This window comes from Promicromonospora noduliphila, from assembly GCF_056951025.1.
Window position 1 is genome coordinate 4,399,955 of record NZ_CM167806.1, and the last position, 56,445, is coordinate 4,456,399.

The 56,445-nt window shown below is 73.3% G+C and carries 50 protein-coding genes (2 of these 50 only partly in view); 12 read left to right on the plus strand and 38 right to left on the minus strand.

Going from position 1 to position 56,445, the window contains the following annotated elements; genetic code table 11:
* The 4 genes from AC0QU1_RS19295 to AC0QU1_RS19310 all read right to left on the minus strand — a co-directional run.
* Window positions 1–530 carry the beginning of a PGAP1-like alpha/beta domain-containing protein gene (locus AC0QU1_RS19295; protein ID WP_483571624.1) on the minus strand. Its footprint begins 1,054 nt before the window's first position, so the window shows 530 of its 1,584 coding nt (coding positions 1–530); it begins with the start codon at window positions 528–530; its stop codon lies off the left edge, out of view.
* Window positions 527–1,198 carry a hypothetical protein gene (locus tag AC0QU1_RS19300; protein WP_483571625.1) on the minus strand — a complete coding sequence of 224 codons (672 nt, stop codon included), beginning with the start codon at window positions 1,196–1,198 and terminating at the stop codon, window positions 527–529. The genes AC0QU1_RS19295 and AC0QU1_RS19300 overlap by 4 nt, the downstream gene beginning before the upstream one ends.
* 165 nt (window positions 1,199–1,363) lie before the next feature.
* Entirely contained in the window at window positions 1,364–2,626 is a 1,263-nt protein-coding gene (locus tag AC0QU1_RS19305; RefSeq protein ID WP_483571627.1) for an arginine deiminase, read from the minus strand.
* Between the two features lie 10 nt (window positions 2,627–2,636).
* A complete protein-coding gene (locus AC0QU1_RS19310) occupies window positions 2,637–3,851 on the minus strand; it encodes an amino acid permease (RefSeq protein ID WP_483571628.1) in 1,215 nt (404 codons plus the stop codon).
* A gap of 141 nt (window positions 3,852–3,992) precedes the next feature.
* Here AC0QU1_RS19310 and AC0QU1_RS19315 point away from each other — a divergent pair, with 141 nt between their 5' ends.
* The 3 genes from AC0QU1_RS19315 to AC0QU1_RS19325 all read left to right on the plus strand — a co-directional run bounded on the left by AC0QU1_RS19315 (window position 3,993) and on the right by AC0QU1_RS19325 (window position 8,255).
* A complete protein-coding gene (locus AC0QU1_RS19315; protein ID WP_483571629.1) occupies window positions 3,993–5,456 on the plus strand; it encodes an alanine/glycine:cation symporter family protein in 1,464 nt (487 codons plus the stop codon).
* A 56-nt stretch (window positions 5,457–5,512) separates the two neighbouring features.
* Window positions 5,513–6,736: a tRNA dihydrouridine synthase DusB gene (gene dusB / locus AC0QU1_RS19320; protein WP_483571631.1), complete on the plus strand. Its 1,224-nt coding sequence runs from the start codon at window positions 5,513–5,515 to the stop codon at window positions 6,734–6,736.
* Window positions 6,737–6,995: 259 nt separating this feature from the next.
* Window positions 6,996–8,255, plus strand: coding sequence for a hypothetical protein (locus AC0QU1_RS19325; RefSeq protein WP_483616277.1), 1,260 nt, complete (start codon window positions 6,996–6,998; stop codon window positions 8,253–8,255).
* 57 nt (window positions 8,256–8,312) lie between these two features.
* Here AC0QU1_RS19325 and amaB read toward each other — a convergent pair whose 3' ends face one another.
* The 7 genes from amaB to AC0QU1_RS19360 all read right to left on the minus strand — a co-directional run bounded on the left by amaB (window position 8,313) and on the right by AC0QU1_RS19360 (window position 15,824).
* Window positions 8,313–9,866: an L-piperidine-6-carboxylate dehydrogenase gene (gene amaB / locus AC0QU1_RS19330; RefSeq protein WP_483571634.1), complete on the minus strand. Its 1,554-nt coding sequence runs from the start codon at window positions 9,864–9,866 to the stop codon at window positions 8,313–8,315.
* Entirely contained in the window at window positions 9,863–11,284 is a 1,422-nt protein-coding gene (hglS, locus tag AC0QU1_RS19335) for a 2-oxoadipate dioxygenase/decarboxylase (protein ID WP_483571635.1), read from the minus strand. The genes amaB and hglS overlap by 4 nt, the downstream gene beginning before the upstream one ends.
* Before the next feature lie 16 nt (window positions 11,285–11,300).
* On the minus strand, window positions 11,301–12,524 hold the full coding sequence (locus AC0QU1_RS19340) for an NAD(P)/FAD-dependent oxidoreductase (RefSeq protein ID WP_483571636.1): 1,224 nt from the start codon (window positions 12,522–12,524) through the stop codon (window positions 11,301–11,303).
* A gap of 168 nt (window positions 12,525–12,692) precedes the next feature.
* Complete coding sequence (locus AC0QU1_RS19345; RefSeq protein WP_483571637.1) at window positions 12,693–13,091, minus strand: Fur family transcriptional regulator; 399 nt, start codon at window positions 13,089–13,091, stop codon at window positions 12,693–12,695.
* Window positions 13,091–14,026 carry a metal ABC transporter permease gene (locus AC0QU1_RS19350; RefSeq protein WP_483571638.1) on the minus strand — a complete coding sequence of 312 codons (936 nt, stop codon included), beginning with the start codon at window positions 14,024–14,026 and terminating at the stop codon, window positions 13,091–13,093. Before AC0QU1_RS19350 ends, AC0QU1_RS19345 begins: the two co-directional genes overlap by 1 nt.
* A complete protein-coding gene (locus AC0QU1_RS19355) occupies window positions 14,023–14,835 on the minus strand; it encodes a metal ABC transporter ATP-binding protein (protein WP_483571639.1) in 813 nt (270 codons plus the stop codon). Before AC0QU1_RS19355 ends, AC0QU1_RS19350 begins: the two co-directional genes overlap by 4 nt.
* Window positions 14,832–15,824 (minus strand): metal ABC transporter substrate-binding protein, encoded by a 993-nt coding sequence (locus tag AC0QU1_RS19360; protein WP_483571640.1) that lies wholly within the window; start codon window positions 15,822–15,824, stop codon window positions 14,832–14,834. The genes AC0QU1_RS19355 and AC0QU1_RS19360 overlap by 4 nt, the downstream gene beginning before the upstream one ends.
* Window positions 15,825–15,981: 157 nt before the next feature.
* Here AC0QU1_RS19360 and AC0QU1_RS19365 point away from each other — a divergent pair, with 157 nt between their 5' ends.
* A complete protein-coding gene (locus AC0QU1_RS19365) occupies window positions 15,982–17,388 on the plus strand; it encodes a glycine--tRNA ligase (protein WP_483571642.1) in 1,407 nt (468 codons plus the stop codon).
* Window positions 17,389–17,427: 39 nt separating this feature from the next.
* Here AC0QU1_RS19365 and AC0QU1_RS19370 read toward each other — a convergent pair whose 3' ends face one another.
* Window positions 17,428–18,171 (minus strand): helix-turn-helix transcriptional regulator, encoded by a 744-nt coding sequence (locus tag AC0QU1_RS19370; protein WP_483571644.1) that lies wholly within the window; start codon window positions 18,169–18,171, stop codon window positions 17,428–17,430.
* A gap of 538 nt (window positions 18,172–18,709) precedes the next feature.
* On the opposite strand from AC0QU1_RS19370, the gene AC0QU1_RS19375 reads away from it, so the two are divergent.
* From AC0QU1_RS19375 to AC0QU1_RS19395, 5 genes are all read left to right on the plus strand, one after another.
* Window positions 18,710–19,228: a hypothetical protein gene (locus AC0QU1_RS19375; RefSeq protein ID WP_483571645.1), complete on the plus strand. Its 519-nt coding sequence runs from the start codon at window positions 18,710–18,712 to the stop codon at window positions 19,226–19,228.
* Between the two features lie 111 nt (window positions 19,229–19,339).
* Window positions 19,340–20,386 carry a FecCD family ABC transporter permease gene (locus AC0QU1_RS19380; RefSeq protein ID WP_483571646.1) on the plus strand — a complete coding sequence of 349 codons (1,047 nt, stop codon included), beginning with the start codon at window positions 19,340–19,342 and terminating at the stop codon, window positions 20,384–20,386.
* Entirely contained in the window at window positions 20,386–21,435 is a 1,050-nt protein-coding gene (locus AC0QU1_RS19385; RefSeq protein WP_483571648.1) for a FecCD family ABC transporter permease, read from the plus strand. Before AC0QU1_RS19380 ends, AC0QU1_RS19385 begins: the two co-directional genes overlap by 1 nt.
* Window positions 21,432–22,226, plus strand: coding sequence for an ABC transporter ATP-binding protein (locus AC0QU1_RS19390; RefSeq protein WP_483571650.1), 795 nt, complete (start codon window positions 21,432–21,434; stop codon window positions 22,224–22,226). Before AC0QU1_RS19385 ends, AC0QU1_RS19390 begins: the two co-directional genes overlap by 4 nt.
* A 136-nt stretch (window positions 22,227–22,362) precedes the next feature.
* Window positions 22,363–23,412 carry an iron-siderophore ABC transporter substrate-binding protein gene (locus AC0QU1_RS19395; RefSeq protein WP_483571651.1) on the plus strand — a complete coding sequence of 350 codons (1,050 nt, stop codon included), beginning with the start codon at window positions 22,363–22,365 and terminating at the stop codon, window positions 23,410–23,412.
* Window positions 23,413–23,533: 121 nt separating this feature from the next.
* Here AC0QU1_RS19395 and AC0QU1_RS19400 read toward each other — a convergent pair whose 3' ends face one another.
* The 7 genes from AC0QU1_RS19400 to AC0QU1_RS19430 all read right to left on the minus strand — a co-directional run bounded on the left by AC0QU1_RS19400 (window position 23,534) and on the right by AC0QU1_RS19430 (window position 29,360).
* Complete coding sequence (locus AC0QU1_RS19400; protein ID WP_483571653.1) at window positions 23,534–24,334, minus strand: isoprenyl transferase; 801 nt, start codon at window positions 24,332–24,334, stop codon at window positions 23,534–23,536.
* Window positions 24,334–25,080, minus strand: a complete 747-nt coding sequence (gene recO / locus AC0QU1_RS19405) for a DNA repair protein RecO (protein ID WP_483571655.1) — start codon at window positions 25,078–25,080, stop codon at window positions 24,334–24,336. The genes AC0QU1_RS19400 and recO overlap by 1 nt, the downstream gene beginning before the upstream one ends.
* A 34-nt stretch (window positions 25,081–25,114) precedes the next feature.
* Window positions 25,115–25,744: a hypothetical protein gene (locus AC0QU1_RS19410; RefSeq protein ID WP_483571656.1), complete on the minus strand. Its 630-nt coding sequence runs from the start codon at window positions 25,742–25,744 to the stop codon at window positions 25,115–25,117.
* A gap of 85 nt (window positions 25,745–25,829) precedes the next feature.
* Entirely contained in the window at window positions 25,830–26,585 is a 756-nt protein-coding gene (locus AC0QU1_RS19415; protein ID WP_483571658.1) for a cytochrome d ubiquinol oxidase subunit II, read from the minus strand.
* Entirely contained in the window at window positions 26,582–27,979 is a 1,398-nt protein-coding gene (locus AC0QU1_RS19420; protein WP_483571660.1) for a cytochrome ubiquinol oxidase subunit I, read from the minus strand. Before AC0QU1_RS19420 ends, AC0QU1_RS19415 begins: the two co-directional genes overlap by 4 nt.
* Before the next feature lie 122 nt (window positions 27,980–28,101).
* A complete protein-coding gene (locus tag AC0QU1_RS19425) occupies window positions 28,102–28,677 on the minus strand; it encodes a nucleotidyltransferase family protein (protein WP_483571661.1) in 576 nt (191 codons plus the stop codon).
* 164 nt (window positions 28,678–28,841) lie between these two features.
* Entirely contained in the window at window positions 28,842–29,360 is a 519-nt protein-coding gene (locus AC0QU1_RS19430; RefSeq protein ID WP_483571662.1) for a nucleoside deaminase, read from the minus strand.
* Between the two features lie 551 nt (window positions 29,361–29,911).
* On the opposite strand from AC0QU1_RS19430, the gene AC0QU1_RS19435 reads away from it, so the two are divergent.
* Window positions 29,912–30,883: a DUF2332 domain-containing protein gene (locus tag AC0QU1_RS19435; RefSeq protein ID WP_483571663.1), complete on the plus strand. Its 972-nt coding sequence runs from the start codon at window positions 29,912–29,914 to the stop codon at window positions 30,881–30,883.
* On the opposite strand, the gene AC0QU1_RS19440 is transcribed toward AC0QU1_RS19435, so the two are convergent.
* The 15 genes from AC0QU1_RS19440 to AC0QU1_RS19510 form a co-directional block, all read right to left on the minus strand.
* Window positions 30,846–33,722, minus strand: a complete 2,877-nt coding sequence (locus AC0QU1_RS19440; protein WP_483571665.1) for a molybdopterin-dependent oxidoreductase — start codon at window positions 33,720–33,722, stop codon at window positions 30,846–30,848. The genes AC0QU1_RS19435 and AC0QU1_RS19440 overlap by 38 nt on opposite strands.
* Before the next feature lie 226 nt (window positions 33,723–33,948).
* Window positions 33,949–34,827, minus strand: a complete 879-nt coding sequence (locus AC0QU1_RS19445; RefSeq protein ID WP_483571666.1) for an FAD binding domain-containing protein — start codon at window positions 34,825–34,827, stop codon at window positions 33,949–33,951.
* Window positions 34,828–34,834: 7 nt separating this feature from the next.
* On the minus strand, window positions 34,835–35,671 hold the full coding sequence (locus tag AC0QU1_RS19450) for a MurR/RpiR family transcriptional regulator (RefSeq protein WP_483571667.1): 837 nt from the start codon (window positions 35,669–35,671) through the stop codon (window positions 34,835–34,837).
* A complete protein-coding gene (locus AC0QU1_RS19455) occupies window positions 35,668–36,981 on the minus strand; it encodes an allantoate amidohydrolase (RefSeq protein WP_483571668.1) in 1,314 nt (437 codons plus the stop codon). Before AC0QU1_RS19455 ends, AC0QU1_RS19450 begins: the two co-directional genes overlap by 4 nt.
* The gene (locus AC0QU1_RS19460; protein ID WP_483571669.1) at window positions 36,978–38,297 is read right to left on the minus strand and encodes a pyridoxal-phosphate-dependent aminotransferase family protein; all 1,320 of its coding nucleotides are present in this window, start codon (window positions 38,295–38,297) and stop codon (window positions 36,978–36,980) included. Before AC0QU1_RS19460 ends, AC0QU1_RS19455 begins: the two co-directional genes overlap by 4 nt.
* Window positions 38,294–39,733, minus strand: a complete 1,440-nt coding sequence (allB, locus tag AC0QU1_RS19465; protein WP_483571670.1) for an allantoinase AllB — start codon at window positions 39,731–39,733, stop codon at window positions 38,294–38,296. Before allB ends, AC0QU1_RS19460 begins: the two co-directional genes overlap by 4 nt.
* Window positions 39,730–40,806, minus strand: a complete 1,077-nt coding sequence (pucL, locus tag AC0QU1_RS19470) for a factor-independent urate hydroxylase (protein WP_483571672.1) — start codon at window positions 40,804–40,806, stop codon at window positions 39,730–39,732. Before pucL ends, allB begins: the two co-directional genes overlap by 4 nt.
* Window positions 40,807–41,289: a hydroxyisourate hydrolase gene (locus AC0QU1_RS19475; RefSeq protein WP_483571673.1), complete on the minus strand. Its 483-nt coding sequence runs from the start codon at window positions 41,287–41,289 to the stop codon at window positions 40,807–40,809.
* Window positions 41,286–41,996, minus strand: a complete 711-nt coding sequence (gene uraD / locus AC0QU1_RS19480) for a 2-oxo-4-hydroxy-4-carboxy-5-ureidoimidazoline decarboxylase (protein WP_483571674.1) — start codon at window positions 41,994–41,996, stop codon at window positions 41,286–41,288. Before uraD ends, AC0QU1_RS19475 begins: the two co-directional genes overlap by 4 nt.
* A gap of 72 nt (window positions 41,997–42,068) precedes the next feature.
* Window positions 42,069–42,539 carry a DUF4383 domain-containing protein gene (locus tag AC0QU1_RS19485; protein ID WP_483571675.1) on the minus strand — a complete coding sequence of 157 codons (471 nt, stop codon included), beginning with the start codon at window positions 42,537–42,539 and terminating at the stop codon, window positions 42,069–42,071.
* A gap of 19 nt (window positions 42,540–42,558) precedes the next feature.
* On the minus strand, window positions 42,559–43,743 hold the full coding sequence (locus AC0QU1_RS19490) for an amidase family protein (RefSeq protein WP_483571677.1): 1,185 nt from the start codon (window positions 43,741–43,743) through the stop codon (window positions 42,559–42,561).
* Between the two features lie 413 nt (window positions 43,744–44,156).
* Window positions 44,157–45,296 (minus strand): acetamidase/formamidase family protein, encoded by a 1,140-nt coding sequence (locus tag AC0QU1_RS19495; RefSeq protein ID WP_483571678.1) that lies wholly within the window; start codon window positions 45,294–45,296, stop codon window positions 44,157–44,159.
* A 38-nt stretch (window positions 45,297–45,334) separates the two neighbouring features.
* Window positions 45,335–45,955 (minus strand): TetR/AcrR family transcriptional regulator, encoded by a 621-nt coding sequence (locus tag AC0QU1_RS19500; RefSeq protein WP_483571679.1) that lies wholly within the window; start codon window positions 45,953–45,955, stop codon window positions 45,335–45,337.
* On the minus strand, window positions 45,952–47,658 hold the full coding sequence (locus AC0QU1_RS19505; RefSeq protein WP_483571681.1) for an FAD-dependent oxidoreductase: 1,707 nt from the start codon (window positions 47,656–47,658) through the stop codon (window positions 45,952–45,954). The genes AC0QU1_RS19500 and AC0QU1_RS19505 overlap by 4 nt, the downstream gene beginning before the upstream one ends.
* A gap of 83 nt (window positions 47,659–47,741) precedes the next feature.
* Window positions 47,742–48,320 (minus strand): TetR/AcrR family transcriptional regulator, encoded by a 579-nt coding sequence (locus AC0QU1_RS19510; protein ID WP_483571682.1) that lies wholly within the window; start codon window positions 48,318–48,320, stop codon window positions 47,742–47,744.
* Between the two features lie 88 nt (window positions 48,321–48,408).
* Here AC0QU1_RS19510 and AC0QU1_RS19515 point away from each other — a divergent pair, with 88 nt between their 5' ends.
* Entirely contained in the window at window positions 48,409–49,389 is a 981-nt protein-coding gene (locus AC0QU1_RS19515) for a DMT family transporter (protein WP_483571684.1), read from the plus strand.
* 1 nt (window position 49,390) lies between these two features.
* On the opposite strand, the gene AC0QU1_RS19520 is transcribed toward AC0QU1_RS19515, so the two are convergent.
* Both AC0QU1_RS19520 and AC0QU1_RS19525 read right to left on the minus strand, forming a co-directional pair.
* Window positions 49,391–50,179, minus strand: coding sequence for a DUF3626 domain-containing protein (locus tag AC0QU1_RS19520; RefSeq protein WP_483571685.1), 789 nt, complete (start codon window positions 50,177–50,179; stop codon window positions 49,391–49,393).
* Window positions 50,180–50,273: 94 nt separating this feature from the next.
* Window positions 50,274–51,191, minus strand: coding sequence for a hypothetical protein (locus tag AC0QU1_RS19525; protein ID WP_483571686.1), 918 nt, complete (start codon window positions 51,189–51,191; stop codon window positions 50,274–50,276).
* A 94-nt stretch (window positions 51,192–51,285) separates the two neighbouring features.
* On the opposite strand from AC0QU1_RS19525, the gene AC0QU1_RS19530 reads away from it, so the two are divergent.
* Window positions 51,286–52,872: a serine/threonine-protein kinase gene (locus tag AC0QU1_RS19530; RefSeq protein WP_483571688.1), complete on the plus strand. Its 1,587-nt coding sequence runs from the start codon at window positions 51,286–51,288 to the stop codon at window positions 52,870–52,872.
* A gap of 148 nt (window positions 52,873–53,020) precedes the next feature.
* Here the strand turns inward: AC0QU1_RS19530 and leuA are convergent, their stop codons facing one another.
* Both leuA and AC0QU1_RS19540 read right to left on the minus strand, forming a co-directional pair.
* Window positions 53,021–54,841 (minus strand): 2-isopropylmalate synthase, encoded by a 1,821-nt coding sequence (gene leuA / locus AC0QU1_RS19535; RefSeq protein WP_483571689.1) that lies wholly within the window; start codon window positions 54,839–54,841, stop codon window positions 53,021–53,023.
* Between the two features lie 219 nt (window positions 54,842–55,060).
* A protein-coding gene (locus AC0QU1_RS19540) for a DUF7937 domain-containing protein (RefSeq protein WP_483571690.1) crosses the window boundary here: on the minus strand, window positions 55,061–56,445 show its 3' portion. 682 nt of this gene lie beyond the right edge of the window; only the last 1,385 of its 2,067 coding nucleotides appear in the window; the start codon falls outside the window, past its right edge — the gene reads right to left on this strand; its stop codon occupies window positions 55,061–55,063.

Here is a 56,445-nt window from a genome sequence, read left to right on the forward strand (position 1 = left end):
GAGCCCCTGTCCCCCAGCCAGCTCAGCGCGTCGCCGCCGGCGTTCCACAGGTCCGTCGCGCGGTCGCCCACCCAGTCGGCCGCGTCCCCGGCCGTGTCGCCCACCCAGTCGACGGCGTCGCCGCCCGCGTCCCAGAGGTCGCCCGCCCGGTCGCCCAGCCAGTCCAGCACACCGCCGTCGTCCTCGTCGCCGCCGTCGGCGTTCGCCGAGCCCTGCGTCGAGACGCCCGCGAACGGGCTGCCACCACCGGCGCCGCCGTAGGAGTCGGAGGTGCTCTCCTGCGCGTCGGCGTTCCGGGCCGCCGTCTCGCCCGCGGACCGCAGGGCGTCGGCCACCTGGCTGAGCGCGGGCGCGAGATGGTCGGACCACTCCTCGCGCATGTGGTCCACGTTCGGGCCGTACCCGTCGAACCCGAGCACGGCCCAGGTCGCCTGCTGCCGCGCCGCCTCCAGCTCGTCGGCCGACCGCTCGAAGAGCTCCGCCAGCGCCCGGACCTGCTCGATGTCCTGGCCGTACATCTCCTGCGTCATGCGTCAGCGCCCCGGCCGCCGTCGCCGCCCCCCTGGGTGGTCGCGTCCACAGCGCCCACCAGGGCCCACTGCAGCTCGGCGGCGACCGAACCGGCCGGCCGCTCGACGGGCGCGAGCGCGCCGTCGTCGGTCCGCACGTCCAGCAGCTTCCCGTCCACCACCGACCACAGCCGCGGCCACACCACCGACGGCGCCTCGGTGCCGGTCCATGCCTCGACCGAGACCTGGAGGTTCGCCTGCTCGCCGTCGAGCAGGCGGATCAGCTCGGCGCGGTCGGCGGCCGGGCCGGACGACGGAGTGGTCCCCTCACCCCCGCCCGGCACCGCCGAGGCCGGGGCCCGCAGCGCCTCGAACGGCGGCAGCGCGGCCGTCAGCGCGGGCCACAGCTCGTCGGCCTTCGCAAAGCGCAGCTCCGCCCCCGGCGCGAGGTACGTCTCGCCGTCGCGCTCGGCGATCACCTGGATCACCAGCAGCACGCGGTCCCCGATCATGGTCAGCCGGGTCACGGTGCCGTTCGAGCCGGACGTCGCGACGAAGGTGGCGCGGACGGGCGCGCCCAGGTGCTCGGCGAGCGCCGTGCCGACGGCGGTCGACCCGCCGCCGTCCCGCGCCTCTGCCGTCACGGCGGCCCACTGCTTGGCGTCCAGCTCCAGAATCCGGCCGGCCATGCGCACTCCCTCTCCGAAACCCATCACAAACATCCCACGGCATACCGCAGGCGAACCGTAAGCCTTCGGGCTCCGGTCCGTCCAGGATTGGACTACCCATGGCCAAAGGCCAGGTCAGGCCGTATCTTGCCGGGCCGACGGCGCACAGGCGAGCCGGGCTCGCCGTCAGGCTGCGGGCTCGCGGACGATCGGACACGTCATGCAGTGCCCGCCGCCCCGGCCGCGGCCCAGCTCCGCACCGACGATCTCGATCACCTCGATGCCCGCCTTGCGCAGCAGGTCGTTGGTCGTGGTGTTCCGGTCGTAGGTGAACACCACACCCGGCTCGACGGCGACGGCGTTGTTGCCACTGTCCCACTGCTGCCGCTCCGACTCGTAGACGTCGCCGCCGGTCTCGATGACCTGCAGCGTGCCGAGCCCGGTCTCGCGCGCGACGACGTCGAGGAACGACGTGCCGCCCTCGTCCGTGACGGACAGGCCGCCGCCGTCGCCCGGCCGCAGCACGAACGGGCGGATCGACCCCACGATGCGCGGGTAGACGGTCACGACGTCGACGTCGGCGAAGGTCAGCACGGTGTCGAGGTGCATGGCCGAGCGCAGCTTGGGCATGCCCGCCACGACCACCTGCTCGGCCGCGCCGTGGTCGAACAGCGCGGCGGCGACCTGCGTGATCGCCTGCCGCGAGGTGCGCTCGCTCATGCCCATCAGCACCGTGCCGTTCCCGACTGGCATGATGTCGCCGCCCTCGAACGTCGCCAGGCCGTGGTCGGTCTCCGGGTCGCCCCACCAGACGGTGGACCCCACGAAGTCCGGGTGGAACTCGTAGACCGCCTTCATGAGCAGCGTCTCGTCGTGCCGCGCGGGCCAGTACAGCGGGTTGAGCGTCACCCCGCCGTAGAGCCAGCAGGTCGTGTCGCGGGTGAACAGGGTGTTCGGCACCGGGGCCATCAGGTACTCGCGGGCGTCCAGCGTGTACTCGGCCAGCGACCGGTACGCGGCGGGCAGGTCGGGCACGTCGGCGGTGGCCAGGCCGCCGATCAGGTACTCGGCGAGCTGCTCGGGAACCAGGCCCTCCAGGAACTCGCGGGTCGCGTCGATCAGGCCCGTCCCGACGGTCCCTGGGACGATCTTGCGGTCCAGCAGCCAGTCTCGCGCCCCCGGGACGCGCAGGGTCTCGGCGAGCACGTCGTGCAGCTCGACCACCTCGACGCCGCGCGAGCGCAGGTCCGCGACGAACCCCGCGTGGTGCTCGATCGCGCGGTCCACCCACAGCACGTCGTCGAAGAGCAGGTCGTCCGCGTTCGTGGGCGTGAGCCTGCGGTGGGCGAGCCCGGGCCGGCAGACGAGCACCTTGCGCAGGCGCCCGACCTCCGAGTGCACCCCGTACGCCGCCGACGGCGGTGGCACCTCGCCGCTCTGCATCGTCATGGTTTCCCTTTCAGATCGAGATGACGCCGGTGGCGAGCGCGACGACGCCGGCCACCGCACCCACCACCGACACGACGAAGACCACCAGCTCGCCGCTGCTGAACACCCGCCTGCCCTGCTCGCGGCGGGTCATCGCGAAGAGGATGGTCGCCGGGGCGTAGATCACCAGCGACAGCAGCACGAACGTCAGCCCGGCCGCGAAGAGCAGGAACGCGGTGTAGAGCACGGCGAGCACCGCGACGACGAGTTCTCCCGTCGTCGGGCGGCCCTCGGCGGGGCCACCGCGACCCGCCGCCAGCTTGAGCGCGTAGCCCGCCGCGAGCAGGAACGGGATGAGGGTCAGCGCGCTGGTCAGGTCGAGCGCGAACGTGAACGCGTCGTCGGACAGGAGGGTGACGAAGAGCATCACCTGGATGAGGAGCGTCGAGAGCAGGAGCGCGGAGCGCGGCACGTCCCGCGCGTCGGACCGCGCGAGGAACCGCGGCATGTCGCCGTCCTTGGCAGCCACGTACAGCACCTCCGAGGCCATGAGGGTCCAGGCCAGGTAGGCCCCCAGCACGGAGACGATCAGGCCGACGCTGACGAACACGGCGCCCCAGCCGCCCACCGCCGCCTCCAGCACGCCGGCCATCGACGGCTGGCGCAGCTCGGCGAGCTCCGCCATCGGCAGGATGCCGTAGGAGACGATCGTGACCGACGCGAAGATGGCGAGCACCGTGAGGAAGCCGAGCACGGTCGCCCGGCCGACGTCCTCCCGGCGGCGCGCGTGCCGCGAGTAGACGCTCGCGCCCTCGACGCCGAGGAAGACGAAGACCGTGGCGAGCATGGTGCCCCGCACCTGCTCGAACAGCGGGCCGGTGATGCCGTAGCCCTCGAAGTTGTCCACCAGCACCTGCGGGTCCAGCAGGAAGACCGCGATCAGCACGAACGCGATGATCGGCAGCACCTTGGCGACGGTGACGATGCGGTTGATCGTCGTCGCCTCCTTCACGCCGCGGCGCACCAGGAGGTAGAACAGCCACACGCACGCCGTCGAGGCCCCGAACGCGACCACGGTGCCGGCCACGAGCCAGGAGATCAGCGCGCCCAGCACGCCCGTCTCGCCGGCGAACCGGCTCGGCAGCGAGAACACCCCTGCCCCGACGATCGAGCCGACCACCATCGCCGTGAGCGTGGCGAGGCTGATTGTGGCCGTGGTGTGCCGCGTGGTGCTGTCGGCTTGCATCGCGAGGACCCCCGTCTGACGTGTCCGGTGGCCTCGCGCCCCCTCGATGCTCCCGGCAATCAATTACAACCATGCGGAGAACGAGGCGGCAAAAGATGCGGCCGGGCGGCGCGCCGCGGCGTCCGGCCGCATGCTGGCCTGATGGAGACGCTCGACGCCTGGATCCTCGATGCCGGCGACCTGCTCTGGACCAGAGCCGTGCTTCCCGTCGTGGCGGTGCTGGGCCTGTGGTTCACGATCCGCAGCGGGGTGGTCCAGCTCCGGCTGGTCCCGGAGATGTTCCGGACCCTGACCGACAAGACCCCGAAGGACGCCGACGGCGAGCCGCAGTCGATCTCGGCGTTCCAGGCGTTCACCGTCTCCGCGGCGTCCCGCGTGGGCGTCGGCAACATCGCGGGCGTGGGTACGGCCATCGCCCTCGGCGGGCCAGGGGCGGTGTTCTGGATGTGGCTCATGGGATTCGTCGGCGGCGCGTCGTCGTTCGTCGAGTCCACGCTGGGCCAGCTCTTCAAGGTGCGCGACGCCGACGGCTTCCGCGGCGGCCCCGCCTACTACATGCAGTACGGGCTCAAGGCCCGGTGGATGGGCATCGTGTTCGCCGTCATCCTCATCGCCTGCTTCCCGTTCGCGTTCTCGTCGCTGCAGGCCAACACGATCGCCGCCACGCTGGACGCCGCCGTCGCCGGCTCCGGTGCGGGCCCGAGCGCCGTGGTCTGGATCGTCGCCGTGGTGCTGGCGACGCTGACCGGGCTGGTCGTGTTCGGCGGCGTGCGCCGGATCGCCCATGTGACGCAGTCGGTGGTCCCCGCGATGGCCGTGCTGTACCTCGTCGTCGGGCTGGTGACCGTGGGCCTCAACATCGAGCGGGTGCCCGACGTGCTCGCCACGATCTTCACCGAGGCGTTCGGCGCCCGGGAGGTCTTCGGCGGCGCCATCGGCACGGTCATCCTGCAGGGCGTCAAGCGCGGGATGTTCTCCAACGAGGCCGGGCTCGGCTCCGCGCCCAACGCCGGCGCCAGCGCGGCGGTGACGCACCCCGTGAAGCAGGGTCTTGTGCAGACCCTCGGCGTCTACTTCGACACCTTCCTGGTGTGCTCGATCACCGCGTTCATCATCCTGGTCTCCACCCCGGACCTCGCCGGCGCGTCCGCAGGGATCGGCCTCACCCAGACGGCGCTGGCGGTGAGCCTCGGGTCGTGGTCGAGCTGGCTGCTCGCGGTGATCATCTTCCTGCTCGCCTTCAGCTCGATCCTCGGCAACTACTACTACGGCGAGTCCAACATCGAGTTCATCAGCACCTCGCCGACCGTGCTGACCGGGTACCGCGTGCTCGTCGTCGCCGCCATCTTCGGGGGGTCGGTGCTGGACTCCGCCCTGATCTGGGACACCGCCGACGGGATCATGGGGCTGATGGCCCTGGTGAACCTCGTGGCGATCGCGCTGCTGTCCGGCATCGCGTTCCGGCTGCTGCGGGACTACACGCGACAGCGGCGCGCCGGGAAGGACCCGGTGTTCACGCGGGACCTGCTGCCCGGCGTCGACGGCATCCGGTGCTGGCAGGACGCGCAGTCGGTCACCGGGGAGTTCCCGGCGGTCCGCGGCTGAGACCTGGGCACGGCTGTGGCCCGCGTCGCTGCGGGCTCCCGACGGCGTGCGACACAATGGGAGCCGTGACCTCCGTGCTCGACTCCGCCCCGCCGTCCGACGCCGCCGCCCGCCCCGTGCTCGCGCCGCTGCGGATCGGGCCGATCACCGTGCGCACGCCCGTCGTGCTCGCGCCCATGGCGGGAGTGACCAACCGCGCCTTCCGCACGCTGTGCCGCGAGGCGGGGCGGTCCACCGGCTTCGACCCGGGCCTGTACGTCGCCGAGATGGTGACCAGCCGCGCGCTCGTGGAGCGCAACGTCGAGGCGCTGCGCATCGTCACGTTCGGCGACGACGAGACCCCGCGCTCCGCCCAGGTGTACGGCGTGGACCCGGCCACCGTGGGCGCCGCCGTGCGGATCATCGCGGGCGAGGACCGCGCCGACCACGTCGACCTCAACTTCGGCTGCCCCGTGCCCAAGGTGACGCGCAAGGGCGGCGGCGCCGCGCTGCCGTGGAAGCGGCAGCTCTTCACCGACATCGTCAAGGCGGCCGTCGAGGCGGCCGAGCCGCACGGCGTGCCCGTCACGGTCAAGATGCGCAAGGGCATCGACGACGACCACCTGACCTACCTCGAGGCGGGCCGGATCGCCGAGTCGCTCGGCGCCGCCGCCGTCGCGCTGCACGCCCGCACCGCCGCGCAGCACTACTCCGGGCAGGCCGAGTGGGAGGCCATCGCGCGGCTCAAGGAGGCCGTGCGGACGGTCCCGGTGCTGGGCAACGGCGACATCTGGGCCGCGGAGGACGCCCTGCGCATGGTCGAGCAGACCGGGGCCGACGGCGTCGTCGTCGGGCGCGGCTGCCAGGGCCGGCCCTGGCTGTTCGCCGACCTCGCCGCCGCGTTCAACGGCTCGGACCTGCGCGTCCGGCCCGGCCTGCGCGAGGTCGCCGACACGATCTACCGGCACGGCCAGCTCATGATCGAGTACTTCGACGGCGACGAGGGCAAGGGCATGCGCGACCTGCGCAAGCACATGGCCTGGTACCTCAAGGGCTACGCCGTCGGCGGCGAGGCACGGCACTCGCTCGCGCTCGTCAGCACGCTGGCCGAGCTGCGCGAGCGGCTCGACGCCCTGGACCTGGACGCCCCGTACCCCGGCGAGGACGCCGAGGGCCCGCGCGGCCGCGCCGGTACGCCCAAGACGCCGCACCTGCCGTACGGCTGGCTCGACTCGCGCGACCTGTCGGAGGAGTTCGAGGCGAGGCTGCGCGAGGCCGAGCTGAGCGTCAGCGGCGGCTGACGGCGGCGGCCCGGACGAGGACGTCGGGCGCGGTCACACTGCCGGACGAGCGGGTCCCGGCCGGGTGAATACCGCCAGCGTGGTAGGCGGTCGGGGACGAACTTCGATAAAAGATTGAAGTCGATCTTCGGTGCGAAGAGCGCATAGAGCACAAAGTAGACGAAGATCAGCCTTGGACGACGAGGACGGCCCGGACTCCACTCGCGAGCCCAGCCGTCCAGCCCACCCAGCTGTTCTGACGGAAAGGGACATACCCACCATGGCATCGGAGAAACGCACCAGACGCGTTCCTGCGGTCATCGCTGACACCCGCAGGAACCCGGGGTTCGCCCTGGGTGCCTTCGGGCTCTCGGCCTGGGCCTACATCGGCATGTCACACACCATCGCGGAGTACGAGGGGCCGGAGCTCGGCTACGCGCTCGGCGTCGCCTACGAGGCACTGGTGATCGGCCTGGCCTGGGAGGGACGACGCCGCGCCGACCGGGCACTCGAGACCGGCCGGCCGATCTCCGGGCACGGTCGCTGGCTCGGCGGTGCGATCATCGTCGGCATCCTCTCCGGCGCGCTCGCGGCATGGCACGGCTGGCTGCTCGGAGAGGGCATCTTCGCCATCTCGCGCGCCGTCGCGCCCGTGCTGGCGGCGATCGCGGTGCACCTCTTCTTCCAGTCGGCGTCGAGCGCGCGCTATCTCGACCGGCAGGCCCAGATCGAGAACGACCGGCAGACGGCCGTGCTGGACATGCTAGACGCGGTCCGCCTGGCGCAGATCGCTCCCCCGGAGGAGCGTGCGGCCCGCATCGCCGACGTGAACGCCGCGGTGACGCGGGTCCACCGCCACGTGCCGGCTGCCGTCACCGCGGAGGTGACGCGCCCACACCTCGAGTCCGAACGCACGATCCGCGATGTGGTCCAGGAGGCCGCGTCGCTAGCGGGCGAGTGGATGCCGACGACGGTCGCGCGGGAGCCGCTCCCGCTGCTGCCGGAGACGGCTGTGCTGCCGGACTCTGCGCGAGCTGAAGCACTGCTGCCCGACCCGCCGAGGCAGATCACGTCCGACGTCTCTCCGGCTCCTGTGGCCGAGGCCGACGTCGCCCCTGCGGCCCCGGTCGCGCCGGCCGTCCCCGAACCGGCCCCGGCCACCCCGGCCCCGGCCCGTATCGCCGAGACCGTAGCCGCCGAGACCGTAGCCCCCGAGCCCATCGTCGCCGAGCGGGTGCGCCTGGAGGCCAAGTACGCGCCCGTGCAGCCCGCCGTCCGGCCGGTGGAGCCTGCCGCCACCACGGACTGGGACACTCCCGCTACCGAGGAAGCCACGCCCCCGGCCGCGGACCCGGGTGCGCCGCTCACCACGGCGCAGATCAGCGAGATCCGTGTGCTGCGCTGGGCGCAGAACCTCAGCGTGGAAGAGGTGGCGGCCCGCCTCGGCGTCTCCATCGCCTCGGTGACCAGGTACGCCCCGAGCACCGACCCGACCACCGAGACCGGCTCCCTCATGGCGGTCCCGGCCGCCGTCTCCTGACGACGGCGCGGCCCGGCCCCACGCGGGGGGCCGGGCCGCTCCCGGCCGGCGGGCCGGTCAGCCGAAGTTGACGCCCTGGGCCAGCGGCAGCTCGGTCGAGTAGTTCACCGTGTTCGTCGCGCGGCGCATGTACTGCTTCCACGCGTCCGAGCCGGACTCGCGGCCGCCGCCGGTCGACTTCTCGCCGCCGAACGCGCCGCCGATCTCCGCCCCGGAGGTGCCGATGTTCACGTTCACGATGCCGCAGTCCGAGCCGACCTCCGACAGGAACGTCTCGGCCTCGCGCACGTCGAGCGTGAAGATCGACGACGAGAGCCCCTGCGGCACGTCGTTGTGCACGGCGATCGCCTCGGACAGCTCCGCGTAGGTCAGCACGTACAGGATCGGCGCGAACGTCTCCCGCTTGACGACGTCGGCCTGGGCCGGCATGCGGACGATCGCCGGGTGCACGTACGCGGCGTCCTCGGCGCCGGGCACCGTGACCGCCGTCCCGCCCACCACGAGCTCGCCGCCCGCCGCGACGGCCTCGTCGATGGCGGCCAGCATGCGGTCGCGCGCGCCGGCGTCGACCAGGGGGCCGACCAGCGTGCCCTCCGTGCGCGGGTCGCCCACCGGCAGCCCGGCGTAGACCTTCGTGAGCCGCGCCACGACGTCGTCCACGATCGACTCGTGCACGATCAGGCGGCGCAGCGACGTGCAGCGCTGGCCGGCCGTGCCGGCCGCGGCGAAGACCGCGCCGCGCACGGCGAGGTCGAGGTCGGCCGACGGCGCCACGATCGCCCCGTTGTTGCCGCCCAGCTCCAGCAGGTACTTTCCGCCGCGGGCCGCGACGACGGGCGCGACCTGCTGGCCCATCCGCTCCGAGCCGGTCGCCGAGACGAGCGCGACGCGCCGGTCGGCCACCAGGGCCTCGCCGGCCTCGCGGTCGCCCAGCAGGAGCCGCGAGACGCCGGCCGGGAACCCGGCCTCGGCCAGCGCCCGGTCCAGCAGTGCGGCGGCGCCGACGGCGGACAGGAGGGTCGTCTCGCTCGGCTTCCACACCACGGTGTCGCCGCAGACCAGCGCGACGGCGGTGTTCCAGGACCAGACGGCTACCGGGAAGTTGAAGGCGCTGATCACGCCGACCACGCCCATCGGGTGCCACGTCTCCATGAGGCGGTGCCCCGGGCGCTCCGACGGCATGGTGCGCCCGCCCACCTGCCGCGACAGCCCGACGGCGTAGTCGCAGATGTCGATCATCTCCTGGACCTCGCCCAGGGCCTCGCTGGTGATCTTGCCCGCCTCGATGGTGACGAGCTCGGCCAGGTCGGCCTTGTGCTCGGTGAGCAGCTCACCCAGGCGCTTGATCACCTGGCCGCGCACCGGGGCCGGCACGGAACGCCAGGTCGTGAAGGCCTCGGCCGCCTGCCCGACGATCCCGGCCGCCTCGGCGGCGCCGTCCTTCCGGAGCTCCAGCAGCGCCTGCCCGGACAGGGGCGACACCACGGGCAGGCCCGTCCCGGCCGCCGCCGGCTCGACCACCGGAGGTGTGGCACCCAGCCGCTCCAGTGCGGCGAGGGCGGCGTCCCGCAGCTCGGTCGTCAGCGGGCTGTGGGTGGTGGTGCTGGTCATCGTGGTGCTCCCGTTGTGCGGTTGGGCGTGGTGAGGGTTGCCGGGTCGACGCCGAGGGTCTCGGCGGCTGCGGCGAGCGACCTGGCCACCTGGTCGGCGTACAGGTCGAAGGGGTCGTTCAGGTCGCGGCCGAGCGCGCCGGCCATCCAGTCGGCGTCCCGGTCCGTGCCCTCCTGGCTGACATCCTTCGCGCCGTCGGAGGTGAGGTTGGACTGGAAGATCCCGGCGGCGGACCGCGGGAGGAAGTCCTCGTACACGATGGGCTCGCGGACCACGACGGGTGCGCCGCCGTCGCCCGGATCCCGCAGCTCGTAGGTGAACCAGCCCAGCTCCCGGTCGGCGAGCGCCGCCTCGGTCGTAGGGAAGGTCCGCTGCCAGACGGCGCGCGCGAGCTGCTGGCGCTGCGCCTCGGTGAAGCCGGGGGCGTCGGCGCGGGCTGCGGCGGCGGCCTCGTCGATCTCGACGACTGCCGCGTCGTAGGCGGAGCGGCCGGCGCGGGTGAGCGCGATGCCACGGGCCTCGACCTCGCCGAAGCGCACGCGCAGGGAGTCGCGCACGATCTCGCCGCCGGCGGTGCGGAAGGTGCGCGGCTCGGCGAGGGCACGGAACGACGTCTGGCGCAGCAGCACGTCGGGGCCCTCCCAGCGGGGCGGGCCCTGGATCGCGTCGATCATCGTGATCCCGCGGGCCTCCATGCGGGCGTACAGGTCGTCGATGTCCAGGACGCGGGGCGTGAGGTGGTTGATGTGCGTCGAGGCGATGCCGCCGATGTCGGCGGCGACGGCGCTGACCGCCTCCAGCTCGCGGTACCAGGCCTGGTCCACCGGCTCGCTCGACAGCTCGAACGCCTCCGTGGCCAGGCGCAGGAAGTCGGCGGCCTGGTCCTCGGGGAGCCCGCCCTCGGCCTCCGCCCGGTCGGCGAGCGCCAGCAGCTCTGGGCCGAACAGCGTGCGGGCGCCGAGGAAGTTCTCCAGGCGCCGTTCCAGGTCGGCGCTGAAGAACCGGCGGTCGGCGGTGACGAGCATGGAGGTGAAGACCCGGAACGGGTTGCGGGCCAGCTCTTCGCGCTCGATCGGGCGGAAGGCGGTGGAGATCACCGGGACCGAGCTGGACGAGGCGTCGCGCAGGTCGTAGAAGCCGACCGGACGCATGCCCATCGCGCCGAAGATGCGGGCCACCTGCGCCATCTCGGTGGGCGTGCCGACGCGGATCGCGCCGTGCCGCTCCGCCGTGACGCGCGCGATGGAGCCGAGCCGTTCGGCGTCCGCGCCGTGCCGGGCCACGAAGTCGGCGTTGACCTCATGGGACACGTCGAGCAGCGTGGTGTAGGCGGGCACTTCCTTGCCGTACATGTCCGAGAGGCTGCGCGCGAACGCGGCTCTCAGCTGCCACGGCTCCAGGAATGTCGGTGCCGACATCGGTCTCTCCTGTCCGTCAGATGATGTTCGCCTCGGGGCCTCGTCGCCCCGGGCTCGTCGGGCTGGTGGGCGGGGTGGGGCCGGCCGTGACGAACCGGTCCGCCGCGAACCCCGACACATCGATCCGCGGCGGGCGGCCGGCGTACAGGTCGCGCACGACCTCGCCGACGGCCGGAGCCTGCAGGAACCCGTGCCCGGAGAAGCCGGCGGCGTACAGCACACGGCCGGGTACGCCCGTGGCCTCGCCGATGAGGGCGTTGTGGTCGGGCGTCATCTCGTAGAGGCCGGCCCAGCCGCGCGCGACGGGCACGTCGACCAGCTCGGGCGCGCAGGCTCCGATCGCCTCGCGCAGCAGGGGAAGCCAGGCGGGGTCGTAGGTGCGCTCGAACGCGATGGGGGTCGCGGGGTCGGCGATGCCGAGCAGCAGGCAGCCGGGCTCGGCGTTGTGGAAGTAGAACGTGCTCCCGTAGTCGATGGTGAACGGGATGCGGCGCGGCGCGGGATCCAGCCGCGGAGTGAACCCGATCTGCCGCCGGTACGGGTCAACAGGCAGGTCGAGCCCGGCCTTGGTCGCCAGGTCCCTGGTCCACGCCCCGGTGCACAGCACGACGGCGCCCGTGCGCACCCGGCCCTGGTTCGTCCAGACGGCGGCAACCTGGTCGCCCCGCGCCTCGACGTCGGTCACCGTGACGTGCGTGCGGACCGTGCCGCCGTGCCGTTCGACGCCGTCCGCGTACCCCTCGACGACGGCCAGCGGATAGGCGAACCCGTCGCGCGCGGCGTAGGCGGCCCCGGCGTACCGGTCGACGTCGACGTACGGGTTGAGCCGGCGCACGGCGTCGTGGGTGAGCATGCGGCTCGCGACGCCGCGCTCGTTCTGCATGGCGACCGACTCCTCGAACAGCGCGACGTCGTCGGCGTCCGGCAGGAGGAACAGGTAGCCCGGCTGCTGCAGGCCGATGTCCGCGCCCGGACGGTTGGCGAAGTCCTCGTACAGCTCGAGGCTGCGGTTGCCGAGGTCGACGTTCGCGGGGTCGGAGAACTGGGCGCGCACGCCCCCGATGGGCTTGCCCGAGCTGCCCGATGCGAGCTCGTCGGCCTCCAGGAGCAGCACGTCGACGCCGTCCTCCGCGAGGTGGAAGGCCACCGAAGCGCCGATCGCGCCGCCGCCGACCACCACCACCTCGGCGCGCGCGGGCAGCAGTCCCCGACGGTCTGCTGAGCGCCGCGCTGAGGTCATGGAGGCATCCTGCCACGCGCTCCGGCCGAGTAGAGCCGACACCGGAATTGTTCCTGCGGTGACTCCCTACCCTTGGGGAAACGACTTGCTCCCGGGGGTGTGTTGCGGAGAGTGCACAGTGTCTACTCCGTGCAACGCACCTCCGGGAGCAAGTTGTTTCCCCCCAAGTCACCGTGCCGACGACGCGCGGCAGTCCGCGCAGGTGCCCCACAGCTCGATCGTGTGCTCGATGTCGGCGAAGCCCTGGGCCGCCGCGACCTTCGATGCCCAGGCCTCCACCGTGGGTCCGTCGATCTCGACGGTCCGGCCGCACACCCGGCACACCAGGTGGTGGTGGTGCTCGCGGCGCGCGCACCGGCGGTACAGGCTCTCGCCGTCCTCGGCGCGCAGGACGTCGACCTCGCTCGCCTCCGCGAGGGCCTGCAGCGCCCGGTACACGGTGGCCAGGCCGACGGACTCGCCGCGGGCGCGCAGGGTCTCGTGCAGCTGCTGGGCCGAGCGGAAGTCCGCGAGCTCGTCGAGCGCCTCGACGACGGCGGTCCGCTGGCGGGTCATGCGTGCGGTCATCAGCGGCACTCCTTTGCGGCGGCCACCGCCCGTTCGGTGGCGGCAGCGGGCAGGTCGACGTCGTCGGGCAGGTCGGGATGTGGGTCGTGCGTGGGACGCCGTCGGGCAAACAGAGGCGCCAGCAGGGAGACCACCGCGTACACGGCGATGGCGAGGACCACGATAGTCGCGCCGGGCGAGACGTTGTACCAGTAGGTGATGGTAAGGCCGGTCACGCAGACCACGACGCCGACGACGCACGCGGTCAGCATGGTGCGCCCGAAGGCGTGCGTGACCTGCTGCGCCACGGCCACCGGCACGATCATGAGCGCGCTGACCAGCAGCAGGCCGACGACGCGCATCGCGACCGTGACGGTGAGCGCCGAGACGACGGCGACGACGATGTTCAGCGCCCAGACGGGCAGCCCCGACGCGATGGCGAACTCCTCGTCGTGGCTCACGGAGAACAGCGCGTGCCGCAGGCCGACGCCGACGGTCAGCACCACGAGGGAGAGCACGACGGTGAGCCAGAGGTCGGCGTCCGACACGGTGGAGATCGAGCCGAACAGGTACTGCATGAGGTTTCCGGAGGAGCCGCCGGCGATCCCGATGAGCAGGACGCCGCCGGCGATCCCGCCGTAGAACATGATGGCGAGCGCGAGGTCTCCGGAGGTGCGGCCGCGGCGTCGGACCACCTCGATGAGCACGGAGCCGATCACGGCGGCGATCACTGCGCCCGGGATCGCCAACGCGTCGTTCGGTGTGAGCCCCATACCGGCGCCGACGAGCCAGCCGAGGGCGACGCCGGTCAGGGCGACGTGGCCGATGCCGTCGCCGAGCAGAGAGAGCCTGCGCTGCACCAGGTAGGTGCCGACGACAGGCGCCGTCACGCCGACGAGGAGGGCGGCCAGCAGGGCACGCTGCATGAACGGGTCGGTCAGCATGAGCATGATCATGGGCGCACCTCCAGGTCGAGGGCCCTGGACTCTGCGGTGTCGAGGGCGTTGTCGTCGGCGTGCGGGTGCTGGTGGCCCGCGCGGTCGTGGTCGTGCCGGGACGGCGGCGGGGCGCCGTCGTGCACCACCTTGCCGTGCCGCAGCACGACGGCGCGCGAGACGAGCGGGGCGAGCTCGCCCAGCTCGTGCAGCACGACGAGCACGGTCAGGCCGCCGTCGACCAGGCGCCGCATGGTGCTCGCGAAGGCCTCCTGGCTGGCGACGTCCACGCCGGCCACCGGCTCGTCGAGGATGAGGACGTCCGGCTCGCGGACCAGGGCGCGAGCGATGAGCACGCGCTGCTGCTGCCCGCCGGACAGGAGGTGCACCGGGTCGTGCCCGCGGTCGGCGAGGCCGACCTGCGCGAGGGCCGCGTCGACCTGGCTCCGCCAGCCGCGCGGGAGCCGCAGGCGGCGTCCGTGCAGCAGACCGGAGGCGACGACCTCCCGCGCGGTCGACGGGATACCGCCGCCCGCGCTCGCGCGCTGGGGGACGTAGCCGATACGGCTCCAGTCGACCGCCGCGCCGCGCCGGCCGGCCCGGAGCGGCGCGCCGAGCAGGCGGACCGTACCGTCGGACGGTTCGTTGATGCTGACCAGCGCCCGCACGAGCGTTGACTTGCCCGAGCCGTTCGGGCCCAGCAGCGCGACGACCTCACCGCGCCCGACCGTCAGGTCGATACCGCGCAGGATGTGGCTCGCTCCCGCACGGAAGTGCAGGCCGCTGGCCTCGATGACGGGGCGGCCGGTCTCGCTCGTCGTGTCGGTCATTCGCAGACCAGCCCCTCCTCCAGTGCCGCCAGGTTGTCCTGCATCACCGAGATGTAGTCGGCACCGGAGGCCTCCGCCTCCTCCGACAGGCCCTCCAGCGGGTCGAGCACCGCGGTGTCGACGCCGAGGTCGGTGGCGAGGGTCTCGGTGACCTTCGGGCTCACCAAGGTCTCCGAGTACAGGGTCGTGACGCCACGCGCCTCGACCACCTCGCCGATCTCGCGCAGGCGGGCCGGGGAGGGCTCGGCCTCTGGGTCGAGCTCGGAGATGCCCACCTGCTCCAGGGCGTACCGGTCGGCGAGGTAGCCGAAGGCGGTGTGGCTCGTCACGAGGGTCGCACCCTGACAGGCGGCGAGCCCGTCGGCGAACTCCTGGTCCAGCTCGTCCAGGCGCTGGCCCAGGCGCAGGGCGCCGTCGGCGTACTCGTCGGCGTGCTCCGGGTCCACCGCGGCCAGCTCGTCCGCCACGGCCTGCCCGACCGCGGCCAGGCGGCTCGGGTCCAGCCAGAAGTGCGGGTCCGTGGCGCCGTGGTCGTGCTCGTCGCCTTCCTCGGCGTGCTCCGCGTGCTCCTCCTCGGTCTCGCCCGCGTGCTCGTCGGCGTGCTCGTCCGTGTGCTCGACGAGCTCCGCCGCGTCCGCGGCGTCGACCACGTGCTCGGGCGCGCGGGCCTCGACACCCTCGTCGACGGCGGCCTGGAAGCCCGACAGGTAGACCACCAGGTCGGCCGTGCCGATCTCGCGAACCTGCGCAGGGGAGAGCTCGAGGTCGTGCGGCTCGGCGGCGGGCGGCGTGAGGTTCCGCACCGTGACCAGGTCGCCGCCGATCTGCTGCGCCACGTACTGGAGGGGGTAGAACGACGCGAGCACGGTGACGCCGTCGGACCCGTCGGCCGAGGCGCCGGGGCCCTGGCTCGAGCAGCCCGCGAGGGTCGCCGTCGTGGCGAGGACGAGGCTGGTCAGGGTGGCGCCCGTGGCGCGAGTCGAAATCATGAGAACGATTCTCACGCTTGTTGAGAACCGTTGTCAAAGATCGGCCGGGAGAGGTCGGTCACGCGCTCGTCGACCGCCTATTTCGCGCGGGCCTCGACCTGCCCGGACGGTACGCTGGGCGGACATTGTTCCGCCTGTTCCCCTGGAGAGAACCCCCGTGTCCGACAAGTCAGTGCGCTCTGCGCAGACCGCCAAGCTCGACGCCGTCGTCTCGCTCGCGAAGCGACGAGGTTTCGTCTTCCCGTCGGGTGAGATCTACGGCGGAACGCGCTCGGCGTGGGACTACGGCCCGCTGGGTGTGGAGCTCAAGGAGAACATCAAGCGGCAGTGGTGGCGTGCGATTGTCACGAGCCGGGACGACATCGTCGGTCTGGACTCGTCGGTCATCCTGCCGCGTCAGGTGTGGGTGGCCTCCGGCCACGTCGGCGTGTTCACCGACCCGCTCACCGAGTGCCTCTCGTGCCACAAGCGGTTCCGCGAGGACCAGATGATCGAGGAGTTCGAGGAGAAGAAGGGCCGCGCCCCCGAGGGTGGCCTCGCCGAGATCGTCTGCTCGAACTGCGGTACACGCGGCCAGTGGACCGAGCCCCGCGACTTCAACATGATGCTGAAGACGTACCTCGGCCCGGTCGAGGACGAGTCCGGCCTGCACTACCTGCGCCCCGAGACGGCGCAGGGCATCTTCGTGAACTTCGCCAACGTGGCGGCCGCCGCACGCAAGAAGCCGCCGTTCGGCATCGGCCAGATCGGCAAGTCGTTCCGCAACGAGATCACGCCGGGCAACTTCATCTTCCGCACGCGCGAGTTCGAGCAGATGGAGATGGAGTTCTTCGTCAAGCCGGGCGAGGACGAGGAGTGGCACCAGTACTGGATCGACTACCGCACGAACTGGTACACGGACCTGGGGATCTCGGCCGAGAACCTGCGCCACTACGAGCACCCCAAGGAGAAGCTGTCGCACTACTCGACCCGCACCGTGGACATCGAGTACCGCTTCGGCTTCCAGGGCAGCGAGTGGGGTGAGCTCGAGGGCATCGCAAACCGCACGGACTTCGACCTGAAGACCCACACGGAGCACTCCGGCAAGGACCTGATGTACCGCGACCCGGTGACGAACGAGAAGTACTACCCGTACGTCATCGAGCCGGCCGCCGGCCTGACCCGGTCCCTCATGGCCTTCCTCGTGGAGGCCTACGCCGAGGATGAAGCGCCGAACACCAAGGGCGGCGTCGACAAGCGCACGGTGCTGCGCCTCGACCAGCGCCTGGCCCCGGTCAAGGCCGCAGTGCTCCCGCTGTCCAAGACGGCGGACCTGCTGCCGGCGTCGGAGACGCTGGCCGCCGAGCTGCGCAAGCACTGGAACATCGACTACGACGTGACTCAGGCCATCGGCAAGCGCTACCGCCGGCAGGACGAGATCGGCACGCCGTTCTGCATCACGGTCGACTTCGAGACGCTGGAGGACCAGGCGGTCACCATCCGGCACCGCGACACGATGCAGCAGGAGCGCGTGGCACTCGACAAGGTCGTCGGCTACCTGGCCGGCCACCTCGTCGGGGTCTGAGGTCTTCGGGGTCCGAGGTCGTTGTAGGGAGATCCGGGCTCAGCCGCGCGCGCCCCGCGCCTGCTCGCGCAGGAGCCGCAGGACGCGCGCGGCGTGCTTGTCGGTCGTCTCGATCTCGTGCAGCGGCTGGACCCGAAGCGGCGCGTGCTCACCGATCACCACGACGGCACGCTCGGTGGTCTCCGACGGCGCGAACCTGACATTGAAGGTCCGTAGCCAGATCTCAAGCGTGAACCGTCCCTCCTCGCTGGCCTCGACCAGCCGAGCGACGCCCTCGGGCGTGGTGACGCCATCCATCGGGTACGACCACCCGAGGGGCGTCACGACTGTCATCCCCGTACGGACCAGCCCGGCAAGCCAGGACGCCGCCTCGGGGCTGTCCGGCAGCGCGAGATCGATCGGCTCCTCCACGGGGATCGGCGCTCCGAGCACCGCAGCGGCGGCGATGCCCTCGAAGCGGTACTCCAGATCTGTCAGCCCTTCCATGAGCGACACGGTCATGCTCAGGCCGTCCGCCGCACTCGTGTCACCGAGGTGGGCAGTGACGGCGCGGCGGAGGTCGTCGTCGAGCGGCTCGAGCTCGATCTTCATCTGCTTGCCCGCAGCCGCGAGAAGCGTCGAGAGCATCGCCCACGACGGAGAGCGTGCCCCTGTCTCGATCGCCGCGACGGTCCCTCGTGATACGCCGGCCCGCTCGGCCAGGTCGGCTTGCGTCTGATTGGCGGCGTGCCGTGCGCCTTTCACGAGACGCGCCACGTCCACGTGCGTTCCTTCGAGTTCCACGACCTCATCGTGCACGGTCCGGCACGCCTACGCCGGGCGTGATAGACGAGGCTGTGGATAACTCCTCCCGGGGGAACTTGCCTCGCGCAGGTGTGTTGCCGTCAGTAGACAATGGCTACACAGCGCAACGCACCTGCGCGAGGCAAGTTCTCCCCGGCGGTCTCTCACGATGGCCGGGCCACTCCCGACCAGTGGTATGCCAAACCTGTCAGCGCGTCGGCGGCGCGTTGACTCCAGGAAAACAACTTCCTCCCGGGGATGTGTTGCACGGAGTCGACATCGTCTACGCACAGCAACGCACCTGCGCGAGGCGAGTTCCCCGGCGGTCTCTCACGATCGCCGGGCCGCTCCCAACCACTGGGACCGGCCTCACCCCAGCGCGTCGTCGGCCTCGGGATCACCCGGGTGAGGTCAGGGCGGAGCGGATCAGATTGTGCGGCCAGCGGGCTCTGGAACTCGTAGCGTGCCCCAGCCGGGGGCACCCAGAGCCCTGGAAGGGGTTACCTCCCCTATGATCCGCCGAAGCATCGTCGCTCTCGTGAGTGTTCTCGCGCTCGCCGTCACGGCGTCCGCGCCCGCGTACGCCGCGCCCGCGTACGACACGAGGGTCACCGTCAACGCGAAGCCCGAGCCGGTCGCCAAGAACCACTCGGTCACCGTCGCGGGCACCCTCAAGTACAAGAAGGACGGCCGCTGGCGCGCCACGCCGACGACCAAGGTGCTCACCGTGGTCTTCGACGCGTCCGGTTCGACCGCGCCGCGCAAGGTCGGCACGATCAGGACCGCCCGCGACGGCAGCTACAGCCACAAGTTCACCGCCACGCGCTCCGGCAAGTGGATCGTGAAGTACGCGGGCAAGCGCAACTTCTTCCAGCCCGCGAGCGCTGCCGACGCCGTCTGCGTCTACTCCGCCGGTCGGTGGCAGTGCCCCGTCTCGCCAACCAACCCGGACCTCGACTGCGACGACGTCCGCCAGCGCGTCTGGGTCGGGTCGCGCGACTATCACCGCCTCGACGGTAGCGACAACGATGGATGGGGCTGCGAGGCCTACGCCTGACCGCAGGACTTGCCTTGACCACAGCGCGCCCTGACGGACTCTCGCGCCCCAGCTCCGCCTCACCCCGGGCGCGCGTACCGACCATCCCACGCATTGTGGAACACTTAGGCAATGCTTACCTCACCTGCGGCTGCGCCCGCGGGGCGCCGTGAGGGTGCGGAAGCCGTAGCTCACCGTGCCCGACGCCGGACGCTCGCGTTGCTCACGGCGCTCGTCGCTCTGCTGCTCGTCGTCCTCGCCAGTCTCGCGCTCGGCGTCCGCGACATCGCCCCCGCCGAGGTCTGGCGGGCGCTGACGTCGCCGGTCGTCGGGTTCATGGACCACGACGTGGTCCTGGACCAGCGGCTGCCGCGCACCATCGTGGGCCTGGCGGCCGGGGTCGCGCTCGGGACCGCCGGCACCCTGATCCAGGGTGTCACGCGCAACCCGATCGCCGACCCCGGCCTGCTGGGCCTCAACTCGGGCGCGTCCCTCGCGGTGGTCTGCGCCGTCTGGCTGCTGGGCGTCACCTCGCCCATCGGCTACGTGTGGTTCGCCTTCCTCGGCGCCGCGACCGCCGCCGCCATCGTGTTCTCGGTGGGCCGCGGCCAGCCCGTACGCCTCGCCCTGGTCGGCGCCGCCGTGACCGCGCTGATCACGCCGCTCATCACGCTGGTCCTCCTGCGTGACCAGCAGGCGTTCAACCTGTACCGGTTCTGGTCCGTCGGCTCCCTGACCGGCCGCGGCCTCGACACCGTGACGTGGCTCTGGCCGTTCATCGTGGTCGGCATCGTCCTCGCCGCCGTCCTCGCCAACCGGCTCAACGTCCTGGCCCTCGGTGACGACGTCGCCAGCGCGCTGGGCCAGCGGGTCGGCACCACGCGCACGCTGGCCGCGATCGCCATCGTGCTGCTCGCAGGCACGGCGACGTCGCTCGCCGGGCCCATCGCGCTGGTCGGTCTGGTGGTGCCGCACGCGGCGCGCCGCCTGGTCGGCACGGACTACCGCTGGATCATGGGGATCGGCGCACTGCTGGGCCCGGTGATGCTCCTGGCGGCCGACGTCCTCGGGCGCCTGATCCTGCCCCGGTCGGAGCTGGAAGCCGGCGTCGTCGCCGCGCTGCTCGGCGCCCCGGTGCTGATCGCCGTGGCCCGCAGCCGGAACGTGGTGGGCGCCTGATGACCACCACCCACGCGACCACGGCCGGCCCCGGCACCGCCGTCGCGCACCTGCGCACCGTCCGGCGCCGCCGGCAGGCCCTCGTCGTGGCCGGGATGGTCCTCGTCGTGCTCGTCGCGGGGACCGGCGCCCTCCTGGTCGGCGCCGCCGGCCTCACTCCCGGACAGGCGATCGCCGGCGCCCTGGGCCTCGGCGACCGGGGCGACGTGTTCATCGTCCAGGTGCTGCGCCTGCCCCGCATCGAGGCGGCCGTCGTGGTCGGCGCGGCGTTCGGCCTCGCGGGCGCCCTGTTCCAGTCCACCCTGCGCAACCCGCTGGCCTCCCCCGACATCCTCGGCATCTCCAGCGGGGCGAGCCTCGGCGCGGTGGTCGGCCTGCTGGTGCTGGGGCTCAGCGGCGTGACGCTGTCCGGCCTGGCGTTCGCGGGTGCAGGCGCCGTCGCGCTCGCGATCTGGCTGCTGGCGTGGCGCAAGGGACTGCACTCGATCCGGTTCGTGCTGGTCGGCGTCGGGTTCGCCTACCTGTGCTCGTCCGTCGTCGCCTGGGCGATGGCCCGCGCGGAGGAGAACGAGGCGGCGGCGGTCCTCATCTGGACGGTCGGCTCGGTGTCGGACGTCCGCGGTGAGCAGCTCGCACTCGTCGCCGCCGGGACGCTCGTCCTGTGCGTGGCGGTCGCGGTCGTGTCGAGGACGCAGGGGCCGCTCGCGCTCGGCGACGACAACGCGCGCGCCCTCGGTGTGCACGTGGACGCGGCCCGCGTCGGCTCGCTGCTGCTCGCCGTCGCGCTCGTCGCGCTCGCCACCAGCGCGGCGGGCCCGATCGCGTTCGTCGCCCTGGTCGCGCCCGCCATCGCCCGCCGTCTGGTGAACGACGGCGGCGCGGCCCTCACCGCGTCCACCGCGACGGGCGCCGCCCTGACCCTGGTGGCGGATGTCGTGGGGCAGCACGCGCTGCTCGGCGTCGCCGCCCCCGTCGGGATCGTCACGGGGCTGGTGGGCGCCCCCTACCTGCTGTGGCTGCTCGCCACGAACGAGAAGAGGAGCCGATGACCAACCTGCGCGCCGAGAGCGTCAGCCTGGGCTACGAGGGCCTGCGCGTCATCGAGGGCCTCGACCTGACGCTGCCCGACGGCAAGATCACCGTCGTCGTCGGACCGAACGCCTGCGGCAAGTCCACGCTGCTGCGCGGCCTGGCCCGCCTGCACCCGCTCGACGGCGGCCGCATCACGCTCGACGGCACCGACATCACGGCGATGCCCCGCAAGGAGCTGGCCAAGCGGGTGGGCATGCTGCCGCAGTCGTCCATCGCACCCGACGGCGTCCGCGTCGCCGAGCTGGTCAGCCGCGGCCGGTACCCACACCAGGGCTGGTTCGGCCGGCACTCGTCCGACGACGACTCCGTGGTCACCGCCGCGCTGGAGTCCACCGGCGTCGCCGAGCTGGCCGACCGGCCCGTCGCCGAGCTGTCCGGCGGGCAGCGCCAGCGGGTGTGGATCGCGATGGTGCTGGCGCAGCAGACCGACATCGTGCTGCTCGACGAGCCGACGACGTTCCTCGACGTGCGCCACCAGCTCGACCTGCTGGACCTGCTCACCGAGCTGAACCGCGAGCGCGGCACGACCGTCGCGATGGTGCTGCACGAGCTCAACCTCGCCGCCCGGTACGCCGACCACCTGGTCGTGATGTCGGCGGGCCGGATCGTCGCCGAGGGGGTGCCGTCCGAGGTGCTGACCCGCGAGGTGGTCGACGAGGCGTTCGGGCTGCAGGCCCAGGTGGTGCCCGACCCGGTGGCCGGCTCGCCGCTCGTGGTGCCGGTGGGCCGGTTCCACTCGGGCGTCTGACTCACCCGCGACCAGTGGTTTACCTCACCCAGAATCCGGCCAATTTCGCAACATCGCCGTGACCTAATGAGGTTAGGGTTACCTCATCTCGACCGGCAGCCGCCGGTCGTTCGACTGAACAACCCCGGGAGAAACCGTGCGCCCTCGCCGTTCCCTCGCGGCGGCCGTCGGCCTTGTGGCCGCGTCCGCCCTGGCCCTCGCGGGCTGCTCGTCCGAAGCCCCCGCTGCCCAGGAGGCGACGCCGTCGGCCGCAGCCTCCGGCGCGACCGACGAGTTCCCCCTGACCATCGAGCACGCGCTCGGCGAGACCACCATCGAGGAGGCGCCCGAGCGCGTCGCCACGTGGGGCTGGGGCTCGACCGAGGCCGCGATCGCCGCGGGCGTCTACCCTGTCGCCGTCGCCGAGCAGACGTGGACCGTCGGCGAGGGCAACCTCCTGCCGTGGGTCGAGGACGCCTACGACGAGGCGGGCGTCGAGCACCCGACCGTGCTGACCGACGCCGAGTCGGGCGCGACCGTGCCCTACGAGGAGTTCGCGGCGGCGGAGCCCGACGTCATCATCGCCACCTACTCGGGGCTCACGCAGGAGCAGTACGACCTGCTCAGCGAGATCGCCCCGACCGTCGCCTACCCGGAGACGCCGTGGCAGACCCCGTGGGACCAGATCATCACCGCGACGGACGACGCCCTGGGCCGCAGCGCGGCCGGTGAGGCCAAGGTCGAGGAGATCAACACCTACCTGGCCGAGCAGGCCGAGGCGCACCCCGAGTTCGCGGGCAAGACGGTCGCGGCGATCGTCGACTCGCCCGACGAGGGCCTGATCTACGTCTACCGGGCCGGCGACCCGCGCGCCGGGTTCCTGGAGGGCCTCGGCTTCGAGACCGCCCCGGCCGTCGAGGAGCTCGCGCCCGACGACGGCGAGTTCTTCTACACGCTGTCGTACGAGGAGCTCGACAAGCTCGAGTCGGACGTCGTCGTCGCCTACACCTACACCGAGGAGGAGGCGGAGGCGCTCCCGACCAAGCGGGAGCTGCAGGCCCTGCCCGCCGTCCGGGACGGCATGGTGGTGCAGCAGGTCGGCACCGTCGCGGTCTCGGCCGTCTCGCCGCCCACGGCGCTCTCGGTGACCTACCCCGAGGGCATGCCCAAGCTGATCGACGCCCTCGCCGAGACGCTGGGCGAGTAACGCCCGAGGGCGAGCCTACGAATTCGGGGTCTGTTGCTCCGAGTAGAAGTTGTCTACTCGGAGCAACAGACCCCGAATTCGTACTGTCTCCCCGAGACGGTCCGCCGCTCGGACCGCTGCCCTACGCCCCAGCCTGCGGAGTGTCCTGCGCTCCCCCGTAGCGGCGGTCGCGCTTGGCGTACTCCTCGACGGCGCGCCACAGGTGCCGCCGGTCGACGTCGGGCCAGGGCTCGTCGAGGAACACCATCTCGGCGTACGCGGCCTGCCACAGCATGAAGTTGGACGTGCGCTGCTCGCCCGACGAGCGCAGGAACAGGTCCACGTCGGGCAGGTCGGGCAGGTACAGGTACTTCTGCAGGGTCTTCTCGGTGACCCGCCTCGGGTCCAGCCGGCCGGCGGCCGCATCGCGCGCGATCGCGGCGGCGGCATCGGCCAGCTCGGCCCGGCTGCCGTAGTTGACGCACATCGTCAGGGTGCACAGGTCGTTGTCCTTCGTGCGCTCCTCGGCCTCCAGGAGCACGTCGATCACGGACTTCCACAGCTTCGGACGGCGGCCCGCCCACCGGATCCGCACGCCCCAGGACGCCATGACGTCGCACTGGCGCTGCATGACCTCGTGCGTGAAGTTCATCAGGAAGCGCACCTCCTCGGGCGAGCGCTTCCAGTTCTCGGTGCTGAACGCGTACGCGGAGAGGTACTCGACGCCGACGTCGACGGCCCCCGCGACGACGTCGAGCAGCGACGTCTCGCCCGCCCGGTGCCCCTCGATGCGGGGCAGCCCGCGCGAGTTGGCCCACCGCCCGTTGCCGTCCATGACGACGGCGACGTGGCGCGGCACGAACTCCTTGGGGATCCGCGGGGCGCGCTCGCCGGACGGGTGCGGGTAGGGCGCCACCAGCTCGCGGCGCGCGCTCCGGGCCATCAGCGCTCCACCATCTTCAACGATCGCAACGTTCTCTCCAGGTAGTACTGGCCGTAGGCGGCGACGATGCCGCTCGCCTCCTTGCGGTGCCGCGCGTCGGACGCGTCGGCGGTCGCCCAGTCGCCCGCGAGCAGCGCGGACAGCAGGGCGAAGGTCTCGGGTGCCGGCGCCGTCGAGCCCGGCGGACGACAGCGCGGGCAGACGGCGCCGCCCTGCGCGACGTTGAACGAGTGGTGCGGTCCGGGCTCGCCGCAGCGCGCGCAGTCCTCGAACGACGGCGCCCAGCCCGCCACCGCGAGCGCGCGCAGCAGGTACGAGTCGAGCACCAGGCCGGCGTCGTGGTGCCGCTCCGACAGGGCGCGCAGCCCGCCGGCGAGCAGCCAGTACTGCTGCACCGACGGCTCGTGCTCCTGCGCGACCAGCCGGTCGGCGGCCTCCAGCATCACTGTGCCCGCCGTGTACAGGGTGTAGTCCTCGCAGATGCGGCGGGCGTACGCGCCGATGGTCTCGACCTGTGTCACGGTGTCCAGCCCCATGCCGGGCCGCGGGCTGCGGCCGGTGTGGAACTGCACGTCGACGGCCATGAACGGCTCCAGCCGCGCCCCGAACTTGGACGACGTGCGCCGCACGCCCTTGCCCACGCCGCGCACCTTGCCGTGCTCGCGCGTCAGGAACGTAACGATACGGTCCGCCTCACCCAGCTTGTGGGTGCGCAGCACTATCGCGTCGTCTCGGTACAGGGGCACAGAGCCATTCTGCCCCCAGTCACCGACACTCCGGTCACCGCTCGACGAACCGCGTCCCGTCCGGCGTCAGCTCCGGCTCCCACACGAACCGGTGGATCACGTGCTTCTCGAAGATCCAGCGCACCACCAGTGCCACGGTGCCCCAGATCGTGAACAGCAGCAGCGTCTGCAGAAAGTTGTTGCCGATCCGGTCGAACCCGGTGAGGGCCAGCGTCGGGATCAGGAACAGCAGGCCGAGGAATGCGGGCAGGAGCTGCACGCCGACCCACTGCACCACCGAGAGCATGTCGATCCGGCGCTCGGCGAGCACGCCGTGGTAGTCCATCACGTTGACCACGTGGTCGGCGCGCCACTTGGCGACGTGCCGGGCGACCGTCCACTGCGCGTCGCGGGCGTCGAGCGCCGAACTGCCCGACGGCAGCCAGATGCCGAGGATCTGGTGGATCTCCGCGGGGGTCAGGTAGCCCTTGTCGAGGATGGTCAGGCTGTGCCACGGCGGCTGCCGGGTGTTCGTCGGCAGCACGAGAGCGGCCAGGAAGAGCAGCACGCCGCCGGTCCCGAGCAGCGCGACGAGCGCTCCGGGGAGCCACGCCAGGAGCAGGGTGGCGGTGGCGAACGCCAGCGCGCCGAGCAGTGCGCAGATGATGCGGTTCTTCATGGTCATGGTGAGCAGGACTTTACCGGCATCTCGTCGCCCCATGGAGCAATAAGTCCGTTTCGAGATCTAAGTTCCGGCGGCCGAGGAGACATCAGAAGAAGAGCGTGTCCCGCCGGTCCAGCGGCCGGGACACGAGCCACCAGGCCACGACCTGCAGCGCGAGCACCACGGGCAGCACCGCGAGGGCCACCGCCCCGAGCGTCGCCATGGTCTCCGCGGAGATCCCGCCCGCGACGAGCCGCGGCCAGGCGGCGATCGCCGTGCCCACCACGGGGGCCACCATCATCACGGACGTGACGGCCACGGGCAGCGGCCCTGTCCGGCGCAGGCGCCATGCGACCACGGCGTCGCCGTGCAGGCGGGTCACCACCACCGCCACGATGGCGAGGGCCAGCGCGGCCAGCCCGTTCCCCCAGGCCACGCCGAGCAGCGCGCCCCAGCTCCCGGCGAGCACGATGCTCGCCACCACGAGCACCACGTCCCACACGTCGCGCCACACGCGCCCGCGGCGCCGGCTGCGCAGCCAGATCCCGGCGTCACGCAGCGCCCACGACCCGACCAGCGTGAGGGCGACCGGGTAGCCGGCGCTCAGCAGGTCCGCCTCCGAGTGCGGGAACACGCCGACCAGCACCCCGAACGCCGCGACGAGCCACACCTCCCCGGGCAACAGCATCGGCCCGACGGCGGCCAGCACCACCCGGCGCTGCGCCGGCTCCCGTCGCCGTTCGCCCCCGTCCGGGTCGCGCTCGTGCAGCAGGGTCGCGCCGGCGCCCTGCACGGCGCCGTCGAGCAGCACCCATCCGGCCACCAGGACGGTCAGCAGTACGGCCCAGGCCTCCGCGTTCACCGGGCCACTCCCTGCGCGGCGCCGTCCGGCCCGTCGCCGGCACCGGCAACGGCACCGGCCACCCTGACGGCACCGGCACCGGCACCGTCAGCACCGAACCGCAGCAGCACGTCCTCGCTCGCGCCGTCGTCGCGCAGGACGTCGGCCGGCGCGGCGCCCAGCGCGAGCCGGTCGGTGCCGGCGCGCGCGAGCCGGCCCAGCACCCACCAGTCGAGCACCGCGAGCGTGACCATGAGGCCGACCAGCAGCACGAGCGAGACCAGCACCGTGCGGGCGGACTGGTCTGAGGTCACGTCGTCGACGCGCAGCACGCCCTGCACCACCCAGGGCTGCCGGGCGAGCTCCCGCGACAGCCAGCCGAGGAGCGCCACGGCGAACGGTATCGGGACGGTCAGCACGGCCAGCCAGCACACCGGGACGCGCAGCCAGCGCGGCATGCGGAACACCGCGTTCCCGATCAGGAGCAGCAGGAGCACGATGCCGCCGAGGAACATCAGGAAGGCGAACGTCTCCATGAGGCCCTGCGCCGTCAGGGACAGGGTGCCGAGGGCGGACGGGTCGGCGTCGTCGGCGAACCGGTCGGCGTCCACCCGCGTGATGTAGGCGTACTGCGAGTACCCGAACCCGATCGCCAGGAACACGCCGAGAAAGCCGGTCACCACGCCGGTCCGCAGGGAGCGCCGCCACAGGTCCTCGTCGGGGTCGGCGGGCCGTCGGCCGCCCCACGCGGAGCGGACAGTCCCGGGGCGGCCGCCCCGCGCCACGTGCCAGGCGCTCACGCCCACCAGCACGAACCCGCCCGCGGCGAGGCACGCCCCCACGACGTGCAGGCCGGACAGCAGCGCGGCCGGGTTGGTGATCAGCGCGCCGACGTCGGTGATGCGCGCCACCGGCGCGTCGGGCGGGCCCTCCAGGACGTAGCCGACGGGGTTGCGCAGGAACCCGTTGGCCACCATCACCGCGAACGCCGAGACGTAGCCGGTGACGACCACCGCCCAGAAGACCGCCGCGTGCAGGGCGCGCGGGAACAGGTGCCAGCCGAACACCCACAGCCCCAGCAGGGTGGACTCCAGGAAGAACGCGACCAGCGTCTCCACGACCAGCGGGGCCCCGAAGACCTCGCCAGCGACGTCGAGCAGGCCGGGGAAGTGCAGCCCGAACTGCAGCTCCAGCACGATCCCCGCCGCGATGCCGAGCGCGTAGTTCACCAGGTAGAGCTGGCCCCAGAACCGGGTCGCGTTCTCGAAGACGAGCGCGCGGTAGCCCTTCGCGCGCGCCCAGCGCGTGTTGAAGATCGCGACGACGGGGCCGAGGCCGAGCGTGAGCAGCACGAAGAGGAAGTGCACTGCCGCCAGCAGCGCGAACTGCAGGCGAGCGAGTTCGGTGGCCTCCACGTTCCCGAGACTACGTAGCCGGACCGGCGGCGGCGACAGGTTCCGGACAGGACCGGGGAAAGCTCAGGGAAAAACCCCGAGGGGGTAGGTAGGGCCAGCCCTACCTGTGGTGTCCCTGCCGGTCAGGACCAGTAGTCGACGTCGTCCCCGCCGCCCAGGTCGGTGCAGTCCACGGCGACGGCGTCGTGGGCGCGCAGGTAGGGCCCGGCACCCGCGTCCCCGCGCACGACGCCGGCGAGCGGCGCCCAGTGCGCGCGGCCCAGCAGCACGGGGTGCCCGGGCCGGCCGCCGTAGGTGGCACGAGCCAGCCCGCTGCGCGCGGCCTCCGGCTCCCGGTAGGTCCCCAGGACCCGGCGGACGGCCTCGGCCCGCAGGCCGGGCAGGTCCACCAGGGAGACGACGGCGACGTCGGCCCCGGTCTCCTGCGCCGAGGTGAGGCCGGTGCGCAGGGACGCGGCGATCCCGGTCTCCCACTCGTCCGCGACCACGGGGATGGCGCCGGCGGGCGTCAGCTCCTCGGCCTCGGCGGCCCGCGCCCCGAGCACGACGACGACCTCGGCGCACCCGCCGTCGACCAGCGCACGGCAGGCGAGCTCGAGCCAGGGCGTGCCGCCGTCGCGGGCCAGTGCCTTGGGCATCCCGAACCGGGTGCCCGCACCTGCCGCGAGGACCAGCCCGACGGCTGCTGTGCGATCCATGCTCAACCCTCCGTGCTCAGCGGCGCCCGTGAGCGCACCAGGACGAACGACCACGCCGCCGGACGACGGCGCCGGGCGACGCGAGCGTCGCCACCGGGCGGCCACCGTACACGTGCCGGATGTCGGAAAAGTGCGCAGAAGGTGCCCGCCGAGGCGGCCGCGGGTCAGTACGGGATGCGCGCGGTGTGCGCCTGCCAGGCCGCGAAGGGTTCGCCGGCCCGGGCAATCCGGTGCTCGACGACGGGGTTGGGCCACGTCGACCGGTCGCGTTCGAGCAGCTCGTAGAACTCGCGGTCGTCGAACCCGGCGCGCTCGGCGTCGTGCCGGTCGGCGGCGAACACCACCCGGTCCACCCGGGCCCACAGCGCGGCCGACAGGCACAGCGGGCACGGCTCGCACGAGGCGTAGAGCGTGGTCCCGACCAGCGAGAACGCGCCGAGCGCCCGGCAGGCGGCCCGGATCGCGACGACCTCTGCGTGCGCGGTGGGGTCGAGGTCCCTGGTCACGCGGTTCCCCGCGGCCGCGACCTCCACGCCGTCGCGCACGACGACGGCCCCGAAGGGGCCACCGCCGTCGGCCACGTTCTGGGAGGCGACCTCGACGGCGCGCAGGAGCCAGGCGGCGTCCTCGGGGCTGACGGAGGCGCCGGACGGGGTGCCGGAGGTCTGGATGGGGCTGCTCACCCTTCGATGCTCGCACCATCGCGTTTCAACAGCATTCCCAGCAGGTCACCCGCGTGAAACCTCTGTTTCGAGGATGGGGGCGGGTGTCGGGGTCGGTCGGTTGGCTGGGCGGGCTTCCGAGGTCGGTCGGTTACCGGAGCGAGCCCCCGAACTCGGTCAGTTGGGCTGAAGCGAGCTCGCGAGATCGGCCAGTTGCCCGAGCCAGCCCCCGAACTCGGTCAGTTGGGCTGAAGCGAGCTCGCGAGATCGGCCAGTTGCCCGAGCCAGCCCCCGAACTCGGTCAGTTGGGCTGAAGCGAGCTCGCGAGATCGGTCAGTTGCCCGAGCCCGCTCGCGAGATCGGTCAGTTGGGGCTGAGCGGGCTTCCGAGATCGGTCAGTTGGCTGAGCCGGCTCCTGAGATCGGTCCTTGGCACTGAGATCGGTCCATCGATGGACCGATCTCGAGGCAAGCGACCGACTTCAACGAGGCCGCCGAGCAACTGGCCGACTTCAATGAGGCCGCTGAGCAAGTGACCGGCCTCGGCGAGGCTGCCCAGGTACGGTGAAATGCATGGACACCGCCGCCGTCTACGCGCAGTTCGCCGAGAGCCAGGCGCGTAACGGGAACTCCCCCACCTATCAGGACTGGGCGCGGGGCGTGGCCGCCGACGCGGAGGTGTGCGCGCTGCTGGACACGCTGCCGTCGGCCAAGCGGCAGCCCAACCTGCTGTTCGCGGCCGCCCGGCTGGTGGGGGCGCCGTCGGCGGGCTGGGCGAAGGTGCGGCCCTGGCTGCTCGCGGCCTGGCCGAAGGTCGAGCGCGAGATGCGGGCCCGCGCCACCCAGACCAACGAGCCGCGGCGCTGCGCCACCCTCCTGCCGACCCTCGCGACCATCGACGGGCCGGTCGCGCTGATCGAGGTGGGCGCGTCGGCGGGGCTGTGCCTCTACCCCGACCGGTACTCGTACCTGTACACGTCCCCCGACGGCGGGCGCACCCGCCTCGACCCGGACGACGGCCCGAGCGAGGTGCTGCTGCCCTGCTCCCTCGAGGGTCCGGTCCCCACGCGGCTGCCCGACGTCGTCTGGCGCGCCGGCATCGACCTCAACCCGCTGGACGTGCGCGACCCGGGCGACCTCGCCTGGCTGGAGGCGCTCGTCTGGCCCGAGCACACCGACCGGGTCGAGACGCTGCGCGCCGCCGCGCGGGTGGTGGCCGCCGACCCGCCGCACCTGGTCACGGGCGACCTCCTGGTGGGCCTGCCCGACCTGGTCGACGCCGCGCCGGCCGAGGCCACCGTCGTGGTGCAGAACTCGGCGGTGCTCTACTACCTCACGCCCGCCGAGCTGGCCGAGTTCTCCGCCACGATGGGCGAGCTGCGGCGCCTGCGCGGCGCCGTCTGGCTCAGCAACGAGGGCTGGACCGTGCTGCCCGACGTCGCCGCCCGGCTCCCCGAGGGCGTCTCACCCGACTTCATCCTGGCCCGGGACGGCGAGCCGGTAGCGCTCACCGAAGCACACGGCCGCTGGGTGCGGGCGCTGTAGCGCGCAGGAGTTCCCAGAGGCGGTCGCGGCGGATCGGCAGGTCGCGGGGGCGCACTCCCGTGGCGTCGGCTATCGCGTTCGCCAGCGCGGGGGCGACCGGGTTGTAGGGGGCCTCGCTCATGGACTTCGCGCCGCGGGGGCCGAGGCGGTCGAACGTGTCGGCGAACAGCACCTCGGTGTTCGGCACGTCCGCGAGCTGCGGCACCCGGTAGTGGCGCAGCGTGCGCGTCACGACGACGCCGTCGCGCACCTCCATCCGCTCCGTCAGCGACGAGCCGAGCGCCTGCGCCACTCCGCCCTCGATCTGCCCACGGAGCTGCTCGGGGTTGATCACCACGCCGGCGTCGGCGGCGTGCACCGACCGGAGGATCCGCAGCTCGCCGGTCTCCCGGTGCACCGCCACCCGGAAACCGTGCACGTTGAAGGCGACGGAACGCGGTGATCCATCGTGGGTCGCCTCGGCGCTGACCAGTCCATCAGCCGTTGATGTGATCGTCGCGCCGTCGCGTCTCGTCGCGCCCTCATGTCCCGCCGGGCTCTCATGCTCCGTTGGACTCTCGTGTTCCGTCGGACCCTCAAGTCCCGTCGGACCCTCAAGTCCCGTCGGTTGTTTGGTCCCAGCGGAACCGGCGTCGAGGTGGGCACGCAGAGCTCGCGCGGCGCGCTGGACCGCCAGGCCCGCCACCACGGAGCCCGCCGAGCCGAACGCCCCCGTGTCGTACCCGGCGGTCGCCGTGTCCGACGGCCGCACCCGCACCCGGGCGAGCGGCACCCCGAGCTCGGTGGCCGCGAGCTGCGCGTGCACGGTGGTGGTGCCGTTGCCGAACTCGGCGGTCCCGACGTCGACCACGAAGCCGCCGTCGGGCACGAGCGAGACCTTGGCGTGCGTGTAGTGGCCGCGCGGCGGGATGGTCGCGATCATCGCGAGCGCGACGCCGCGGCCCTCGACCCAGCCGTCGTCCGCAGGCGCTCCCGGCCGGGACAAAGCCTCCTCGACGAGGTCGAGGCACTGGTCGAGCCCGTAGGACCCGTACTCCAGGTCACCGGTCACCGGCTGCCTGAACTCCGGCGACCCAGCGGCGTCCGGGAGCGGAGCGAGCGAGCGTTGCGGGGTGGGCGCCGCGAACGGGTCGCCCGGCCGGATCACGTTCCGCCGGCGCAGTTCGACCGGGTCGAGGCCGAGCCGGGCGGCCAGCTCGTCCATGGCGCCCTCGATGGCGAACTGCACCTGCCCCAGCCCGTAGCCGCGGAACGCCCCGGACGGCACGTTGTTCGTGTAGACCGACTCGGCGTCGACGCGCTTGTTCGGCGCGCGGTAGACGGCCATCGACTCGTGCACGCCGTGGAACAGCACGCCGGGCGCGTGGTTGCCGTAGGCCCCGGTGTCGGCCAGGACGTCGATCGCGAGCGCCGTCAGCTCCCCGCTCGCGGACGCCCCGGCACGCACCGTGACCCGCATCGGGTGCCGGCAGGGCACCATCGTGAACTGCTGCTCGCGCGTGAGCTCCCACTGCACGGGCCGGCCGGTGCGCAGGGTCGCGAGCGCCACGACGTCCTCCACGAGCAGCTCCTGCTTGCCCCCGAAGCCGCCGCCGACGCGCCCGGCCACCACGCGCACCCGGTCCTTGGGCAGGTCGAGGAGCCGGGCCAGCTCGTCGCGCACGAGGAACGGCACCTGGGTGGAGGTGCGGACGTGCAGGACGTCGGGGCCGCCGTCCGGGTCAGGGGCGAGCCAGGAGCGGGCGCCGTGCGTCTCCAGGGCCACGTGGTTCACGCGGCTGGTGGTCCAGGTGCCCTCGACCGTCGCGGCGGACGCGGCGAGGGCCGCCGCCACGCCGTCGTGCCCGGGTTCCGCATGCTCCTCGTGGAGCTGCGCGACGACGTTCCGGCTCGCCTCGGCGACCCGGTTCCCGTCGGGGGTCTTGCCCGGGTGCAGCAGGGGCGCGCCGGGCTGCCGCGCGGCCTCCGCGTCGAAGACGGCGGGCAGCGCCTCGTACTCGACCTCCACCAGGGCGAGCGCGTCGCGGGCCTGCCGGGGCGTCTCGGCGACGGCGATAGCCACCCGCTGCCCCACGAACCGCACGACGGGGTCGAGGATGCGGGTGTCGTCGGGGTCGTCGAGCCGGTTCTCGTGGCGGCCGGTCGAGTAGAGCGTGCCGGGGACGTCGTGGTGGGTGAGCACCAGGTGGACGCCGGGCGCGCTGCGCGCCGCCGTCGCGTCGATGCGGGTGATCCGGGCGTGCGGATGCGGGCTGCCGAGCACGGCGACGTGCAGCAGCCCGGGTGGCGCGGGCTCGTCCAGCGTGTACGGCTCGCGCCCGCGCACCACACGGCTGGCGGCCGGCGCGACGACGGCGCGGCCAAACGCCGCACCCGGCTCGGCTACCTCGGTGTTCACGCGGCCGGCGAGGGCGTCACGGATCGACCGGTACCCGGTGCAGCGGCAGAGGTTGCCCTTGAGGTGCTCGGCGAGGTCGTGCGACTCGGCGGTCCCCGCCACGGTGCAGACCAGCCCAGCCGTGCAGAATCCGCACTGGAACCCGGCCGCCTCGACGAACGCGCGCTGCACGGGGTGCAGGTCCTCGGCATCCGCGCCGGGCTCGGCGCCGGGCCCGAACCGGCCCAGCCCCGCCGCCGTCACCACCTCGGCATCGACGGCCCGGTGCGCCGGGACGATGCAGGACTGCACGGGCGCGCCGTCGAGCAGCACGGTGCACGCGCCGCAGTCGCCCGCGTCGCAGCCCTTCTTCACGGCGGTGGCGCCCTGCTCGCGCAGGTAGGTGCGCAGGCACTGGCCCGGGCGGGGTTCCGCCGCGACGTCGGCGCCGTCGATCCTCATGTGACGCTCCTGGTGCGTACGTGCCCAGACCCGACGGGCGGGTGTTGACCACAGCCGGTCGGGCGCCGGTACGTCTCGGGGAAAGACCATCGGATCGGGATGGGTTGCTGCGAGTAGACGTTGTCGACTCGCAGCAACCCATCCCCAGGAGCAACTGTTTCCCCCCGAGAGGTCCGGCCTCTGCCCGCGTGACTCCCCGCACCTGTCAGCCTGGCGCATGGAGGGTTCATGTCGCTCCGCCCAGCTCGTCCAGTACCTCGTGCGCGAGCCGACGCGTCATCGCGGCCCGCCACGCCGCGCTGCCGTGCGTGTCCTCATACCAGCCGGGACCGGACTCGGCGATCCGGTCGACCAGCCGGTCCAGCTCCCCGTGCTCCCCCGGCCCCACCTCGACCAGCACGGGTGCAGGCACCGAGGCGGTCAGCACCAGCAGCACGCGCGGCGGCCCGTCCACGTCCCCCGACGGCGCCCGCCCCGTCACCATCGCCGCGGTCCGGCCGGTCGGGGTCAGGGAGGTGCGCCGGAACGCCGTCCGCTGCCGGAGGGCCGCCGCGGGGACGCGGATCTCGCGCAACACCTCGCCGTCGGCCAGCGAGACCGTGCCCGCGCCCGTGACCAGGGACGACACCGGAACCTCCCGCGAGCCGCCCACGGCGGCGGCCGGGGCACCCGGGGCCCGCCACACGATCGCCACCGCATCGAGCGCGGCGAACAGCCCGACCATGGACCCGGCGGGCAGGCCGAGCGCGAGGTTGCCGCCCACCGTCGCGGTCCGGGCCACCTTCGGCGAGAGCGTGAGCGCCGAGACGCACTCGCCCACGATGCCGAGCCCGCGGTACGGCCCCTGCGCGCCGGGCGCACCGCCGAGCGCACCCGGCCCTGCGACCAGCTCCGCCAGCGTGCACGTGCCGGCGACCCGCAGCCCTGACCCGTCCACGGACCACGGCTCCCAGCCCATCCCCGTGAGGTCCACCAGGCCGGTCACCCCGGCGGGCACGGGCTCCGAGTACAGGAACGTGCCGCCGCCCAGGAACGCCTCGCCGGGCCGCAGCACGCAGTCGGCGCGCGTCCGGGCCACGCGCACGGTGTCGATGTCGAGGTCCACCAGCCCGTCACCCCTCGTCTATCTCGCGCAGCAGCGCGTACCGGGCGTCGATCGCCTCGACGCGCGAGCCGGAGCCGTCGAGCGCCTCGTGCACCCGGTCCGACAGCATCGCCACCACGCTGACCGGCGCCACGAGCGAGTCGAAGGCGCCCTTCGTGGTGATGGGACACTCGATCCACCAGGTCACGGCGCCCGCGAGGTGGCGGAGGCTGGCGTCGGCGAGCAGGAGCACGCGGACGCCGTCGGCCAGCAGGGACTCGACCATCTCGCCCACCTTGAGGGCGTGCCGGCGGATCGAGACCACGACCACCACGTCCTCGGGCCCGAGCCCCACCAGGTCGTCGGAGAGCGACTGGCCCGGCCCCGGCGCGAGGTGCACGCGCCCGCGTACCTGGATCAGGTTGCGCCGGAGCTGGGTGGCCGGCCCGAGCGACCCCCTGCGCCCCACGACCACCACGTCCCGCGCCGTCGCGAGCGCGTCGGCGAGCTCGTCGAGCGTGGCCTCGTCGAGCGCCGAGTAGACCTTCTCCAGGTTCTTGACCTCCTGCTCCAGCCGCTCGCGCAGGCCGGGCGACGGGTCGACGGCGATCGGCAGGCCGCGCCCCCGCTGGGCGCGCAGGTTCTCGCGCAGCCCCTCGAAGTCGTCGTAGCCGAGCTTGCGGAACAGGCGGCTCATCGTCGCCTTGGAGACCCCGGCGAGGGCCGCGAGCTCGGTGGCACGGTAGGTGCCCAGGTCGCCGAGGTGGTCCAGCAGGGCGTCGGCGGCGCGCCGCTCCTGCGGGGACAGGTCGCGGTAGCCGACGGCTATGCGGTCCTCGAGCGGCTCGGCCTCGAACGACTTCATCGCGTCTCCCCCGCGAGCGGGACGACGGGCTGATGTGACGCCCCGGCGGGCTGGTGCGCGCGGGCGAGCGCGAGCACCGCCCCCGCGCACGCGTCGAGCGCCACGCCGACGTCCGCCGGCTCCACGTGCTCGTCCGGGTGGTGGCTGATCCCGTCGCGGCAGCGCACGAACAGCATGCCGACGTCGGTCACGGCACCCATCGCCATGCCGTCGTGGCCCGCGGGGCTCCACAACCCGGCCACGTCATCCGGCCGCACGCCCGTCGCCTCGGCGATCCCGGCGGCGACGGCCTCGCGCAGGCGCGGCGCGCAGGTGGTCGACGGCGCCCGGTGCGTCTCGGCGAGCTCGACCGTCACGCGGCGCTCCTGCGCGATGTCGCGCGCGACCGCCGCGATCCGCTCCCACAGCGCGTCGCGGTCGGCGTCGGTGCGGCCGCGCAGGTCCAGCGTGAGCTCGGCGCGGCCGGGGATCACGTTGACGGCGCCGGGCAGCACCTTCAGGTCGCCCACGGTGGCGAGGCAGTCGGTGGCCTTGGCCAGCTCCTCGATCCGGGTGACGAGGTGCGCGGCGGCGACCAGCGCGTCCCGGCGTCGGCCGAACGGGGTACCGCCCGCATGCCTGGCCTCGCCGGTGACCGTGAGCACGAACCGCCGCGCCCCCGCGATCGTGGTGACGTACCCGAGCGGCAGGCCGCGCGACTCCAGCACGGGCCCCTGCTCGATGTGCGTCTCCAGGTAGCCGACCAGGTCGGCCGGGTCCCGCGCGGCGTCGGCCACCCGCTCCGGGGCCAGCCCGAACCGGAGGAACGCCTCGCGCAGGGTCACGCCGTCGGCGTCGGCCTGGTCCCACCAGGCGGGGTCCCACTGGCCCGACGCCGCGCAGCTCCCCAGCAGCGCCTTGCCGAACCGGGTGCCCTCCTCGTCGGAGAACCCCACGACCTCCAGCGCGAACGGCAGCGCCACCTCCCGCAGCCGGTGCGCGACGGCGATGGCGAGCACCACGCCGAGCATGCCGTCGTACTTCCCGGCGTCGGGCACGGTGTCCAGGTGGGAGCCGAGCACGAGCGCGGGCTCGCCCGGAGTGGCGGGGCGCTGGGGGCTGCCGTCGGCGGCGCGGCGGCCCCATACGTTGCCGGCGGCGTCGGTCTCGGTGTCGAGGCCGGCCTCCCGCATCCACCCGGCGACCGCCGTGTTCGCGGCGGCATGCTCGGGCGAGAGATGGACGCGCTCCAGCGCATCGACCCGCGACGAGTGCCGAGCCAGATCCTCGCACCGGGCCATGACCCAGCCGGCGGTGCCAATCTCGCTCATGAGCGCCCTCCCTCGGCGGTGCCCGCGAGATCGGCCGGTGGCATCGAGATCGGTCCATCGATGGACCGATCTCGATGCAACGGACCGACCTCGACGGCCTTAGCGGTCCCGTAGACAGCCAGCGCCGCCTCCACACCGCTGCCCTGCGGGACGCCGAACCCGGCCCGGCGCAGCTCGTGCTCCAGCGCAGCGAGCGTGGTCAGCACGGCGTCGCGGCGGGCGTTGAAGCCCATGGTGCCGATGCGCCAGACCACGCCGTGCAGCGGGCCGAACGACGTGCCGATCTCGATGCCGAAGTCGTCAAGGAGCGCACCGCGGACGGCGTCGCCGTCCACCCCCTCGGGGATGCGCACGGCGACCACGTTGTGCATCTTGTGGGCGACGTCGCCGAAGACCGCCAGGCCCAGCCCGCGCACCCCGGCGAGCATCGCCGCGCCGTTCCGTGCGTGCCGGTCCACGGCCGTGGCCAGGCCCTCGGTCGCCAGGATCCGCGCGCACTCGCGCGCCGCGTACAGCATGGAGGTGGCCTGCGTGTGGTGGTTGAGGCGGCGGGGACCCCAGTAGTCCATGATCTGCGCGAGGTCGAGGTAGTTGGACCGGATGGGTGCGCCGTGCGGGGCGACGTCGTCGGCCGTGCGGATGCCCGCCTCGACGTGCTTGCGCCGCTCGATCGCCGCGACGGCGGCGGGCGAGAGGGTGACCGGTGCGCTGCCCGACGGGCCGCCCAGGCACTTCTGCAGCCCGGCCGTCGCGGCGTCGACGCCCCACTCGTCGGTGTGGAAGTGGTTGCCGCCGAGCGTGGCCGTCGCGTCGACGTACAGCAGGGCGTCGTGCTCGTGGGCGATCCGGCCCAGGTCCGCGAGCGGCTGGGCCATGGTCGTGGAGGTGTCCCCGTGCACGACGGCGACCACACGGGGCCGGACGCGCCGGACGGCGTCCTCGATCTGGCCCGGGTCGAAGACGGTGCCCCACTCGGTCTCGATCGTGTGCACCTCGGCGCCGGCGCGCGCGCCGATCTCGGCGAGCAGGTGCCCGAACCGGCCGAACACCGGGACCAGCACGCGGTCGCCGGGCTCCAGCAGGGACACGAGCGCGGCCTCGATGCCGGCCCGCGAGGTGCCGTCCACGAGGAAGGTCTGCTCGTTCGCGGTGTCCCAGACGGTGCGCCACAGGGCCATGGCCTCGGTCATGGTGTCGGTCATGAACGGGTCGAACTGGCCCACCAGCGGGGCGGCCATGGCCCGCAGCACGCGCGGGTCCGCGTCGATGGGGCCCGGGCCCATGAGGAGGCGCGCGGGCGGGTGGATCTGGGTCATGCGGGCCTCCTGAGCAGGCTCCCCCGGCCCGCCGTCGCGGGGATCGCGCCCGCCACGACGGCGCCCCGGACGGTCAGGCCGTCGTAGGCGCTGAGCTTGTTCTTGTGGGCCAGCTCGGCGGCGCGGAACGTGGTGGTCGCCTCCGGGTCGTAGACAACCAGGTCGGCCGCGGCGCCCTCCGCGATCACGCCCTTCGGGCGAGGCGCCCGGTCCAGGCCGACCAGCGCGGCCGTGTTCGCCGCGGTCCAGCGGGAGACGTCCGCGAGGGGGACGCCGCGGCGCCGGGCGGCGTCCGCCAGGGCGACGAAGCCGGCCTGGAGGCCGGAGATCCCGCCCCATGCCCGCTGCAGGTCGGCCTCGCCGGGCGGGCCGCCGCGGAGCTTCTCCTCGGCCGTGGCCGGCGAGTGGTCGCTGACCACGGCGTCCAGGATCCCGTCGCGCAGCCCGTCCCAGAGCGCGTCCTGGTTGCCGCGGTCGCGGATGGGCGGGCAGCACTTGTAGGCCGGGTCGCCGTCGGGGATGTGCTCGGCGTCGAGCACCAGGTAGTGGTGGCACGTCTCGGCCGTGACGGGCAGGCCCTCGGCCTTCGCCCCGGCCAGCAGGTCGAGCACACGGGCGGAGGACACGTGCAGCACGTGCGTGCGCGCCCCGGTCTCGCGGACGACGTCGAGCAGCCCGGCCACCGCCGCCGTCTCCGCCTCGTCCGGGCGGGAGAGCAGGAAGTCCGCGTACGCGCTGCTGCCCGCGTGCGGCGCCGCCGCGAGCACGGCCGGGTCCTCCGCGTGCACCACCATGAGGCCGCCGAACCGCACCGTCCGGTCCATCGCGGCCAGCAGCTCCTCCGGCCCGAGGGGCGGGAACTCCGGCACGCCCGAGTCCGCCAGGAAGCACTTGAAGCCGAACACGCCGGCGTCCCAGAGCGGCTCCAGGTCCTCGACGTTGCCCGGCACGGCACCGCCCCAGAAGCCGACGTCGCAGTGCAGCTCACCGCGGGCCCGCACGGCCTCGGCCGCCACGCGCTTGGCCTCCAGCGCCGCCACCGTGGTGGTGGGCGGGAGCGAGTTGAGCGGCATGTCCACGATCGTGGTGACGCCGCCGAGAGCCGCCGCCAGCGAAGCGGACGCGAAGCCCTCCCACTCGGTGCGGCCGGGCTCGTTGACGTGCACGTGCGTGTCGACGGCGCCGGGCAGCACCACCCGGTCACCAAGCGCGACGACCTCACCGGAGACCCGCGCCTTCGCCGGGTCCGCCGAGCCCCACCAGACCTGGTGGATCCTGCCGTCCACGACGCTCAGGACGGCGGGCTGGAGCTCACCCTCGATCAGCACCCGCTCCGACGCGATGACCAGGGTGGGCGCCTGGCCTCCTGAGGTCTCGCCTCCTGAGGTCTCGCCTTCCGGCGTCCCGCCCAGGACGACGTCGTCCTCGACGCTCATACGAATCCTCCGATCGTCGACCAGACCGGGTGCTCCGCCGCCTCGGCGGACGGTGCAGGGACTGCGGACCGGGCCGGGTCTCCGGCGGGGTCCGCGGACCGCTGGACCGCCGCCTCGATCAGCCCGTACGGCCGGTCGGCGGCGAAGAACACCTCGCCGGGATTGTCCAGGCCGAACGGCTCCAGGTCCACGAGGAAGTGGTGGTTGTTGGGGCACGACAACCGGATCTCCGCGATGTCGGGATACGCCTCCAGCACCGCGGTACCCATCGCGTAGACGGTCTGCTGCAGCGCGAGGGAGTGCAGGTTCGCGAAGGTCTCCAGCAGGATCGCGCGGACCGCCGCGAACCGGTCGTCGTACTCGGCCGGCCCGGCCACGGCGGCGAAGGAGGGCTCGTACCGCCACCAGGCGGTGATGTCGGTCGCCAGGACCCGGTCGTCGGTCTCGGGCAGCGTGGTGTACCGGTCGCGCGGGAAGCCGGAGAACTCCGACCCCGTCGACTTCAGCACCGTCACGTCGCGCAGGCCCGCCAGCACGGTCAGGCCGGAGGCGTCGGCGTGCACCAACGCCGTCCGCCGCTCGGCGGCACCCCGGACGAAGGCGTGGTCGTGGCCGGTGGGGGCGCCCGGGGTGCGTGCGGCCGCCGTCGCGTCCGATGCCGCGGTGCCACCGACCGCTGCCGTGTCCAACGCCGCCGGGCCGCCTGCCGCCGCCGGGTCCAACGCCGTGGGAACGCTCGCCAGGCGGACCGCTATGCGCTCCCACCCGTACTGCTCCGCGAGCCAGCGGCCGCCCGTGACCTGCGGCTCCCGCGTGAAGTGCCGGGCCAGCCGCAGCAGGAACGTCTCGGGCGAGCCCACGCCGTCGCGCGCGAACGCGTTGATCGTGTTCTTCTGCGTGTCCGTGGCGATGACGCCCGAGTTGTCGCCCGACTCGTGCGTCGCCCGGAAGTCCCCGCGAAGCTGCGAGGTCACGCTCAGGTCCGTGATGCGGTGCCGTGCGGTGTCGCGGTCGACCCGCACCAGCCGCACCTCGGCCTTGCCGTACTGGTTGGGGCCCAGGACTATCGACATTCAGCTCCCCCGGTAAGTCGTGTAGGCGAACGGGCTCAGCAGCAGGGCGACGTGCGTGTGGCCGGGGCCAAGGACGACATCGAGGCGCACCTCCGGGAAGAACGTCTCGCGCCCGTCGGCCGCGAACCAGGGGCCGGTCGCGAACGTCACGGTGTGGCGCCCCTCGGCCACCTCGCCCCAGGCGATGCGGCCGTCGCCGTCGGTCACGGCTTGCTTCACGGCACCGCTGCCCGACGGCGGGGACTCGCCCGGGTGCACCGGGTCGGCCTGGTCCTGGGAGGCTTGGGCCCGGGGAGCCGAGCCGGCCTGAGCCGGGTGCGCCGAGCCGGCGTGGGCCTGCGCCGAGCCGGCGTGAGCCGGGTGCGCCGAGCCGGCCTGGTCTTGCGGCGCCGAGCCGGCTTGGGCCGGGGCGAGCGTGACGGCGAGCCCCGCGGCGGGTCGGCCACGGGCGGCGTCGAGCACATGGGTCGAGGCGGTGCTCATCGGGCCGCCTCGGTGGGTCGCGTCTGCTGTGCAGGCCCGCTGCCGGGCTGGGCGGCCGGACCGGCGGCGGGTTGGGCGGCCTGTCCGGCGGCCGGACCGGCGGCGGGCTGGGCGGCCTGTCCGGCGGCCGGCTCGACAGCAGACTGAGCAACCTGCTCGACTATGGGCTGGACGGCCGAACCAGGGGTAGCCGAACCAGCGGCGGGCTCCGCCGTCGGCTCCTCGGCGACGAGTGCCTCCAGCCGCAGCAGCGCGATCTGCCGGAGCTGCTCCGCGGTGACCAGCGCCTCGGTGACCGGATCGTTGGCTAGGCGCTCGGTCAGGTTGGCGAGGATCTCCTCCGCCGTCCGCCCGGCGGCCCGGACCAGGAAGATCCGGCCGAACCGGGCCTCGTAGGCCACGTTCCCCTCGGCGATCCGGGCGGCTGTCGCCTCGGCCGCCGTCGGCTGCTCGGTGCGGGACAGGCGCGCCTCAGCGCTCTCGCCCGCCGCGCGCTCCCCGATCCGCGGATGCTGCGCGAGGGCGGCGTCGATGTCGGCCGCCGTCCAGTCGGCGGCGGCCCGCATCGCCCGCAGCAGAAGGGCGTCGCGGCAGGTGTACGGCCGGCCGGCCACGACGTCGTCGACCCAGGAGTCGATGTCGGCGCACGGCCGGATCGCCGACGCCGCCTGGGCGGCGGGCAGTGCGTTGAACGTCGCGAGGTCCATGGGACAAACCTAGTTTCAAACCGGCCGCCATGGTGAGACGCGCGTTTCAACTGGGTAAATTCAGCGTCCGGATCACGCGATGTCCGGCGGCACCGCCTCCGTGGCGCCCGGCAGCTCGACCACGCGGGACGGCGCCGGCCACACCGCGATCACGAGGCCGACGAGGGCGCTGCCGAGGTGCAGCCAGTTGTCGGCCTGGTTGAGGTTCAGGTAGTTGATGTCCGGGTTGTTGACGGCGAAGAGCCCGTAGACGAACGCCGCGCCGTAGCCGATCAGGAGGAGCCAGCCGAAGGTGCGCGCGCCGGCCGAGGAGGCCCACGCGCCGATGCCCAGGATCCCGATCACCAGGTGGACCACGTTGTGCAGCGGGTTGATGGCGAAGCCCAGGAGCGTCTGGCCGGGGTCGTGCTCCATGAATCCGGCCATGTCGAACCCGGTCACGTAGAAGCCGGCGAGCCCCACCAGGAGGAAGACCACACCGACCAGAAGGGCAAGCCACTGGTGAGCGCCGCGGGGACGCCGAGTAGCTGTCGCGTGCGTCATGATGCTTCTCCCGTCCGTTTTAAGTGACTTTCACTTCACTTCTATGCCCGTCCGGGTCCACTCGCATGCCGACCGACCCGGCCAGCGCGATCAGCGCCCGGTCCGATCCCGCCGGCCCCACCAGGCAGGCACCCGCGGGGAGACCCGACATCGTCGTGACCGGCACCGACACGGCCGGCAGCCCGCCGATCCCCGCGAGGCAGGTCAGCAGCATCGTGGCCGACCGCGCGGCCTCGGCCTCCTCGGGGCGCGGCGCCACCGACGCGGCGGACGGCAGCACCAGCACCCGCTCCCCCAGGCGGTCCCGGATCTCGGCCCGCGCCTGTCCGACGGCGGCCCGCGCCGCCTCGGCGTCCGCCGCACCGATCGAGCGCGCCCGTTCGAACCGCCCGCGCACCGCCGGCCCGAGCGTGTCCATCCGCGTCGCCAGCCACGCGCCGTGCGTGTCCCATGCCTCGACGGCCTGGAGCGTCTGGAAGGCGGTGAGCCACGCTGGCTCGGGCGCCCACTCGACCGGCTCGGCCCCGGCCTCCCGGGCAAGCCGTCCGACGGCGTCGCGCACCTCGGGCGCGGCCAGGTCCAGTAGGGCATCGCTCACCAGGAGCTGGGCGCTCGCCGGTACGGGTGCGGTGTCGCCGGGGAGCAGTACCTCTCCGACCCGGGCCAGCGTCGCGGCATCCCGAGCAAGCCACCCGACGGTGTCGAACGACGGCGCCAGCGGCAGCAGCCCGCCGTCGGCCACGGTGCCGTGCGTGGGGCGGATGCCCCACAACCCCTGGTACGCGGCGGGCACGCGCACGGATCCGCCGGTGTCGGTCCCGAGCGCGACGCTCGCCTCACCGCCCGCGACGGCGGTGGCGGGGCCCGACGTCGACCCGCCGCTGATCCGCCCCGGCGCGCGAGGGTTGAGTGGGGTGCCGTAGTGCGCGTTCGCCCCCGTCAGCGAGTAGGCGAACTCCTCGGTCTGCGCGATGCCCGCCACGGCGGCTCCGGCCGCGAGGAGTCGCGCGACGGCATCGGCGTGGGACTCCTCGACGGGCGCCGCGGCGAGCCACGCCGGGTTCCCGGCACCGACCCGCTGCCCGACGACGGCGAACAGGTCCTTGACCGCGACGGTCTCGCCGTCGAGCACACCGGATCCGGTCGGGACGGCCAACGGCCCGGGCTGGGGACGAACGCGCCACACACTGAGGTCAAGACCCATGCGCCCATGCTGCCAGGCAGTCCGCTTGCCCGGACCTGGTCACGCGCGCATCTGAGATCGCTAGGTTGCGCTGAGGTCGGCCCATTGCCCGGGCCCGTCCGTTGCTCAGGGTCGGCCGCTCGCCTCGAGATCGGCCGGTTGCATCGAGATCGGTCCATTAATGGACCGATCTCGGGACAAGCGACCGAAGTCGATGAGTTCGGTCAGTCGTGGGACCGAAGTCGACGTGCCCAGCCAACCAGCGGACCGAAGTCGAAAGGCCCAACCCATCATCGGACTGAAATCGATGAGTTCGGTCAATCCCCAGGGCCGAAATCGAAGGGCCTAGCCCCATCATCGGACCGACGATGCCCGCCCCTCCAAGACCTCAGTCCGCGACACAACTTCCCGCAACCCTCAGATTCCCGCAACCCTCAGCTCAGCGCGAAGTCCACCTTCCGGATCCGCGCGTGCACACCCTTGACCACGTCCACGACCTGGGAGATGTCGAAGTCCGTCGCCGCCGACAGGTACGCGTAGGCATGCGCGGGCGACATCCCGTACCGCGCCCCCAGCAGCGCGATCGCGGCCCGCACGCAGTTCTGCACTGCGACGTCGAGGTCGCGGTCCAGCCCGGTCGGGACCAGGTACTCGGCGGTCTCGGCGAGCGGGCCGGCCAGCTCCCCGAACGCGGCGACGGCGTCGGCCGCCGGGATCAGGTCGAAGCCCAGCCGCACGCGCAGGGACGCCTCGAAGGCGGTGAGCGCCACCTCGCCGTCGCCCTGCGCGAAGTGTGGGTCGCCCACGTAGGCGAGCGCGCCGGCCACCTGCACCGGCAGGTACAGCGTGGACCCGGCGCCCAGCAGGTTGATGTCGAGGTTGCCGCCGAACGGCCCCGGCGGCACCGAGTGCGGCCGCTCGTTGCCCGCCGCGGCGACGCCCATGATGCCGAGGAACGGGTGCAGGTCGAAACGGACCCGGCCCTCGGCACCCTCGGCGAGCGGGATCGAGCCACGCCCCGCGCCGTCGGCCCACGCGTCCACCTGGGCGAAGACGCTCACGACGTCCGCCCCGCCGGCCGGGTGCTCGCCGGGCAGGGAGCCGCGGCCGTGCCGGTTGGAGATCACGCCGTACGGGACCCGGGGCTCCGTCGACAGCACTCGGATCGCGAGCAGGTCGCCCGGCAGCGCCCCGCGCACCTCGACCGGCCCGGTCACCACGTGGCCGCCGTGCGCGCCGTCGTCCGCCTGCCCCGGGGCGACCGGCAGGCCGGGCGTGCGTGCGCCCAGGCGGGAGCGGCGGGCGGCGGCGAGCTCGACGGCGTCGGCCAGGACGGCCTGCTCGGCCACGCCGCGCTCCGCGAAGTACGCGAGCGGGTCGCCGCCCTGGTCCTCCAGGATGCCCTCGTGGGACAGCGTGTCGACCACCACCTCCTGCCCCGGGTCCACCGACAGCACCGCGCCGTCCGCCGCGCAGGGCAGGCGGCCCCAGTACGCGGTCTCGACGGAGGTCGGCAGGTACGCCGTCCCGGCGGGGAGGTCGGTACCGGGCTGGAGGATGGTCTGCTGGTGCACGGGCCGAGGGTACACAGCCGGCCCGCGCCCGGCGGCGCCTACCGCGGGATCATCCCCGCCTGCCCGTAGACGGCGCGCAGGTAGGCGAGCAGCTCGTCGGCGTCGGGCGGCTCGGGGCGCAGCAGCCGGTACATCACCGCCCCGACGGTCATGTCGATGAGGGCCTCGATGTCCGTGCCGGCGGGCAGCACACCCTCGTCGACGCCCCGGGACAGGACCGTGTGCATGGTGCGCCGCCGGGGCAGGATGTGGTTCTCCCAGAACGCCGTCATCAGGCCGGGATGCGTGACGCTGGAGCCGAAGAGCTGGGCGAGCATCGCCCGGTAGCCCGGTTCGGCGAGCGTCCGGGCGGCGGTGGGCAGGGCGTCGGCGAGCGCCCGGGAGACCTCGGCGTACGACAGGCCGTCGAGCTCGTCAGCGGCGGGGTTCGGCATCTCACCACGCGCCGACTCGACGGCGGCCGCGATCAGCTCGTCCTTGCTCCCCCAGCGCCGGTACACCGTGAGCTTGCCGACGCCGGCCCGGCGTGCGACCTGCTCGATGCTCGTCCCGGCGTGGCCGTGCTCGGTGAACAGCTCGAGGGCCGCGCGCAGGATCGCCTCGTCCGCGCGGGGGTCGCGCGGGCGGCCGCGGCCCCGCGGCGGTTCGACGGCGGTCACCGGGCCCGGCCCTCGCGCAGGAGCCCGGCCAGCCAGGGCGCCGCCCCCGCCGGGTCGGTCCCGCGCCAGGCCAGGTGCCCGTCCGGGCGCACGAGCCACGCCTCCGGCACGCCGTCGGTACGCGTGAGCCGCGCCGGCCCGACGTCGCCCCGCGACGCACGGCCCTGCGGCGCACCGTCCCGCGACGCACCGCCCCACGACGCACCGTCCGGCAGAGCACCGCCCCGCGCCGCGGCCCCCCGCTCGACGCCGCCCCACTCCCCGCCGTCCCGCCCGCCGCCGCGCACCTCCCCCGACGGCGGCACCAGCACCACCCACTCCCCACCCAGCTCGCTGTGCAGCCGAGCCGGACTCCCGTCGGCGCGGACGCAGTCGAGGTTCGGCACCCGGTCGCCCACGCAGATCCGGCGGCCGAGCCGGGCGGCCACCCGCTCGGCCAGCCCGGCACCCAGCGGCCCCGACCGGTAGCTCACCCAGAGCTGGGAGGCCGTGAACGTGGCCTGGCGCTGCAGCCACGGCTGGTTGAAGACCCGGACCAGCACCCGGTCCCGCACGAACCGGGCCACGGCGCTGCGGGCCACGTTGACCCGCGTCAGGTTCGTGGTGCCGCGCAGCACGTCAGCGGCAAGCGGTCGCCGCTCGGCCTGGTAGGTGTCGAGCAGCGCGTCGGACGCCAGCCCGCGCGCCACGTGCGCGAGCTTCCAGGCCAGGTTCTCGGCGTCGCCGAGCCCGGTCAGCATGCCCTGACCGCCGAACGGCGCGTGGGCGTGCGCGGCGTCGCCCGCGATGAAGACCCGCCCGCGCCGGTACTCGTCGGCCAGCCTGCGGTGGATGGTGAACTCCGACAGCCACACGGCATCCAGGATCCGCGCGTCGCGGCCGGAGCGCTCGGCCAGGATCTCCCGGAACCGGTCCAGGATCTGCGTCTCGGTCAGGCGGCTGCGCCGGCCGTAGGCGTCGGCGGCCCGCAGCCCGTCGGCGTCCGCCTGCTCGTCCAGCGTGGCGCTCGCCGGGTCGTACGCGATCAGGCGCCACAGGTCGGTCCGGCCGTCGGCGTCCGGCATCGGCATGGCGCCGAGCAGGCCCGTCGGGTGAAGCCACGCGGTGGTGCCCGCCCGGTCCAGCGTCCAGTCCAGGTGCACGTCGGCCAGCAGGAACCGCTCGCTCAGCCGGACGCCGGGGGCGGTGATGCCCGCGGCCTCGCGGACGACGCTCCTCGTCCCGTCGCAGCCGACGAGCCATCGCGCCCGCACGGTCCCCCCGCCGTCGAGCCGGGCGGTCACGCCGTCGTCGTCCTGCACGACGCCGGCCACCCGCGTGCCCCACTCCGGCTTCACGCCCAGCTCCGCGAGACGGCGCCGCAGCTCACCCTCCACGAGGGCCTGCGAGACGAGCATGGGCGGGGCGGGGGTCCGCAGGCCGGGGTCGCCGAACCGGACGTGCATCACGGGCCGGTCGCCCAGGTAGGTGACGATCTGCATCGCCGGGACCGAGCGCTGGGGCAGGTCGCCGAGCGCGCCGAGCCGGTCGAGCACCTCCGACCCCCGCGCGTGCACGAAGTTGGCCCGCGACGTCGTCGCCGGGGCGGGCCGGCGGTCCACGACGCGCACGTCGACCCCCTGCAGCCGGAGGCCGCAGGCCAGGGCGAGCCCCGTCGGCCCAGCCCCGACCACGAGCACATCGGTGACGCCGTCGTCGGTCATGTCTGCCTGCTCCTTTTATTAACGGACCGGTACCGTTAACAAAATAGCGCGACGAGGCCGCGAACGGAAGACCCCCACTTCTTCTAGGCGGACGGCGCGAGCAGCGCCCGCGCCGCCGCGCACGCCGTCGCGAAGGCCTGCGGCTGCGCGCGGGTCGTGTGCGCCACGATCGCACCCTCGTAGAGCAGGTGGATCTGCGCGCCCAGGCCCTCGGGGTCCGAGTGCCCGGCGTCGCGCAGCAGCTCCGTGAACACCCCCAGCATGTCCCGCTTGTCGGCCAGGATCACCGCGTTGCCCGGGTGCGTTGTACCCCCGATCTCCGCGTGCGCGTTGACGAATGCGCAGCCGCGCAGGTTCTCGTCGGCCCACTCCCCGGCGAGCTCGAGCGCCGCGACCACCCGCTCGTAGCCCGCCACCCCGCGGGCGGCGAGCCGCTCGTCGAACCACGCCCGCCAGCGGTCGTGCCTGCGGGCCAGGTAGGCGGCCACGAGCTCGTCCTTGGACCCGAACCGGTCGTAGAGCGTCTTCTTGGTGACCCCCGCCTGGTCGGCGATCAGGTCGACGCCGACGCCGCGGATGCCACGTTCGTAGAACAGCTTGCTCGCCACCACGATGATCTTCTCGCCGGCGGGCGTGTGCGGGTTGGGGATACGTCGGGGCACGGGAGCCTCCGTCCGGTCTCGGGTGTGCTGACGTGCGTGTTTGCCGGTGCACTGCGAGTATACCGACCTGTGTGGTTACCTGGGAGGTATGAGAACGAGCCTCCTGCGACAGCTCGCACCCGCCCTGCTCGTGGTGCTGTGGAGCTCCGGCTTCGTGGGCGCCGCCTTCGCCGCCCCGGTCGCGCCCGCCAGCACCACGCTCCTGTGGCGCTACGCCCTCGCCGCACCGGCGATGGTCGTGGTGGTGCTGCTGCTCCGCCGCCGGTACGGACTGCGCTACCTGCGGCGCGAGACGGTCCTGGGCGCCCTCGGGCAGGCCGGGTACCTCTACGGCGTGTTCCGCGCCGTAGAGGAGGGCCTCCCCGCGGGCACCGCCGCCCTGCTCGCCTCGCTGCAGCCGGCGCTCGTCGCCGTCGTCATGTCCCGGTTCGGGCGCGGGGGCGGACGGCGCCAGGCGGTGGGCCTGGCCATCGGGTTCGCCGGCGTGGCGCTCGCCGTCGGACCGCCCGCCCTGGCCGGCGGCGCGGAGGCGCACGCAGCGCTCTGGGCCGTCTCTGGCATGCTCTCGCTCTCGGCCGCCGCCGTGCTGGGCGACCTGTGGCCCGCGCCGCTCCGGTCCGACGGCGGGCAGCACGACGTGCTGGACTCCCTGGCGGTGCAGAGCGTGGTCGCGGCGGCGTTCTTCACGGCGGTCGCCCTCGCGGGCGGGCACGCGGCGCCGCCCGCCGACCCGGTCTTCTGGCAGGCGGTCGCCTGGCTGATCGGCCTGTCGTTCCTCGGCGGCTACGGCATGTACCTGTACGTCCAGCGCACGAGGGGCCCGGTGGCGGTGAGCACCTGGCTCTACCTCACCCCCGCGGTCTCCGCCGCGTGGGCCTGGGCCATGTTCGGCCAGGAGCTGCCGCTGCTCACGGTGGCGGGGTTCGCCGTCAGCCTGGCGGGCGTGCTCCTCACCCGCCCCGCGGCACCAGGCCGACGGCGGTCCGCCGCCCTCGCGCGGCTCGACCGACTGGTGACCGCCGGGCCGCCGGCGCGCGCGGCGAGAGCACCTCAGCGGCCCAGCACGTAGCTCACCAGGCGTGACCCCAGCGGGCCACGTGGTGCCAGACCTTCTTCAGGTCCTGCGGCTGGTGCTTCCCCGCGCGGACGGCGTCCCCGATCGCCCGCGCATCCAGCCACCCGTCCGGCGTATGGTCGGCCGCGACCGCCCGCGCAACCTCCACGATCTCGGGCCCGCGGAACTCCGGCCGCATCGCCAGCTCATCCACCCGCAGGCGGAACCCGTGGTGCCACTCGACGGCGACGCCGAGCCCGCCCGCGGCATCCGCCACCGCAGTGCCGCGGTAGCAGGGATCCAGCACGAGCGCCTCGACGTCGTCGGGCAGCGCGACCGCGGCGTGCACCTGAGCCTCGACGTAGTCGTCCAGCAGGTCGTGGACGCCAGCCGCGGTGTCGGCGTCCGCCAGGCGGACCAGCGGCGCCGGGTCGACGGCGGCGAAGTGCTCCGGCTCCAGCACCGAGTCCGGGTAGCAGAAGGTGGTGCGCCCCAGCACGTGCGGACGCAGCCGCAGGTGGGCGGACCCGAAGCGGACGGCGGCGCCCGCCGCCCGGAGCCGGTGGTTCAGCGCGCCGTAGCGCGGACGCTCGTGGGGTTCGACGGCGTCGTACCGGCCGGCGAACATGCGCTGCTCCCAGCGCCACCGGTCGCCGCCGTGGTGCGCGGTGAGGCCGCCGTTGCTGGTCCCGGTCTCGAACTGGGAGCGCCACACCCGGTCGTGCGCGAGGCGCTCGATCAGGGTCTCGCTGCCGTCGGCCACGAGCCGGTCCGGATGAAAGTTGATGGTGACCGGCCAGCTCATGCCCGGATGCTACCCGGCGGACAGGTGCCACCGTCCACCTGGAGCCCGGGGAGGACTGAGACCCGGCCGGCCCCGAGGGGCCGGCCGGGACGGCTCAGTCCTGGACCTCGAGCATCCGGCGGCGGGCGCGGATCATCGCGGCTCCCGCTGCCGTGAGGCCGAGCGCCACACCGGCCGCGACACCGACGTTGCCGCCGGTCTCCGCCAGCGCGCCGGGGCCCTGCGCCTCGTCGATCGGCGTGATCGGCACGATCCCGGAGTCGTAGCCGCCCTCGCCGTTGCCCACGGGGATGGTGCCGCCGTCGTCCGAGCCGCCGTCGCCACCATCGCCGTCGTCACCACCGCCCGGGAGGTCGCCCCCGGGGCCGCCGGTCGACGGGCTCTCGAGCAGGTCGTCCACGAGGCCGCCGTCGCCGGTGGCCGCGCCGATCGTGCCCGGCAGGTCGCCGTTGCCGAGGTTCTCGCCGATGGAGCCGACGTCGCTGATCAGCTCGCCGCCCAGGTTGTCGGTCAGGCCTCGCTCGGGTCCGTCGGCGCCCAGGACGTCGTCCACGGCACCGCCCTCGCCGGCCACGGAGTCGACCGCACCGGAGACGCCGCCCACGACGTCCTCGACGGGACCCGGGTCGGCGGCCACCGGGACGGGGGCCTCCTCCTCGGCCGGGGCGCCGGCGCCCGTCACGCCCTGCACGACGTCGTCGACCGCGCCGTCCTTGCCGGCGACCGAGTCCACGACACCCGTGACGCCCTTGACCGTGTCGTCGAGGGCGCCGTCCTTCTTCGTGACCTGCCCGACGGTGTCCGTCACCTGGTTGAGCGTGGTGTCGACGGCGCCGCCGTCCCCGACCAGCGCGTCGACCGTGCCCGAGAGGGCGCCGCCCAGACCGCCGGTCGACTGCTCCGCGCCCGGCGTGCTCCCGTCGGCCGCCGAGGCGGACATGGCGCCCGCGACGATCAGACCGCCCGCGACGAGCGCGGACGGGAGCGCGCGGCTCACGAACTTCCTCTTCATGTCTCCCCCTGTACCTGTGTCATGGCGAGCGAACGCGCATCACCAACGCGCCTCACCATGGCGGAAATGCCGGGTTAATTCAAGGATATCCGGTATGTTTTCCACCATGATCGCGCCAGGCCCAGGGGCAGCCCCGCAGATCCAGCCACTCGAGCCGTCCGACCCGACCGAGCTGGGCGGCTATCAGCTTCTCGGCCGGATCGGGGCCGGCGGCATGGGCGTGGTGTACCTCGCAGAGACCCGTACCGGCCGGAAGCTCGCCCTCAAGGCGATCCTGAAGGAGTACGTCCAGGACCCGGAGTTCCGCACCCGGTTCCGTGCCGAGGTCGCCACGGCGATGAAGGTGCGCGGCCGGTTCATCGCCACCGTGATCGACGCCGATCCGGACGGTGCGCAGCCGTGGCTGGCCGTCGAGTACGTGGCGGGTCCCGCCCTCTCCGCCGTCGTGCGCAGCCAGGGACCGCTGCCCGAACCCGACGTGCGCCGGATGCTGGCCGGCGTGGCGGAGGCCCTGCGGGCCGTGCACCAGGCCGGCATCGTGCACAGGGACCTCAAGCCGTCCAACATCCTGCTCGGCCACGAGGGGCCGTTCGTCATCGACTTCGGCATCGCGAAGGCGCTCGACTCGACGTCGCTGACCCGCACCGGCCTGAAGGTCGGCACGCCCGCCTTCATGGCGCCGGAGCAGGTCCGCGGGGGCGTCTCGACGCCGGCGGCCGACGTCTGGGCGCTCGGCGCCGTCGGCCTCTACGCCGCGACCGGGCAGCGCGCGTTCGGCGAGGGCGACACCACCGTCGTGTACTACCGCGTGGTCCACGAGGAGCCGGACCTGAGCGGCTGCCCGCCCTGGCTGCTCCCGCTCGTGCAGGCCTGCCTGGCCAAGGACCCGGAGGCCCGGCCGAGCCTCCAGGAGGTGATCGACTTCCTGAACGGCGTGCCCGCCGACGTCCGGACCGCGACCACGAAGATCGTCCCGGGACCGGACGTGCCCGACGTCGAGCTCCCGGACGAGGACGACGCCACGGCGCTGCGGGACGACAGCACGGTGCTCAAGGTGGAGCCGCAGGAGCCGACGCCGGAGCCCGAGCCGGAGCCCCGCCGCAGCCTGCTGTCCCGGCCGGCCACCTGGCTGGTCGCAGCGGCGGGTGTCCTGATCGTCGGCGGTGCCGCGACGGCGTTCGTGCTGGGCATGCCGACCGGCAGCCCCGGCGCCGACCCGTCGGGGTCGCCGTCCGCGGCATCACCGTCGCCGACGTCCGCCATCGACGAGTGCCTGGTGGGCCGCTGGGAGCAGCAGGACCTGACCACGGAGGTGGCCACCGGCGACGGCGCCGTCCCGGCGACGGGCTGGACCGGGCGCGTGGTGGAGTTCCGCGCCGACGGCACCCAGGTGGCCTCCTACGACGACGCCGAGCCGCTCAGCGCCGAGACCTCGAACGGGGTCTACACCGAGACCTGGAGCGGCACGGCGACCTACACCGTCTCGACGGACGGCGGCACCCTCACGTTCGAGGACGTGGACTTCAGCCAGGCCGAGGTCACCCGGGAGCTGGGCGACGCCAGCGAGACCCACGAGCCGGACGGCCTCTCCCAGCCGATGCGGTACACGTGCGACGACACGACCTACACGGAGCAGGGCGCCGAGACCCCGTGGGACGCGACGTACACCCGGATCGACTGACGCCGCCGGCCGACGCCGGGCCGCTGGCCCCCGGCGTCACAGAACTTCCCTTTGAGACCGAGGTTTCTTGGCTTTGAGGCGGTTCAAAGCCAAGAAACCTCGGTCTCAAAAGGAGTCGTCGGCCAAACGGGCCGCCGACGGCGGCGGATCAGCCCGCGGCCCGCTCCGCCCTGTTCACCGCCGAGACGATCGCCTTCAGGGACGACAGCGTGATCGACGGGTCGATGCCGACGCCCCACAGGACGTCGTCGCCCACCGCGCACTCGACGTAGGCCGCCGCGCTGGCGTCACCGCCCTCCGAGAGGGCGTGCTCGGCGTAGTCCAGCACGCGTACCTGCACGCCCACCTGCTCGATCGCGTTCACGAACGCGTCGATCGGCCCGTTGCCGACGCCGGTCAGCGTGTGCTCGACGCCTCGGTCCAGCACGTCCACCTCGAGCGTGTCCTGCTCGCCCTCCGCCGAGACGGCGCGCGTGCCGCGGAGCTGCAGTCGCCCCCACGGCTCCAGCCCGGACGGCGAACCCTCCTCGACCGGCAGGTACTCGTCGGTGAAGATCCGCCAGATGTCCTCGGCGGTCACCTCGGTGCCCTCGGCGTCGGTCACCTCCTGCACGGCGCGGGAGAACTCGATCTGCAGCCGCCGGGGCAGGTCCAGGTTGTGCTCGCTCTTGAGCAGGTAGGACACGCCCCCCTTGCCCGACTGCGAGTTGACCCGGATGACCGCCTCGTAGGACCGGCCCACGTCGCGCGGGTCGATCGGCAGGTACGGCACGCCCCAGCTCAGGTCGTCGACGCCGACGCCCGCCTCGGCCGCGCGCCCGGCCATGTGCTCGAACCCCTTCTTGATGGCGTCCTGGTGCGAGCCGGAGAACGCCGTGAACACCAGGTCACCCACGTACGGGTGCCGCTCGTGCACGGGGAGCTGGTTGCAGTGCTCGACCGTGCGCCGGATCCCGTCGATGTCATGGAAGTCGATCTGCGGGTCGACCCCCTGCGAGAACAGGTTCATGCCGAGCGTCACCAGGTCGACGTTGCCCGTGCGCTCGCCGTTGCCGAACAGGCAGCCCTCGATGCGGTCCGCGCCGGCCAGGTAGCCGAGCTCGGCCGCCGCTACCGCCGTGCCCCTGTCGTTGTGCGGGTGCAGCGACAGGATGACGTTCTCGCGGTGGTTGAGGTGGCGGCTCATCCACTCGATCGAGTCGGCGTACACGTTGGGCGTGGCCGCCTCGACGGTAGCGGGCAGGTTGATGATGACCTTGCGCTCCGGCGTCGGCTCAAAGACCTCGATGACCTCGTTGCAGATGCGCGCGGCGAACTCCAGCTCTGTGCCCGTGTACGACTCGGGCGAGTACTCGTAGTAGATCCGCGTGTCCGGCAGGGTCTCCTCGAGCTTGCGGCACAGCTTCGCGCCGTCCAGCGCGATGTCCACGATGCCGTCCTGGTCGGTGCGGAACACGACCTCGCGCTGCAGCACGGACGTCGAGTTGTACAGGTGGACGATCGCCTGCTTGGCGCCCGTCAGCGACTCGTACGTGCGCTCGATCAGGTGGGCGCGGGCCTGCGTGAGCACCTGGACCACCACGTCGTCGGGGATCCGGTCCTCCTCGATCAGCTTGCGCACGAAGTCGTAGTCGGTCTGGCTCGCCGACGGGAAGCCGACCTCGATCTCCTTGTAGCCCATCTTCACGAGCAGCTCGAACATGCGCAGCTTGCGCTCCGCGTCCATGGGCTCGATGAGGGCCTGGTTGCCGTCCCGCAGGTCGACGGCGCACCAGCGCGGCGCCTTCTCGATGCGCTTGGTGGGCCAGGTGCGGTCCGGGAGCTCCACGGTGATCTGCTCGTGGAAGGGCCGGTACTTGTGCGTCGGCATGCCCGACGTCTGCTGCGGGTTGTCCTCGATGATGCCACCGGCTGTGCCGAACACGGGATCGCCGTGCGTGGGGGCAGGGGTGGCGGTGCTGCTGCTCATGATCTGTGCGTCCTCCGGTTTGAGTGACCTTTGACAGGCGGACGGCCCGGGTCACGGGCCGCGGCCGGCATCACGAAGCCACCGCGGCGAGGAACCGGCCTGTCTAGGCCTCGCCGCGGCAGAGAAGGAGGAGGCTCATCGCCGGGTGCACGCTGTCACTGTACCTCGCTGGTCGTGCTTGTCGAGACCGGTCTCGCCAAGCACGACCAGCGGCCCACGTCAGCGGCGGTTGCGCAGCGCCGCATCGACCTGCGGTTCGCCGAGCGCGCCCAGCCAGTCCAGCAGCGCCGGGTAGGTCGAGGGGTTGGCGGCCACCTGCGGCCGCAGGTGCGGCGCCTCCTGCACGATCTTGGCCAGGTCGGCCAGCGGCGTGGCCGGGTCGAGCGCCTGCGCGGCGGTCCAGCGCCCGGCCACGGGCGGCAGCACGGCCGTGCTCCGCACGTCCTCCCCGCCGTCCGACGGCGCCTGGGTCGCCTGCTGCCCGTTGTCCACCTGCCCGTTCTCCACCTGCCCGTTCTGGATCGGCCGGATGCGCGCCGTCTCCTGCGCGGAGCTCGCGGGGCGCTGCGCCGAGGTTGCGGGACGCTGCGCGGGCGCCACCGGCGTCGCACCCGAACCCACCGGCGGCATGGTCGCCGTCTCGCCCACCTGGGCGGGCATGTCCTCGACCGTGCGCATCGAGCCGAGCGGGACCTCGCCCGACACGGGCTCGGCGGGCCCCACCGGGATCACGCCGCGCTGGGCGGCGACCGCCCCGGCCACGGTCCGCACGGCGCCCGTCGAGGTGACCCGGCGCGGCTCGGCGGGCCGGCGCAGCTCGGGCGTGGGCCGCACGGGCTGCTCCGGCAGGGCAACCGGCTCCGCCTTGTCGCCCTTGGGCCGCGGCGGGGCCCACACGTAGGCCTGGCTGCGGTCGACGTCCGACTCGCCGCCGATGCCCACCGTCTGGAAGTGCTCGCGCACGGCCTGCGGCACCATGAGCGCGGACGCCGCGACACACGGCAGGCCGAGGGCCATGAGCAGGTCGCCGAGGTCCACGCCGAGGCCAGCGCCCGACGTCGCGATGACCACCACGAGGCCCAGCACGCCCGCGACGCAGGCGGCGCCGACGGCGGGCACGTGCCCGGTGCCCGGGTCCCGCAGCAGGGAGCGCCGCGCGAACCAGGCGACGCCCGCGACGACGACGCCGAGCACGAGCCGCACCACGAGCGTCACGTCGAAGCCGGGGTCGATGATCTGGACCAGCGCCGCGAGCGCGCTGCACACCGCGAGCAGCACGATGACGTCGAACGCGCGGACCGCCACCCGGACCCAGACGCCCGCCGCCCGCTCGGTGCTGACCACGACGTCGGCCGCCGGGTCGCGCCGCACGGCGGGCGAACCGGCCAGCGCGGCCGCGAGCGGGAGCAGCACCAGGCCGAACCGGCTCGGGTCGGTCACGCCGGGGCGCATGGACTCCATGCCGGTCAGCGCGCCGCCCGCGGTGAAGACGAAGAGCAGCGCCAGCACGATGCCGACGGCGACGAGCACGAGACGCGAGGGCCGGTCGTGCCGCACGGTGCCGCCCACCAGGAGCCAGGCCAGGCCGAGCGCCAGCACGAGCC

What these genes read in the sequence shown, in the direction of transcription:
- AC0QU1_RS19300 (WP_483571625.1), bottom strand. Translation starts at nt 1,198, where the DNA reads ATGGCCGGCCGGATTCTGGAGCTGGACGCCAAGCAGTGGGCCGCCGTG.
- AC0QU1_RS19305 (WP_483571627.1), bottom strand. Translation starts at nt 2,626, where the DNA reads ATGACGATGCAGAGCGGCGAGGTGCCACCGCCGTCGGCGGCGTACGGG.
- AC0QU1_RS19310 (WP_483571628.1), bottom strand. Translation starts at nt 3,851, where the DNA reads ATGCAAGCCGACAGCACCACGCGGCACACCACGGCCACAATCAGCCTC.
- AC0QU1_RS19315 (WP_483571629.1), top strand. Translation starts at nt 3,993, where the DNA reads ATGGAGACGCTCGACGCCTGGATCCTCGATGCCGGCGACCTGCTCTGG.
- dusB (WP_483571631.1), top strand. Translation starts at nt 5,513, where the DNA reads ATGGGAGCCGTGACCTCCGTGCTCGACTCCGCCCCGCCGTCCGACGCC.
- AC0QU1_RS19325 (WP_483616277.1), top strand. Translation starts at nt 6,996, where the DNA reads ATGGCATCGGAGAAACGCACCAGACGCGTTCCTGCGGTCATCGCTGAC.
- amaB (WP_483571634.1), bottom strand. Translation starts at nt 9,866, where the DNA reads ATGACCAGCACCACCACCCACAGCCCGCTGACGACCGAGCTGCGGGAC.
- hglS (WP_483571635.1), bottom strand. Translation starts at nt 11,284, where the DNA reads ATGTCGGCACCGACATTCCTGGAGCCGTGGCAGCTGAGAGCCGCGTTC.
- AC0QU1_RS19340 (WP_483571636.1), bottom strand. Translation starts at nt 12,524, where the DNA reads ATGACCTCAGCGCGGCGCTCAGCAGACCGTCGGGGACTGCTGCCCGCG.
- AC0QU1_RS19345 (WP_483571637.1), bottom strand. Translation starts at nt 13,091, where the DNA reads ATGACCGCACGCATGACCCGCCAGCGGACCGCCGTCGTCGAGGCGCTC.
- AC0QU1_RS19350 (WP_483571638.1), bottom strand. Translation starts at nt 14,026, where the DNA reads ATGATCATGCTCATGCTGACCGACCCGTTCATGCAGCGTGCCCTGCTG.
- AC0QU1_RS19355 (WP_483571639.1), bottom strand. Translation starts at nt 14,835, where the DNA reads ATGACCGACACGACGAGCGAGACCGGCCGCCCCGTCATCGAGGCCAGC.
- AC0QU1_RS19360 (WP_483571640.1), bottom strand. Translation starts at nt 15,824, where the DNA reads ATGATTTCGACTCGCGCCACGGGCGCCACCCTGACCAGCCTCGTCCTC.
- AC0QU1_RS19380 (WP_483571646.1), top strand. Translation starts at nt 19,340, where the DNA reads ATGCTTACCTCACCTGCGGCTGCGCCCGCGGGGCGCCGTGAGGGTGCG.
- AC0QU1_RS19385 (WP_483571648.1), top strand. Translation starts at nt 20,386, where the DNA reads ATGACCACCACCCACGCGACCACGGCCGGCCCCGGCACCGCCGTCGCG.
- AC0QU1_RS19390 (WP_483571650.1), top strand. Translation starts at nt 21,432, where the DNA reads ATGACCAACCTGCGCGCCGAGAGCGTCAGCCTGGGCTACGAGGGCCTG.
- AC0QU1_RS19400 (WP_483571653.1), bottom strand. Translation starts at nt 24,334, where the DNA reads ATGGCCCGGAGCGCGCGCCGCGAGCTGGTGGCGCCCTACCCGCACCCG.
- AC0QU1_RS19410 (WP_483571656.1), bottom strand. Translation starts at nt 25,744, where the DNA reads ATGACCATGAAGAACCGCATCATCTGCGCACTGCTCGGCGCGCTGGCG.
- AC0QU1_RS19425 (WP_483571661.1), bottom strand. Translation starts at nt 28,677, where the DNA reads ATGGATCGCACAGCAGCCGTCGGGCTGGTCCTCGCGGCAGGTGCGGGC.
- AC0QU1_RS19435 (WP_483571663.1), top strand. Translation starts at nt 29,912, where the DNA reads ATGGACACCGCCGCCGTCTACGCGCAGTTCGCCGAGAGCCAGGCGCGT.
- AC0QU1_RS19440 (WP_483571665.1), bottom strand. Translation starts at nt 33,722, where the DNA reads ATGAGGATCGACGGCGCCGACGTCGCGGCGGAACCCCGCCCGGGCCAG.
- AC0QU1_RS19450 (WP_483571667.1), bottom strand. Translation starts at nt 35,671, where the DNA reads ATGAAGTCGTTCGAGGCCGAGCCGCTCGAGGACCGCATAGCCGTCGGC.
- AC0QU1_RS19455 (WP_483571668.1), bottom strand. Translation starts at nt 36,981, where the DNA reads ATGAGCGAGATTGGCACCGCCGGCTGGGTCATGGCCCGGTGCGAGGAT.
- AC0QU1_RS19460 (WP_483571669.1), bottom strand. Translation starts at nt 38,297, where the DNA reads ATGACCCAGATCCACCCGCCCGCGCGCCTCCTCATGGGCCCGGGCCCC.
- allB (WP_483571670.1), bottom strand. Translation starts at nt 39,733, where the DNA reads ATGAGCGTCGAGGACGACGTCGTCCTGGGCGGGACGCCGGAAGGCGAG.
- pucL (WP_483571672.1), bottom strand. Translation starts at nt 40,806, where the DNA reads ATGTCGATAGTCCTGGGCCCCAACCAGTACGGCAAGGCCGAGGTGCGG.
- AC0QU1_RS19475 (WP_483571673.1), bottom strand. Translation starts at nt 41,289, where the DNA reads ATGAGCACCGCCTCGACCCATGTGCTCGACGCCGCCCGTGGCCGACCC.
- uraD (WP_483571674.1), bottom strand. Translation starts at nt 41,996, where the DNA reads ATGGACCTCGCGACGTTCAACGCACTGCCCGCCGCCCAGGCGGCGTCG.
- AC0QU1_RS19485 (WP_483571675.1), bottom strand. Translation starts at nt 42,539, where the DNA reads ATGACGCACGCGACAGCTACTCGGCGTCCCCGCGGCGCTCACCAGTGG.
- AC0QU1_RS19490 (WP_483571677.1), bottom strand. Translation starts at nt 43,743, where the DNA reads ATGGGTCTTGACCTCAGTGTGTGGCGCGTTCGTCCCCAGCCCGGGCCG.
- AC0QU1_RS19505 (WP_483571681.1), bottom strand. Translation starts at nt 47,658, where the DNA reads ATGACCGACGACGGCGTCACCGATGTGCTCGTGGTCGGGGCTGGGCCG.
- AC0QU1_RS19515 (WP_483571684.1), top strand. Translation starts at nt 48,409, where the DNA reads ATGAGAACGAGCCTCCTGCGACAGCTCGCACCCGCCCTGCTCGTGGTG.
- AC0QU1_RS19520 (WP_483571685.1), bottom strand. Translation starts at nt 50,179, where the DNA reads ATGAGCTGGCCGGTCACCATCAACTTTCATCCGGACCGGCTCGTGGCC.
- AC0QU1_RS19525 (WP_483571686.1), bottom strand. Translation starts at nt 51,191, where the DNA reads ATGAAGAGGAAGTTCGTGAGCCGCGCGCTCCCGTCCGCGCTCGTCGCG.
- AC0QU1_RS19530 (WP_483571688.1), top strand. Translation starts at nt 51,286, where the DNA reads ATGTTTTCCACCATGATCGCGCCAGGCCCAGGGGCAGCCCCGCAGATC.
- leuA (WP_483571689.1), bottom strand. Translation starts at nt 54,841, where the DNA reads ATGAGCAGCAGCACCGCCACCCCTGCCCCCACGCACGGCGATCCCGTG.